Annotated in this window: 65 protein-coding genes (1 of these 65 running past the window's edge); 23 read left to right on the top strand and 42 right to left on the bottom strand. The window is 41.2% G+C overall.

Annotation, left to right across the window (positions count from 1 at the left end; all coding sequences use genetic code 11):
• The 25 genes from secY to rpsL form a co-directional block, all read right to left on the bottom strand.
• Positions 1–203 carry the start of a preprotein translocase subunit SecY gene (gene secY, locus DCK90_RS13990; protein ID WP_108246827.1) on the bottom strand. Its footprint begins 1,141 nt before the window's first position, so 203 of the gene's 1,344 nt are visible here — the first part of the coding sequence; its start codon is at positions 201–203; its stop codon lies off the left edge, out of view.
• Between the two features lie 11 nt (positions 204–214).
• Positions 215–667, bottom strand: coding sequence for a 50S ribosomal protein L15 (gene rplO / locus DCK90_RS13985; protein ID WP_108246826.1), 453 nt, complete (start codon positions 665–667; stop codon positions 215–217).
• A 14-nt stretch (positions 668–681) separates the two neighbouring features.
• On the bottom strand, positions 682–861 hold the full coding sequence (rpmD, locus tag DCK90_RS13980; RefSeq protein WP_108246825.1) for a 50S ribosomal protein L30: 180 nt from the start codon (positions 859–861) through the stop codon (positions 682–684).
• Positions 862–873: 12 nt separating this feature from the next.
• Entirely contained in the window at positions 874–1,398 is a 525-nt protein-coding gene (gene rpsE, locus DCK90_RS13975; protein WP_108246824.1) for a 30S ribosomal protein S5, read from the bottom strand.
• Positions 1,399–1,404: 6 nt separating this feature from the next.
• Positions 1,405–1,758, bottom strand: a complete 354-nt coding sequence (rplR, locus tag DCK90_RS13970) for a 50S ribosomal protein L18 (protein ID WP_108246823.1) — start codon at positions 1,756–1,758, stop codon at positions 1,405–1,407.
• An 11-nt stretch (positions 1,759–1,769) separates the two neighbouring features.
• Positions 1,770–2,312, bottom strand: a complete 543-nt coding sequence (gene rplF / locus DCK90_RS13965) for a 50S ribosomal protein L6 (RefSeq protein ID WP_108246822.1) — start codon at positions 2,310–2,312, stop codon at positions 1,770–1,772.
• A gap of 19 nt (positions 2,313–2,331) precedes the next feature.
• Positions 2,332–2,730, bottom strand: coding sequence for a 30S ribosomal protein S8 (gene rpsH / locus DCK90_RS13960; RefSeq protein WP_108246821.1), 399 nt, complete (start codon positions 2,728–2,730; stop codon positions 2,332–2,334).
• An 18-nt stretch (positions 2,731–2,748) separates the two neighbouring features.
• Positions 2,749–3,018 carry a 30S ribosomal protein S14 gene (gene rpsN, locus DCK90_RS13955; protein WP_108246820.1) on the bottom strand — a complete coding sequence of 90 codons (270 nt, stop codon included), beginning with the start codon at positions 3,016–3,018 and terminating at the stop codon, positions 2,749–2,751.
• 1 nt (position 3,019) lies between these two features.
• On the bottom strand, positions 3,020–3,571 hold the full coding sequence (gene rplE / locus DCK90_RS13950; RefSeq protein ID WP_108246819.1) for a 50S ribosomal protein L5: 552 nt from the start codon (positions 3,569–3,571) through the stop codon (positions 3,020–3,022).
• A 2-nt stretch (positions 3,572–3,573) separates the two neighbouring features.
• Positions 3,574–3,885, bottom strand: a complete 312-nt coding sequence (gene rplX, locus DCK90_RS13945; RefSeq protein WP_108246818.1) for a 50S ribosomal protein L24 — start codon at positions 3,883–3,885, stop codon at positions 3,574–3,576.
• A gap of 16 nt (positions 3,886–3,901) precedes the next feature.
• The gene (gene rplN / locus DCK90_RS13940) at positions 3,902–4,270 is read right to left on the bottom strand and encodes a 50S ribosomal protein L14 (RefSeq protein WP_014032002.1); all 369 of its coding nucleotides are present in this window, start codon (positions 4,268–4,270) and stop codon (positions 3,902–3,904) included.
• A 2-nt stretch (positions 4,271–4,272) separates the two neighbouring features.
• Positions 4,273–4,530, bottom strand: a complete 258-nt coding sequence (rpsQ, locus tag DCK90_RS13935) for a 30S ribosomal protein S17 (protein ID WP_100816200.1) — start codon at positions 4,528–4,530, stop codon at positions 4,273–4,275.
• Between the two features lie 13 nt (positions 4,531–4,543).
• Complete coding sequence (gene rpmC / locus DCK90_RS13930; RefSeq protein ID WP_108246817.1) at positions 4,544–4,735, bottom strand: 50S ribosomal protein L29; 192 nt, start codon at positions 4,733–4,735, stop codon at positions 4,544–4,546.
• 19 nt (positions 4,736–4,754) lie between these two features.
• On the bottom strand, positions 4,755–5,174 hold the full coding sequence (gene rplP / locus DCK90_RS13925) for a 50S ribosomal protein L16 (RefSeq protein ID WP_108246816.1): 420 nt from the start codon (positions 5,172–5,174) through the stop codon (positions 4,755–4,757).
• A gap of 19 nt (positions 5,175–5,193) precedes the next feature.
• On the bottom strand, positions 5,194–5,904 hold the full coding sequence (rpsC, locus tag DCK90_RS13920; RefSeq protein WP_108246815.1) for a 30S ribosomal protein S3: 711 nt from the start codon (positions 5,902–5,904) through the stop codon (positions 5,194–5,196).
• A gap of 10 nt (positions 5,905–5,914) precedes the next feature.
• The gene (rplV, locus tag DCK90_RS13915; RefSeq protein WP_108246814.1) at positions 5,915–6,322 is read right to left on the bottom strand and encodes a 50S ribosomal protein L22; all 408 of its coding nucleotides are present in this window, start codon (positions 6,320–6,322) and stop codon (positions 5,915–5,917) included.
• Positions 6,323–6,329: 7 nt separating this feature from the next.
• Entirely contained in the window at positions 6,330–6,608 is a 279-nt protein-coding gene (gene rpsS, locus DCK90_RS13910; RefSeq protein ID WP_108246813.1) for a 30S ribosomal protein S19, read from the bottom strand.
• Between the two features lie 11 nt (positions 6,609–6,619).
• Positions 6,620–7,444 carry a 50S ribosomal protein L2 gene (gene rplB, locus DCK90_RS13905; RefSeq protein ID WP_108246812.1) on the bottom strand — a complete coding sequence of 275 codons (825 nt, stop codon included), beginning with the start codon at positions 7,442–7,444 and terminating at the stop codon, positions 6,620–6,622.
• Positions 7,445–7,453: 9 nt separating this feature from the next.
• Positions 7,454–7,744 carry a 50S ribosomal protein L23 gene (rplW, locus tag DCK90_RS13900; RefSeq protein ID WP_108246811.1) on the bottom strand — a complete coding sequence of 97 codons (291 nt, stop codon included), beginning with the start codon at positions 7,742–7,744 and terminating at the stop codon, positions 7,454–7,456.
• Positions 7,745–7,751: 7 nt separating this feature from the next.
• Positions 7,752–8,381: a 50S ribosomal protein L4 gene (gene rplD / locus DCK90_RS13895; protein ID WP_108246810.1), complete on the bottom strand. Its 630-nt coding sequence runs from the start codon at positions 8,379–8,381 to the stop codon at positions 7,752–7,754.
• Complete coding sequence (rplC, locus tag DCK90_RS13890; RefSeq protein ID WP_108246809.1) at positions 8,381–9,004, bottom strand: 50S ribosomal protein L3; 624 nt, start codon at positions 9,002–9,004, stop codon at positions 8,381–8,383. Before rplC ends, rplD begins: the two co-directional genes overlap by 1 nt.
• 162 nt (positions 9,005–9,166) lie before the next feature.
• A complete protein-coding gene (rpsJ, locus tag DCK90_RS13885; protein WP_108246808.1) occupies positions 9,167–9,472 on the bottom strand; it encodes a 30S ribosomal protein S10 in 306 nt (101 codons plus the stop codon).
• A gap of 12 nt (positions 9,473–9,484) precedes the next feature.
• The gene (gene fusA / locus DCK90_RS13880) at positions 9,485–11,611 is read right to left on the bottom strand and encodes an elongation factor G (RefSeq protein WP_108246807.1); all 2,127 of its coding nucleotides are present in this window, start codon (positions 11,609–11,611) and stop codon (positions 9,485–9,487) included.
• Between the two features lie 7 nt (positions 11,612–11,618).
• Positions 11,619–12,095, bottom strand: coding sequence for a 30S ribosomal protein S7 (gene rpsG / locus DCK90_RS13875; RefSeq protein ID WP_108246806.1), 477 nt, complete (start codon positions 12,093–12,095; stop codon positions 11,619–11,621).
• A gap of 19 nt (positions 12,096–12,114) precedes the next feature.
• Positions 12,115–12,489, bottom strand: coding sequence for a 30S ribosomal protein S12 (gene rpsL / locus DCK90_RS13870; protein ID WP_014032016.1), 375 nt, complete (start codon positions 12,487–12,489; stop codon positions 12,115–12,117).
• Between the two features lie 516 nt (positions 12,490–13,005).
• Between rpsL and DCK90_RS13865 the strand changes: the two genes are divergently transcribed.
• The 6 genes from DCK90_RS13865 to rlmB all read left to right on the top strand — a co-directional run bounded on the left by DCK90_RS13865 (position 13,006) and on the right by rlmB (position 22,693).
• The gene (locus tag DCK90_RS13865; RefSeq protein ID WP_108246805.1) at positions 13,006–16,212 is read left to right on the top strand and encodes a SusC/RagA family TonB-linked outer membrane protein; all 3,207 of its coding nucleotides are present in this window, start codon (positions 13,006–13,008) and stop codon (positions 16,210–16,212) included.
• A gap of 12 nt (positions 16,213–16,224) precedes the next feature.
• Complete coding sequence (locus DCK90_RS13860) at positions 16,225–17,916, top strand: SusD/RagB family nutrient-binding outer membrane lipoprotein (protein WP_108246804.1); 1,692 nt, start codon at positions 16,225–16,227, stop codon at positions 17,914–17,916.
• 13 nt (positions 17,917–17,929) lie between these two features.
• Positions 17,930–18,835, top strand: a complete 906-nt coding sequence (locus tag DCK90_RS13855) for a hypothetical protein (RefSeq protein ID WP_108246803.1) — start codon at positions 17,930–17,932, stop codon at positions 18,833–18,835.
• Between the two features lie 177 nt (positions 18,836–19,012).
• Positions 19,013–20,458, top strand: a complete 1,446-nt coding sequence (locus DCK90_RS13850) for a PQQ-dependent sugar dehydrogenase (RefSeq protein ID WP_108246802.1) — start codon at positions 19,013–19,015, stop codon at positions 20,456–20,458.
• A 29-nt stretch (positions 20,459–20,487) separates the two neighbouring features.
• Positions 20,488–21,864: an aryl-sulfate sulfotransferase gene (locus DCK90_RS13845; RefSeq protein WP_234414763.1), complete on the top strand. Its 1,377-nt coding sequence runs from the start codon at positions 20,488–20,490 to the stop codon at positions 21,862–21,864.
• 94 nt (positions 21,865–21,958) lie between these two features.
• Positions 21,959–22,693 (top strand): 23S rRNA (guanosine(2251)-2'-O)-methyltransferase RlmB, encoded by a 735-nt coding sequence (gene rlmB / locus DCK90_RS13840; RefSeq protein ID WP_108246801.1) that lies wholly within the window; start codon positions 21,959–21,961, stop codon positions 22,691–22,693.
• Here the strand turns inward: rlmB and DCK90_RS13835 are convergent.
• Positions 22,690–23,412: a rhomboid family intramembrane serine protease gene (locus DCK90_RS13835; RefSeq protein ID WP_108246800.1), complete on the bottom strand. Its 723-nt coding sequence runs from the start codon at positions 23,410–23,412 to the stop codon at positions 22,690–22,692. The genes rlmB and DCK90_RS13835 overlap by 4 nt on opposite strands.
• Positions 23,413–23,532: 120 nt before the next feature.
• On the opposite strand from DCK90_RS13835, the gene DCK90_RS13830 reads away from it, so the two are divergent.
• Positions 23,533–24,810, top strand: coding sequence for a replication-associated recombination protein A (locus DCK90_RS13830; RefSeq protein WP_108246799.1), 1,278 nt, complete (start codon positions 23,533–23,535; stop codon positions 24,808–24,810).
• Here the strand turns inward: DCK90_RS13830 and DCK90_RS13825 are convergent.
• The 6 genes from DCK90_RS13825 to radC are packed head-to-tail and all read right to left on the bottom strand — an operon-like array spanning position 24,807 to position 30,405.
• Positions 24,807–25,646 (bottom strand): hypothetical protein, encoded by an 840-nt coding sequence (locus DCK90_RS13825; RefSeq protein WP_108246798.1) that lies wholly within the window; start codon positions 25,644–25,646, stop codon positions 24,807–24,809. The two genes, DCK90_RS13830 and DCK90_RS13825, sit on opposite strands and share 4 nt — an antisense overlap.
• Before the next feature lie 13 nt (positions 25,647–25,659).
• Complete coding sequence (locus DCK90_RS13820; protein WP_317046420.1) at positions 25,660–27,117, bottom strand: DUF5723 family protein; 1,458 nt, start codon at positions 27,115–27,117, stop codon at positions 25,660–25,662.
• 2 nt (positions 27,118–27,119) lie between these two features.
• Entirely contained in the window at positions 27,120–27,671 is a 552-nt protein-coding gene (locus tag DCK90_RS13815) for a hypothetical protein (protein WP_159075849.1), read from the bottom strand.
• 54 nt (positions 27,672–27,725) lie between these two features.
• Positions 27,726–28,415, bottom strand: a complete 690-nt coding sequence (locus DCK90_RS13810; RefSeq protein WP_108246795.1) for a YjjG family noncanonical pyrimidine nucleotidase — start codon at positions 28,413–28,415, stop codon at positions 27,726–27,728.
• Positions 28,408–29,703, bottom strand: a complete 1,296-nt coding sequence (locus DCK90_RS13805) for a polysaccharide deacetylase family protein (RefSeq protein ID WP_108246794.1) — start codon at positions 29,701–29,703, stop codon at positions 28,408–28,410. The genes DCK90_RS13810 and DCK90_RS13805 overlap by 8 nt, the downstream gene beginning before the upstream one ends.
• Positions 29,704–29,706: 3 nt before the next feature.
• Entirely contained in the window at positions 29,707–30,405 is a 699-nt protein-coding gene (gene radC / locus DCK90_RS13800; RefSeq protein WP_108246793.1) for a RadC family protein, read from the bottom strand.
• Positions 30,406–30,458: 53 nt separating this feature from the next.
• On the opposite strand from radC, the gene DCK90_RS13795 reads away from it, so the two are divergent.
• Entirely contained in the window at positions 30,459–30,911 is a 453-nt protein-coding gene (locus DCK90_RS13795) for a DUF1569 domain-containing protein (protein WP_108246792.1), read from the top strand.
• A gap of 259 nt (positions 30,912–31,170) precedes the next feature.
• On the opposite strand, the gene DCK90_RS13790 is transcribed toward DCK90_RS13795, so the two are convergent.
• Complete coding sequence (locus tag DCK90_RS13790; RefSeq protein WP_108246791.1) at positions 31,171–32,064, bottom strand: Mur ligase domain-containing protein; 894 nt, start codon at positions 32,062–32,064, stop codon at positions 31,171–31,173.
• Between the two features lie 96 nt (positions 32,065–32,160).
• On the opposite strand from DCK90_RS13790, the gene DCK90_RS13785 reads away from it, so the two are divergent.
• From DCK90_RS13785 to DCK90_RS13775, 3 genes are all read left to right on the top strand, one after another.
• A complete protein-coding gene (locus tag DCK90_RS13785) occupies positions 32,161–32,472 on the top strand; it encodes a cupin domain-containing protein (protein WP_108246790.1) in 312 nt (103 codons plus the stop codon).
• Positions 32,473–32,475: 3 nt separating this feature from the next.
• Positions 32,476–33,261 (top strand): SDR family oxidoreductase, encoded by a 786-nt coding sequence (locus tag DCK90_RS13780; protein WP_108246789.1) that lies wholly within the window; start codon positions 32,476–32,478, stop codon positions 33,259–33,261.
• Positions 33,262–33,355: 94 nt separating this feature from the next.
• Entirely contained in the window at positions 33,356–33,733 is a 378-nt protein-coding gene (locus DCK90_RS13775; RefSeq protein ID WP_108246788.1) for a DoxX family membrane protein, read from the top strand.
• A gap of 31 nt (positions 33,734–33,764) precedes the next feature.
• Here DCK90_RS13775 and DCK90_RS13770 read toward each other — a convergent pair whose 3' ends face one another.
• The 6 genes from DCK90_RS13770 to DCK90_RS13745 form a co-directional block, all read right to left on the bottom strand.
• Positions 33,765–34,490, bottom strand: coding sequence for a LytR/AlgR family response regulator transcription factor (locus DCK90_RS13770; RefSeq protein WP_108246787.1), 726 nt, complete (start codon positions 34,488–34,490; stop codon positions 33,765–33,767).
• On the bottom strand, positions 34,487–35,545 hold the full coding sequence (locus tag DCK90_RS13765; protein WP_108246786.1) for a sensor histidine kinase: 1,059 nt from the start codon (positions 35,543–35,545) through the stop codon (positions 34,487–34,489). Before DCK90_RS13765 ends, DCK90_RS13770 begins: the two co-directional genes overlap by 4 nt.
• 55 nt (positions 35,546–35,600) lie before the next feature.
• Positions 35,601–35,810, bottom strand: a complete 210-nt coding sequence (locus tag DCK90_RS13760) for a hypothetical protein (protein WP_108246785.1) — start codon at positions 35,808–35,810, stop codon at positions 35,601–35,603.
• A 234-nt stretch (positions 35,811–36,044) separates the two neighbouring features.
• Positions 36,045–36,569 (bottom strand): DUF4136 domain-containing protein, encoded by a 525-nt coding sequence (locus tag DCK90_RS13755; RefSeq protein ID WP_108246784.1) that lies wholly within the window; start codon positions 36,567–36,569, stop codon positions 36,045–36,047.
• A gap of 63 nt (positions 36,570–36,632) precedes the next feature.
• A complete protein-coding gene (obgE, locus tag DCK90_RS13750; protein WP_108246783.1) occupies positions 36,633–37,634 on the bottom strand; it encodes a GTPase ObgE in 1,002 nt (333 codons plus the stop codon).
• Between the two features lie 33 nt (positions 37,635–37,667).
• On the bottom strand, positions 37,668–38,774 hold the full coding sequence (locus DCK90_RS13745; protein ID WP_108246845.1) for an adenylate kinase: 1,107 nt from the start codon (positions 38,772–38,774) through the stop codon (positions 37,668–37,670).
• Between the two features lie 117 nt (positions 38,775–38,891).
• On the opposite strand from DCK90_RS13745, the gene DCK90_RS13740 reads away from it, so the two are divergent.
• The 6 genes from DCK90_RS13740 (at position 38,892) to DCK90_RS13715 (ending at position 43,907) form a co-directional block, all read left to right on the top strand.
• The gene (locus tag DCK90_RS13740) at positions 38,892–40,046 is read left to right on the top strand and encodes a 5-(carboxyamino)imidazole ribonucleotide synthase (protein WP_108246782.1); all 1,155 of its coding nucleotides are present in this window, start codon (positions 38,892–38,894) and stop codon (positions 40,044–40,046) included.
• Between the two features lie 3 nt (positions 40,047–40,049).
• Positions 40,050–40,541, top strand: a complete 492-nt coding sequence (purE, locus tag DCK90_RS13735) for a 5-(carboxyamino)imidazole ribonucleotide mutase (protein WP_108246781.1) — start codon at positions 40,050–40,052, stop codon at positions 40,539–40,541.
• Positions 40,542–40,560: 19 nt separating this feature from the next.
• Complete coding sequence (locus DCK90_RS13730; protein ID WP_108246780.1) at positions 40,561–40,947, top strand: hypothetical protein; 387 nt, start codon at positions 40,561–40,563, stop codon at positions 40,945–40,947.
• Positions 40,948–40,958: 11 nt separating this feature from the next.
• Positions 40,959–42,986 carry a M3 family metallopeptidase gene (locus DCK90_RS13725; protein ID WP_108246844.1) on the top strand — a complete coding sequence of 676 codons (2,028 nt, stop codon included), beginning with the start codon at positions 40,959–40,961 and terminating at the stop codon, positions 42,984–42,986.
• A 133-nt stretch (positions 42,987–43,119) separates the two neighbouring features.
• Complete coding sequence (locus DCK90_RS13720) at positions 43,120–43,674, top strand: sigma-70 family RNA polymerase sigma factor (protein WP_108246779.1); 555 nt, start codon at positions 43,120–43,122, stop codon at positions 43,672–43,674.
• 2 nt (positions 43,675–43,676) lie between these two features.
• Complete coding sequence (locus DCK90_RS13715; protein WP_108246778.1) at positions 43,677–43,907, top strand: hypothetical protein; 231 nt, start codon at positions 43,677–43,679, stop codon at positions 43,905–43,907.
• Here DCK90_RS13715 and DCK90_RS13710 read toward each other — a convergent pair.
• Positions 43,904–44,728 (bottom strand): UbiA prenyltransferase family protein, encoded by an 825-nt coding sequence (locus DCK90_RS13710; protein ID WP_108246777.1) that lies wholly within the window; start codon positions 44,726–44,728, stop codon positions 43,904–43,906. The genes DCK90_RS13715 and DCK90_RS13710 overlap by 4 nt on opposite strands.
• Before the next feature lie 126 nt (positions 44,729–44,854).
• On the opposite strand from DCK90_RS13710, the gene gcvP reads away from it, so the two are divergent.
• Both gcvP and DCK90_RS13700 read left to right on the top strand, forming a co-directional pair.
• Positions 44,855–47,707, top strand: coding sequence for an aminomethyl-transferring glycine dehydrogenase (gene gcvP, locus DCK90_RS13705; RefSeq protein ID WP_108246776.1), 2,853 nt, complete (start codon positions 44,855–44,857; stop codon positions 47,705–47,707).
• Positions 47,708–47,877: 170 nt separating this feature from the next.
• Complete coding sequence (locus DCK90_RS13700) at positions 47,878–48,936, top strand: 3-oxoacyl-ACP synthase III family protein (protein WP_108246775.1); 1,059 nt, start codon at positions 47,878–47,880, stop codon at positions 48,934–48,936.
• A 39-nt stretch (positions 48,937–48,975) separates the two neighbouring features.
• On the opposite strand, the gene DCK90_RS13695 is transcribed toward DCK90_RS13700, so the two are convergent.
• The gene (locus DCK90_RS13695; RefSeq protein ID WP_108246774.1) at positions 48,976–49,869 is read right to left on the bottom strand and encodes an FkbM family methyltransferase; all 894 of its coding nucleotides are present in this window, start codon (positions 49,867–49,869) and stop codon (positions 48,976–48,978) included.
• Between the two features lie 247 nt (positions 49,870–50,116).
• Here DCK90_RS13695 and DCK90_RS13690 point away from each other — a divergent pair, with 247 nt between their 5' ends.
• Together DCK90_RS13690 and DCK90_RS13685 are read left to right on the top strand one after the other, a co-directional pair.
• On the top strand, positions 50,117–52,957 hold the full coding sequence (locus DCK90_RS13690) for a T9SS type B sorting domain-containing protein (RefSeq protein ID WP_159075848.1): 2,841 nt from the start codon (positions 50,117–50,119) through the stop codon (positions 52,955–52,957).
• A gap of 96 nt (positions 52,958–53,053) precedes the next feature.
• Positions 53,054–53,896 carry a glycosyltransferase family 2 protein gene (locus tag DCK90_RS13685; RefSeq protein ID WP_108246772.1) on the top strand — a complete coding sequence of 281 codons (843 nt, stop codon included), beginning with the start codon at positions 53,054–53,056 and terminating at the stop codon, positions 53,894–53,896.
• Here DCK90_RS13685 and pafA read toward each other — a convergent pair whose 3' ends face one another.
• Positions 53,897–55,576 (bottom strand): alkaline phosphatase PafA, encoded by a 1,680-nt coding sequence (gene pafA / locus DCK90_RS13680; protein WP_108246771.1) that lies wholly within the window; start codon positions 55,574–55,576, stop codon positions 53,897–53,899. It abuts the gene before it with no gap.
• Positions 55,577–55,693: 117 nt separating this feature from the next.
• Here pafA and DCK90_RS13675 point away from each other — a divergent pair, with 117 nt between their 5' ends.
• Positions 55,694–56,431, top strand: coding sequence for an MlaE family ABC transporter permease (locus tag DCK90_RS13675; RefSeq protein WP_108246770.1), 738 nt, complete (start codon positions 55,694–55,696; stop codon positions 56,429–56,431).
• A complete protein-coding gene (locus DCK90_RS13670; RefSeq protein WP_108246769.1) occupies positions 56,431–57,198 on the top strand; it encodes an ABC transporter ATP-binding protein in 768 nt (255 codons plus the stop codon). Before DCK90_RS13675 ends, DCK90_RS13670 begins: the two co-directional genes overlap by 1 nt.
• The last annotated feature ends 23 nt before the right edge of the window (positions 57,199–57,221 follow it).

Here is a 57,221-nt window from a genome sequence, read left to right as displayed (position 1 = left end):
CCACCTGTAAAAGCATTCAGAATACCCAAGATTCCATTTTCGGTCTGCGAGGATAATTGGGCCAATTGGGCGGTATCAATACCCGGAAGGACAACTTGGGCACCGAATCGGTACACCAATAACAACCCCAATGTTAGGATAATACGTTGTCTCAGTTCATCTATCTTCCAGATATTTGATATGGTCTCAATAAATTTCTTCATGCTATAACTTCTTATAAACTTATTGCTTCACCTCCTGCTGACTCGATGGCAGCTTTTGCGGAAGCAGTAAATTTATGTACAGATACTTTAAGGGACGCCTTCAATTCGCCATCACCCAATATCTTTACCAAATCATTTTTGTGGGCCAATCCGTTCTCCAAAAGAGTTTCCAAGGTAACCTCGTTTTTAACAACGCCCTTATCTACCAACTCTTGTAGTTTACCTAAATTAATCCCAGTGTACTCTTTTCTGTTGATGTTGGTAAAACCGAACTTTGGTACACGTCTCTGCAATGGCATCTGACCACCTTCGAAACCAATCTTTTTGGAATATCCAGATCTAGACTTGGCTCCTTTGTGCCCACGGGTAGAAGTTCCTCCTTTACCGGAGCCTTCTCCACGTCCTACACGTTTTCCTTCTCTGTGCACAGCGCCATCCGCTGGTTTAAGATTATTTAAATCCATGTGCCTTTATATTTTTAAGCTTCCTCAGTGGAAACCAAGTGTTTTACCTTATTTACCATTCCAAGGATACTAGGAGTTGCTTCGTGCTCAACTACCTGTCCGATTTTTTTCAGTCCAAGAGCTTCCAAAGTTCTTTTTTGGTTTTGTGGCTTTTTAATGCCGCTCTTTATTTGCTTAACCTTAATCTTTGACATAATATCCTCTATTTATCCTTTAAAGACTTTTTCCAAGGAAACTCCTCTTTGCTTAGCAACGGTATCAGCACTTCTCAATTGCAACAAAGCATCGAAAGTTGCTTTTACCACGTTGTGCGGGTTTGAAGATCCTTGGGACTTAGAAAGTACATCTTGTACTCCAACTGCTTCCAATACAGCTCTAACTGCTCCACCGGCAATTACCCCGGTACCATGCGATGCTGGCTTGATGAACACCCTTGCACCTCCGAACTTTCCTTTTTGTTCATGAGGAAGTGTTGCTTTTGTCAAAGGTATACGAACCAAGTTCTTTTTAGCATCCTCGATGGCCTTGGCGATAGCTGTGGCAACTTCTTTGGATTTACCCAAACCATGTCCAACTACTCCGTTTTCATCACCAACAACAACTATTGCTGAAAAACCAAAGGCTCTACCACCTTTTGTTACCTTGGTAACCCTTTGTACTCCAACCAAACGGTCTTTCAACTCCAGTCCACCTGGCTTTACTATCTCTACGTTCTTGTAATTCTGGTACATAGTTTATTAAAATTTTAGTCCGGCCTCTCTAGCCCCTTCAGCCAATGATTTTACTCTTCCGTGATATAGGTTTCCTCCCCTATCAAAAGCTACAGCTTCAACACCAAGCTTAAGGGCCTTCTCGGCTATGGCCTTACCCACGTTTGTAGCGACTTCGGACTTTGTTCCTTTGGCTTCTACATCCTTATCTCTAGATGAAGCTGCCGCCAAAGTTACACCTTTATTGTCGTCTATCAACTGGGCGTATATTTCTTTATTGCTTCTGAATACAGACAACCTTGGTCTTGCTTCAGTTCCGAAGGATACTTTTCGTATTCTTCTTCGGATGCGTAATTTCCTTTCAGTAGTAGATAATCCCATAGTCTTAATTATTAAGCTGATTTACCTGCTTTTCTTCTTAATTGTTCTCCTACGAACTTCACACCTTTTCCTTTGTAAGGCTCTGGCTTACGGAAAGATCTGATCTTGGCGGCCACTTGACCTACCAATTGCTTGTCGTGGGATGTTAGTTTCACGATAGGGTTCTTCCCTTTTTCGGAGATAGTCTCGATTTTCACTTCTGGAGCAATATCCAAAATGATATTGTGAGAGAATCCTAGGGCCAAATCCAACTTCTGTCCTTGATTGCTGGCTCTGTAACCAACACCTACAAGTTCCAATTGCTTGGTCCAACCATTGGTTACACCTTCTACCATATTATTGATAAGAGCGCGGTATAAACCATGTTTTGCTTTATGCTCGTTGTCATCGGAAGGTCTTTCCAAAACAACATTTCCGTCCTCTACTTTTATGTCAATCCCTGAAAACTCTTGTGAAAGTTCTCCTAGTTTACCTTTTACAGTAACTACGGAATCCTTCACTTCTACAGTGACTCCCTCAGGAATATTAACTGGACTGTTACCTATTCTAGACATTTTTCTTCTCTTTTCTCAATTAATATACGTAGCACAATACTTCACCACCTACGTTCTCTTGCTGAGCTTGCTTGCTCGTCATAACTCCGTGCGAAGTTGAAATGATGGCAATTCCCAAACCGTTCAATACTCTAGGCAAATCGCTTGAGTTTGAATATTTACGCAGACCTGGTTTACTAACCCTCTGCAATTTTTTTATGATAGGCTCCTTGGTGAATTTATCGTACTTAAGGGCTATTTTGATATTTCCCTGTACTTCATTCTCCTCGAACTTATAGCTCAAAATATATCCTTGGTCGAACAATATTTTGGTAATTTGTCTCTTTAGATTGGAACCTGGGATATTTACAACCCTATGACCTGCCTTGTTGGCATTTCTCAATCTGGTCAAATAATCTGAAATTGGATCTGTAAGCATTTCTTTTCTTTATCTAAATTACCAACTTGCCTTTTTAACACCAGGAATCAAACCTTTGTTGGCCATTTCCCTGAACATCACCCTTGATATACCGAAAGTTCTCATGTAACCACGAGGTCTACCAGTTAGTTTACAACGGTTCCTCATACGAACTGGAGATGCATTAACAGGCAACTTTTGCAAAGCCTCATAATCTCCCGCTTCCTTTAGCGCTTTTCTTTTCTCGGCGTATTTTTCTACCATTTTAGCCCTTTTTCTTTCGCGGGCTTTCATTGATTCCTTGGCCATACTAGTTCTTTTTAAAGGGTACTCCCAGTTCGGTTAACAATGATTTTGCTTCCTTGTCAGTCTCAGCGGAAGTAACGAACGTAATGTCCATCCCATTGATTCTGTTAATTCTATCGATATTGATTTCTGGAAAGATGATTTGTTCAGTAACACCTAAATTGTAGTTACCTCTACCGTCGAAACCTGTGGCTTTAACTCCTGAGAAATCACGCACCCTTGGGAGTGCACTTGTGATCAACCTATCCAAAAATTCGTACATGCGCTCACCTCTCAATGTCACTTTAGCACCAATCGGCATACCTTTTCTTAATTTAAAGGTAGCAACGTCTTTCTTAGAAAGTGTGGCAACTGCCTTTTGACCTGTGATATTGGTCAACTCGTCCACGGCATGATCGATAAGCTTTTTATCGGAAACAGCAGCACCGACTCCACGGCTTACCACTATTTTCTGCAACTTAGGAACCTGCATTACATTCTTGTAACCAAACTCTTCCGTTAGCGCCTTGATCACGCGCTCCTTATATTCTTGCTTTAATCTTGGAATATAACTCATGACTAAATTACTTCATTGGATTTTTTAGAAACCCTTACTTTCTTACCGTCCCTTACTTCGTACCCAACACGAGTTGCCTCGCCAGATTTTGGGTCAACCAAGGAAAGATTGGAAATGTGTATTGGAGCTTCCTTTTTAGTTATGCCTCCTTGGGGATTGTTCGCACTTGGCTTTTCATGTTTGGACACCTCGTTGACGCCTTCCACAATAGCTTTGTTCTTTTCACGGTCTACTTGAAGCACTTTTCCTTCGCTGCCTTTGTGGTCTCCCGCAATGACTTTTACCGTATCCCCTGTTTTTATTTTCAACTTCATCTTTCTGATATTTCTTTTATAGCACTTCAGGCGCCAATGAAACAATCTTCATGAATTGTCTGTCCCTCAACTCTCTTGCCACGGGACCGAATACACGAGTTCCTCTCATCTCTCCGGTTGGGTTCAACAACACACATGCGTTGTCGTCGAAACGGATGTAAGAACCGTCAGGTCTTCTCACTTCTTTCTTAGTTCTAACAACAACCGCTGTAGAAACAGAACCTTTCTTTACAGTACCGTTCGGAGTAGCTTCTTTTACGGTAACAACAATTTTGTCACCCAAGGAAGCGTATCTTCTCTTTGTTCCTCCTAGTACGCGGATGGTCAAAACTTCTTTTGCACCGGTATTGTCCGCAACCCTTAATCTTGATTCTTGCTGTACCATAATTATTTAGCTCTTTCTAGGATTTCTACCAACCTCCAGCATTTTGTTTTGCTCAATGGTCGTGTTTCCATTATTTTGACGGTATCACCTTCGTTGCAATCGTTCTTCTCGTCGTGGGCAACATACTTCTTGGTCTTCAAAACGAATTTCCCGTACATAGGGTGCTTCATTCTTTTTACCTCAGAAACCACTATCGATTTCTCCATTTTGTTGCTGGTAACAACGCCTATTCTTTCTTTTCTTAAATTTCTGTTTTCCATAAGGCAGAACCGATTATTGTAATTCCCTTTTAGTTATTTCAGTCGCAAGTCTTGCTACCGTCCTTCTAGTCTTTCTGATCTGTAAAGGATTTTCCAAAGGAGTAACGGCGTGGGCCATTTTAAGGTCGGCGTGCTGCTTTTTCAACTCGGCCAATCTCTCCTTTAGCTCTTCAATTGAAAGTTCTTTTATTTCTGATTGTCTCATCTTTCTTCTCAATTAAAAATTAGGCGGAATAATCCCTTGCTACAACAAACTTGGTCTTAACCGGTAGTTTTTGTGCCGCAAGCCTTAAGGCCTCCTGGGCAATATCCTTTGGTACACCAGCAATCTCGAACATGATTCTACCCGGCTTAACCACGGCTACCCAATATTCTGGAGCACCTTTACCTTTACCCATACGAACCTCAAGAGGCTTTTTGGTGATAGGCTTGTCCGGGAATATTTTGATCCACAATTGACCTTGTCTCTTCATGTATCTTGTCGCAGCGATACGCGCAGCCTCGATTTGACGGGAAGTAATGAAGTGTGAATCCATGGACTTGATACCGAACATTCCATTGGAAAGTTGGTGTCCTCTCTGGGAGATACCCTTCATACGCCCTTTCTGGGCCTTACGAAATTTTGTTCTTTTTGGCTGTAACATTTTACCTTACTTTATCTTATTACTTTCTACGGCGGGGTTTCTTGTTGTCCTTACCGCTTTTTCCTTGACCAGTGCTCAATCCTACCAATGGGGAAAGTTCTCTTTTTCCGTAAACTTCTCCTTTCATGATCCACACCTTTACTCCCAATCTACCATAAGTAGTATGAGCTTCGTGCAAGGCATAGTCAACATCGGCACGGAAAGTAGACAATGGAATCCTTCCTTCTTTGTAAGATTCGGAACGCGCCATCTCTGCACCGTTCAAACGTCCAGAAATCTGAATCTTGATACCTTCGGCATTCATACGCATTGCAGCCGCAATAGCCATTTTAATAGCTCTTCTGTATGAAATCCTACTCTCAATCTGTCTAGCAACACTAGCCGCTACCAAGTTTGCATCAAGCTCAGGCCTCTTAATTTCATGAATATTGATCTGAACCTCTTTGTTGGTGATTTTCTTAAGCTCTTCCTTAAGCTTATCAACCTCTTGTCCACCTTTACCAATGATGATACCAGGTCTAGACGTGGTAATGGTAATAGTGATCAATTTCAAGGTTCTCTCGATAATTACCCTTGACACACTGGCTTTTGCCAAACGTGCATGGATATATTTTCTGATCTTATCGTCTTCAGCCAGTTTATCGCCGTAATCATTTCCTCCGTACCAGTTGGATTCCCATCCTCTGATAATTCCTAAGCGATTTCCTATTGGATTGGTCTTCTGTCCCATATTCTAATTTCTAGCTTTCAACGTTGTTATTGGCCTCCAAGATCATTGTTACATGATTGGAACGCTTTCTGATTCTGTGTGCCCTACCTTGTGGAGCTGGTCTCAATCTCTTCAACATAGTACCTCCGTCCACACGGATTTCTTTGATGTAAAGATTGGCCGCTTCGATATCAGCACCCTCATTTTTTGCTTCCCAGTTAGCAATTGCGGACAGCAAAAGCTTTTCCAACTTTCTAGAAGCTTCTTTTGGGTTAAATCTCAAGGTAGCCAAAGCCATCTCAATTTGCTTACCTCTAACCAAGTCAGCGACCAAACGCATTTTTCTTGGAGACGTTGGGCAATTGTTAAGCTTTGCAATAGCAAGTTGCTTTTTCTCTTCCTTCAACCTTTCGGCCATTTCTCTCTTACGAACTCCCATAGCTTACTTACTTTTTACCTTTGTTTTTAGCCCCTGCATGACCTCTAAAAGATCTAGTAGGTGAAAATTCCCCTAGCTTGTGACCTACCATGTTCTCAGTTACAAAAACGGGAACAAATTGTCTTCCGTTGTGCACTGCGATAGTCTGTCCTACAAAGTCTGGCGTTATCATAGAGGCTCTAGACCACGTTTTGATAACTGTTTTCTTACCTGATTCTATATTGGTCTGAACTTTTTTCTCCAGACTAAAATGAACGTATGGTCCTTTTTTTAACGAACGTGCCATTTACTTTTCTTTTATTTCTTTCTACGTTCTATGATATATCTATTGGTGTCCTTGGTCTTGGAACGGGTTCTGAATCCTTTTGCAGGAATACCGTTTCTAGATCTTGGATGACCTCCTGAAGCTCTACCTTCACCACCTCCCATTGGGTGATCGACAGGGTTCATTGCAACAGGTCTAGTTCTTGGTCTTCTACCCAACCATCTGCTTCTACCCGCTTTACCGGAAACAAGCAATTGGTGGTCAGAGTTGGAAACCGCCCCGATCGTAGCCAAACAAGTGGCCAAAATCATTCGAGTTTCTCCAGATGGCAATTTTAATGTAACGAACTTACCGTCCTTTGCCATTAATTGAGCAAATGTTCCTGCACTGCGCGCCATAATAGCACCTTGACCAGGCCTTAACTCAATACAAGAAACAATAGTACCCAATGGAACTTCGCTCAAAGGAAGTGCATTTCCAATTTCTGGGGCAGAACCGGTTCCGGACTGAATAGCCTGACCTACCTGCAAACCATTTTGGGCAACTACATATCTTTTTTCACCATCCTTATACTCTACCAAGGCGATAAATGCAGTTCTGTTTGGATCGTACTGGATTGAAACTACAGTAGCTTCAACTCCTTGTTTATCCCTTTTGAAATCGATGATTCGATATCTTCTTTTATGACCACCACCTTTGTGACGCATGGTCATTTTTCCTTGACTGTTCCTACCACCTGTCTTTTTGATCGGAGCAAGCAAGCTTTTCTCCGGCTTATCAGTAGTAATCGCGTCAAATCCGTTTACTACTCTAAAACGCTGACCAGGGGTTATCGGTTTTAATTTTCTAACTGACATTTCTCGTCTTTATAGATTACTGTAAAAATCAATAATATCACCTTCAGCTACATCAACAATTGCTTTTTTGATCGCATTTGTTTTTCCATGCTGAATACCGGTTTTTGTATAACGACTCTTACGCGTTGGACCATAATTCATGGTTCTTACCTTTTCAACAGACACACCATAAGTTGCCTCTACCGCTTCTTTGATCTCCAACTTATTAGCAGCTGGATTTACAAAGAACCCGTAGCGATTGAAAAGCTCGCTATCGGCGGTCATCTTCTCCGTAATTATCGGTTTTATCAACACACTCATGATATTCTTATTTCTTTAGGTTCGATTCAATTCCTTCCAAAGCGCTTTCGGTCAACACCAAACTTGTTGCATTAACAATTTTGTAAGTGTTTAATCCTGAGCCTGTTACAACTTCGGAGCGTTCCAAATTACGCGACGACAAATATACGTTATTATTTGTATCACCCAACACAATAAGGGACTTTTTCTTTTCTATTCCCAAGGAAGACAAGAAATTAACGAAGTCCTTTGTTTTTGGAGCTTCAAAATTGAAGTCTTCCACAACCACCAAAGATTGCTCTTTGGACTTCAAGCTTAAGGCAGATTTTCTGGCCAATCGCTTCATGTTCTTGTTCAACTTTTGGGTGTAGTCCTTCGGTCTTGGACCAAAGATTCTACCTCCACCTCTAAACACAGGGGATTTAATGCTACCAGCCCTTGCGGTACCGGTACCTTTCTGCTTCTTGATTTTCCTGGTACTACCAGCAATCTCAGCTCTTTCTTTGGCCTTGTGCGTTCCTTGCCTTTGGTGGGCCAAGTACTGCTTAACATCCAAATAAATGGCATGCTCGTTAGGCTCTATCCCGAAAACATCGTCAGAAAGCTCTACTTTCCTACCTGTTTCTTTTCCATTGATATCTAAAACTGCTACCTTCATTATTGCCACCTTTGAATAGTTACATATGCATTTTTATGGCCAGGCACACATCCTTTAACAACCAAAAGATTTTTCTCTGGAACCACTTTCAACACTCTTAAGTTCTGTGCAGTAACTCTGTCACCACCCATTCTACCGGCCATACGAAGACCTTTTACTACTTTGGATGGATAAGATGCAGCACCGATGGACCCTGGAGCTCTCAACCTGTTGTGCTGACCGTGGGTTGCTTGACCAACTCCACCGAAACCATGACGCTTTACAACACCCTGGAATCCTTTACCTTTTGACGTACCAACTACATCAACAAATTCTCCTTCTTGAAAAAGGTCGACACCTACAGTATCTCCCAATTTGTAATCACCTTCAAATCCATGGAATTCAACGACTTTCTTTTTAGGAGAAGTACCTGCTTTTTTGTAGTGACCTGTTTCGGCCTTGTTAGCACGCTTTTCTGCCTTGTCATCGAAACCTAGCTGAAGGGCATTGTACCCGTCTACCTCTTCGGTTCTGACTTGGGTAACCACGCATGGTCCAGCTTCCAAAACGGTACATGGAACGTTCTTTCCATTCTCGTCGAAAATGCTGGTCATACCGATTTTCTTACCTATTAACCCAGACATAATTATTAATTATTAATTGTTTACTTTTCTATTTGTGCCAAATAATTGGCAAAAAAATTGGGTCAAGAAAATATTCTGTTCTGACCCAGATTCTTTTCTTTCTCCGTTTTTCCCGAACCATCGTTCGGGACATGTGACCCCCGCTATTCAGCGGAAATATTATCAGACTTTGATCTCAACTTCAACACCACTTGGAAGCTCAAGCTTCATAAGGGCATCGATAGTTTTTGATGAAGAGCTATAAATATCCAATAGCCTCTTGTATGAACTCAATTGGAACTGCTCTCTAGCCTTTTTGTTCACGTGAGGTGAACGCAAAACTGTAAATATCTTTTTGCGAGTTGGCAACGGAATTGGTCCAGTTACCACAGCACCTGTCGTTTTTACTGTTTTCACGATCTTTTCAGCAGATTTGTCCACCAAATTGTGATCGTAAGATTTCAATTTTATTCTAATTTTTTGACTCATCTTGCTGAAAAATTAAGCGGTTACTCCTTTAGCTGCTTTGATCACTTCCTCTGCAATATTGGAAGGAGTCTCTGCATAGTGTGAAAATTCCATTGTTGATGTTGCTCTACCTGAAGACAAAGTCCTCAAAGCAGTAACATAACCAAACATTTCTGATAGTGGAACTTCAGCCTTAACAACCTTTGCTCCTGCCCTATCTGACATACTGTTCACTTGACCTCTTCTACGATTCAAGTCACCAACAATATCACCCATGTTTTCCTCTGGAGTTAGAACTTCCAATTTCATGATTGGCTCCATAATGATAGCCCTTGCTTTCTTAGCAGCAACTTTGTAACCCAATTTTGCGGCCAATTCGAAAGAAAGTTGGTCGGAATCCACAGGGTGGAAGGAACCATCTTTAAGGGTGATTTTCATGGAATCCATTTCGAAACCGGCCAAAGGACCATTCTTCATAGCCTCTTTGAATCCTTTTTCAACAGATGGAACAAATTCCTTAGGAATGTTACCACCTTTTATAACGTTTACAAACTCAAGTCCGGATTTACCTTCCTCAGCAGGCTCCATAGTAAATACGATATCTGCGAATTTACCACGACCACCAGTTTGTTTCTTATAAGTCTCTCTGTGATCAGCTGTACCAGTGATGGCTTCCTTGTACTCCACCTGTGGTTGACCTTGGGTAACATCCACCTTAAACTCACGCTTAAGACGATCACAAATAATATCCAAGTGAAGCTCGCCCATACCAGAAATAATGGTCTGTCCTGAGGCCTCATCCGTTTTCACTTGGAACGTTGGATCCTCTTCGGCCAATTTAGCCAAAGCCATACCCAATTTATCCACGTCAGCTTTTGTTTTTGGCTCTACGGCGATACCAATTACAGGCTCCGGGAATTGCATACTTTCCAAAACAATCGGATGTTTTTCATCCGAAAGAGTATCACCCGTTTTGATATCCTTAAAACCTACAGCCGCACCAATATCTCCAGCTTCGATAAAGTCGATAGCATTTTGCTTATTGGAGTGCATCTGATAGATACGGGAAATACGTTCTTTGTTACCTGAACGGTTATTCAAAATATATGAACCTGCATCCAAACGACCGGAGTATGCCCTAAAGAATGCCAAACGACCTACGAAAGGATCGGTTGCAATCTTAAATGCAAGAGCAGCAAACGGCTCTTTTGGGTCTGGTTTTCTTCTTTCTTCTTTCTCGGTATCCGGGTTCACACCTACGATATCATCTTTATCCAAAGGTGATGGCAAGTAACGACAAACGGCATCCAACAAGAACTGAACCCCTTTATTTTTGAAGGAAGAACCACAAATCATTGGAATAATCGCTCTATCCATAACCGCAGCACGTAGCGCAGCATGCACTTCTTCTTCCGTGATGGAATCTTCATCCTCGAAGAATTTCTCCATCAACTCCTCATCATATTCAGCAACAGCTTCGATTAGAGCAGCTCTATATTCCTTAACCTCGTCCTTCATTTCTGCAGGTATATCAACCACATCAAATGTAGAACCAAAGTTATCCTCGTGCCACACAACAGCTCTGTTCTTGGCCAAATCCACGATACCTTTAAAGTCAGCTTCGTCACCAATTGGCAATACGATCGGCACTGCATTTGACCCCAACATTTCTCGAACCTGCTTACAAACTGCAAGGAAGTTAGATCCTTGACGGTCCATTTTGTTCACAAACCCGATTCTTGGCACCTTATAATTATCGGCCAATCTCCAGTTGGTTTCGGATTGAGGCTCAACACCATCTACAGCACTGAACAAGAAAACCAATCCATCCAATACACGGAGGGAACGGTTTACTTCAACCGTGAAATCAACGTGTCCGGGGGTATCGATAATATTAAAGTGGTAATCTTTTGTATCTGGCAATGCTTGAGCATTCTCCATTGGAAACTTCCACGTACAGGTTGTAGCAGCAGAGGTAATGGTAATACCACGCTCTTGCTCTTGCTCCATCCAGTCCATAGTAGCCGCACCATCGTGCACCTCCCCAATTTTGTGACTCACACCTGTGTAGAAAAGAATACGCTCCGTAGTAGTTGTCTTTCCAGCATCAATGTGGGCTGCAATACCAATATTCCTTGTATATTTTAAATCTCTTCCCATTGTATTCTTAGAATCTAAAGTGTGAGAACGCTTTATTGGCCTCAGCCATTTTATGTGTATCTACTCTTTTCTTCACTGCCGCACCCTCTTCCTTAGCTGCCGCCAAAATTTCAGCCGCCAATTTTTGAGCCATTGATTTCTCGTTACGCTTTCTTGAAAAGCTGATCAACCACTTCATGGCAGTGGATATTTTTCTATCTGGACGAATCTGCATAGGAATCTGGAATGTTGCACCACCTACTCTTCTACTTCTAACCTCAACGTGTGGCATAACATTGGAAAGGGCGTCTTTCCAAAGCTCCAATCCTGTTTTTTCTTCGTCCGTGTTTTTTTCATCAACGATTTCAATTGCATCGTAAAATATTTTAAACGCAATTGACTTCTTACCATCCCACATCATCATGTTAACAAAACGCGTAACAAGCTGATCGTTAAATTTTGGGTCTGGTAATAAAGGTCTTTTTTTTGCCTGTTTTTTTCTCATCTCTCTTTCTTAAAAATGATTAATTTTTAGGACGCTTTGCACCATACTTAGATCGACGCTGCGTTCTTCCCGCAACACCTGCGGTATCCAATGCACCGCGAACGATATGATATCGCACACCAGGCAAATCCTTTACTCTTCCGCCCCTTACCAATACTATCGAGTGCTCTTGGAGGTTGTGTCCTTCACCAGGGATGTATGCGTTCACTTCTTTACCATTGGTCAACCTTACTCTTGCAACTTTACGCATTGCAGAGTTTGGTTTTTTTGGTGTAGTAGTGTAAACACGCGTACAAACCCCTCTTCTTTGAGGACACGAATCCAAAGCAGCCGATTTACTCTTCTTGGTAATCGTGGCCCTTCCTTTTCGTACTAATTGTGAAATTGTTGGCATTAAATTCCTTTTAAAAACTAAATAACCCTCATTTTGAGGGCTGCAAATGTAATGATAATTCCCAATAATTCAAATCCCTAGCAATTAATTTTAAGTAGAATACAAAAAAAGATAAAACCCACCCTAAAAACAATGACCCACATCCGCCCCAGACGATTCCCGAAAGACAAAAATCCGAGACACAAAATGAACGTTATATTTAAGGTATAGAACTGCAAAGACAAAAAATCGACTCTTAACATTACCCTAACACTTTATACCGCGTCTATTCTTTGAGACAAAACCAAACATCAAATCAAATTTATTGAACCAAATCCCTATTAAATCATGGGGTAAACTAATAATATTGATATAAGATCAATTACACCCCCTTAAAATTGTGTAGTTATCAATCAAAATTGATGTTTTTGCTGTTACTTCATTTAAATAACCAGTCTTAAAGATTTTATAAAATTAGTTTGGATTATTAACATGAAATTATGATTTTAGCGATTAGCTAATTCAAATAATTTAACAATGAGAACAAAACTTAATGGATTGTTAACGCTATTATTGGCGTTTGTTGTGCATATATCCTATGCACAGGACAAGACGATTACAGGTACAGTTACGGATGCCGATGGCCTCCCGCTGCCTGGAGTCAACATTGTCGTTGAAGGGACCTCGTCCGGTACCCAAACAGATTTCGATGGAAATTATGCTATCAATGCAAGTGAAGGACAGACATTGCTTTTCACTTACATTGGACAACGCCCCTCCAGCAAAGTTGTGGGTGCCAGTAGTGTAATCAATGTTCAAATGGTGGAAGACGCCCAAGCCCTTGAAGAGGTTGTAGTTACCGCGCAGGGTATTAAAAGGGAAAAGAAAGCCCTTGGTTACGCAGTCTCCTCAGTTGGAGCGGAAGATTTGGAGCAAAAAGCGGAAGGTGATGTAGGAAGGGTACTAAACGGTAAAGCTTCCGGGGTACTTATTAATGCAGCAAGCGGTGTATCCGGTTCTGCTACCAACATTATTATTCGTGGATTCACTTCAATTTCCGGATCCAACCAACCGTTGTTTATTGTGGACGGTGTTCCGTTCAGCTCTGACACCAATACTCAAGGAGATGCCATTGATGGTAACGTGGGGTCAAGTAGATTTTTGGACCTTGACCCTAACTCCATTGCCAATGTAAGTGTACTTAAAGGTTTGGCTGCTGCCAACCTATATGGTACCGCAGGAAGGAATGGTGTAATATTAATTACCACTAAGGCAGGTGCTGCCGGGGCCAGCAGGGCAAAATCAGAAATTACCGTTACTTCATCAATATTTTTTAATGAAATATCCACATTGCCTGATTACCAAGACCAATATGGTAATGGTTTTGACCAGGCTTATGGTGAATTCTTCAGTAACTGGGGACCTGATTTCAACATTCCTGACCCTAACAACTTCGGTGCTACATGGAGAGGAACATCCCCTGATGGTACTATCTTGATCAGACATCCATATTCCGTTAATGCCGGTGTAAGTGCAGCATTCCCTGAATATCAGGGAGCTACGTATGAATTTAGACCTTATGACGGTGTAAAGAATTTTTTCCGTACTGGTGTTGTGACCAACAATGCTGTTAATGCCTCTGGTGGGTCAGAAGATGGAAAAATTGCCTTTAATGCAAGTGCTAGTAATCTTAGAGACGAAGGGTTTACCCCTGGCAACAAACTACAAAGAACCAACATTAGTTTAGGTGGACGCGCTGAGTTGAGCAACAACTTTACAATCAACTCTACCTTTAACTTTTCAAAGAGTGATGTAAAATCTCCTCCAATTGCAGCAAGTACCGGTAACGGTTCCTTTGGAGCTGGTTCGTCTGTATTTGGCCACCTGTTCTTCACACCACGAAGTGTGGATTTGATGGGACTGCCTTTCCAGAGCCCTATTGATGGTAGAAGTGTTTACTATAGAGGAGGTAACGATATTCAGAACCCAAGATGGACAGCTGCGAATGCATTCGCCAATCAGTTGACAAATCGTTTCTTTGGAAGCACACAGGCTACTTACAAAATAAACGACAACATTAACGTTTTCTGGAGAACCGGTTTGGATTTTTACACAGAGCGTAACGAAATCGGACAGAACAAAGGTGGTGCCGAAGGTTACATACAAGGTAGATATCAAACCTACGACAACAGAAATACAATTTGGGATCACACGCTACAGTTAAATGGTTCTTTCCTATTGACAGAAAAATTAGACCTTAGTGTTAACGTTGGTGCTACTTCTAGAAGAACCGAGTTCTCTCAACAAGGTGTAACCAGTGACCAGCAGTCTATTTTCGGTGTGTTCAGACATTATAACTTTGCCACGGCCCAACCAGTTCAACGTGATGAAACACAGAACATTGTTGGTGTATATGCCCAAACCGAGTTTGGCTATGACAACTTTGCTTACCTTACATTGGCAGCAAGGAACGATTGGGTTTCCAACTTCTTTGAAAACTCCATCTTCTACCCGTCTGCTAGTTTATCTATATTGCCAACTTCTATAATTGATGGCCTACAATCACAAAATGGATTGAACTTCTTGAAGCTTAGAGCTGGTTATGGTACTTCCGCAGGTTTCTTTGGGGGTTACCCCGTAGCTAGCACAGCAACTTTGGACACTAGGGAATTCTTAAAAGACGGTACGTTGGTATCCTCCATTAGAGTGGATGACGAATTGGCCAATCCAGCCCTAAAACCTGAGCTTCTTCAGGAATTAGAGTTCGGTATTGAGAGCCGTTTTATCCAGAACAGAGTTTCTTTGGATGTTTCTATCTATAAGAAAACAACCACAGACCTTATTTCTAACAGACCTTTGGACCCTTCCACAGGTTATACCGAAACTGTTACCAACATCGGTGAGGTACAGGTTAAAGGTATTGAGGCTGACTTAGGAGTTTCCCTATTTAGAAACTCCAACCCAGGTGGATTCAACTGGATGGTTAACGCCAACTTTACTGCGGATGAGTCTACAGTAGTGGACCTTGGTCAGGATACGGACAACATTAACATTGGAGGTCTTTTCTCTGACCTTTCCAACTTTGCTGTTGCAGGACGACCATTTGGTATTATAATGGGTACTAGAGTGCTAAGAGACGACGATGGAAACAAAGTTGTTGCGAGTACCGGTAGCTATGTTGAAGAGCAAGGATTGTTTGAGATTGGAGACCCCAATGCTGACTGGAGATTGAACATTAGCAATGGTTTCAACTACAAAAACTTGAACTTTGGCTTCGATATTTCTTATAGACATGGTGGTGATGTTTATGCCAACACGATTTCTGCATTGGTTGGTAGAGGACTTACCACAGATACTGAGGATCGTGTTTCCACTTTCATCCTTCCTGGGGTTAAGGCGGATGGTTCCGTTAACGATATTCAAATCAACAACTCCGATTACTACTTTAGTAACGTAGCATTCGGTCCAAGTGAATTACAGGTTTACGATGGTAGTACCATTCGATTAAGAGAGGTAAGATTAGGATATTCTGTTCCAAAGAAAGCCTTGGAAAAGACACCTTTCGGATCATTGAGCCTTACTTTAACTGGACAAAACCTATGGTTTAAGGGTATCAACGTCCCTAAAGGAACAAACTTTGACCCAGAAAACCTTGGGGTTGGTGTAGGTAACGCCTTAGGTTTCGACTTTATCAACAGCCCAGGCTCTAGAAGATATGGTATGTCTATTAAAGCAACATTTTAAAAAAATAGAAAAATGAAAATATATATAAAACAACTAGTTCTAGCGATTTCCTCCGTGGGGCTCCTACTTTCATGCGAGAGTACAGAACTTGATCTGACTACAGACCCGAATGCGGTAAGTCCGGACCAAGCTACACCCGATTTTTATCTTAACCGTATACAAGAGGAATTCGCTCGTTTCAACGATGCTTTTGGAACCAATGGCTCCGAAGTAACCCGTATAGAATATATGGGTACCCGATTGTATCAACAAGCATACTCGCCAGCATCTCAAGATGCGGAATGGAGGTTTGCCTATTCCTCTATGTTCACAGACATCTCTGCCATGAACGTTTTGGCAGAAGAAGCCAACTTTAAACGCCATATAGGTATGGGACAGGTATTTCAGGCGTTCACTGCAGTTACTTTAGTTGATTTTTATGGAGATGTACCTTATACTAGTGCTATACAGGGCTTAGACAACCTTAACCCAACAGCAGACAGCGGGGCCGCCATATATGAGGCAGCTCTAGGATTATTGGATGATGCCATTGCAAATTTCACTACTGAGGACAACACAGCAGACCCTAGCAATGACTATTACTATGACGGTGACTGGGATAACTGGGTAAAACTGGCAAACTCCTTAAAATTGAAGATTTATGCACAGTCCAGATTAGTAGATGGAGGCGCTATTGACGCATTCAATGCTATAATCGCTGGCGGTGATTACATCACTTCTGTAGATGAGGATTTCCAATTCGAATGGGGAACCAATGTGGTAAACCCAGATTCAAGGCATCCAAATTACATTGACAACTACACACCTCAAGGTTCTGCTGATTATATGAGCAACTGGCTTATGAATTACATGGATAATTCAAAAGTTGGAAACGGTGTAGCCATCTATGAGGATAGCGATCCTAGGATTAGGTACTATTACTACAGACAATCCGCAACTACTCCTGGTGCCATAGATTCAGAAGGCCCTAACCAACAGACATTATCTTGTAGTGTGGAGCCAATACCTGAACACTATGTTGATGGTGGGTTCACTTTCTGCTATTTGCCCAATGGTTATTGGGGAAGAGATCACGGAGATGATGACGGAACTCCACCAGACGGACCTTTAAAGACAACATACGGTGTATATCCAGCAGGTGGCGAATTTGATGACAGCGAATTTAGTGCAGTGGATTTAGGCTCAGGTGGCGGTGGAGCTGGAATAATCCCTATCTTCTTGGCACAGACAATTGATTTCTTACAGGCAGAAATAGCCTATGCTACCGGAGACATCCCTGGTGCAAGAGCATTCCTTAGCGATGGTGTAACAAAGTCAATAGAAAAGACAATGGCCTTTGGAGCTTTGGATGCTGATGCAGACTTATCTTTGGCCCCTACCAGTGATGATGTAGACGACTATGTTGCAGAGGTAGAAGCTCTATATGATGCTGCTGTTGGTGATGAAAAACTAAACCTTATCGCCAAAGAATTTTGGGTAGCACTTTACGGAAACGGAATTGACGCATATAACTTTTATAGAAGAACAGGATATCCAAACGATCTACAAGCCAACTTGGAGCCAGAACCGGGTTCGTTCATAAGATCTTTCCTTTATCCTGCGGTTTATGCAAACAACAACAGTTCAGTTACACAAAAATCAAGTGTGACGGTGAAGGTGTTCTGGGACAATAACCCTGATTCCGGTTTCCCATTATCAAACTAAAAGAAAAAGAAAAATGAAAAGATATATTAAAAATATAATGATACTTTCGCTGGCATCCATTGGCTTTGTAGCCTGTGACTCCAGTAACAAGACAATTGATGATGTCTTCGCCGAAGTAACCCGCGGTGCTGTATTTAGAGCTACAACACCCAGCTCCGATGTTGCATCTCAAAACTTCCTGTTCAATTTTCCTACCTCGACCTATTCGGTAACTTTTGAGGTAGAGGACAACAAACAGGGAGAATTGCTTCAAGATGTTGAAGTCTACGCATCCTACACCGGTGCTGATGAAGCTGATTCTGTGGACGAGACACTTGTCACTACTTTGCCCGCATCGGCATTCTCACCAAACGATGTTGACTTACCCTCTATTACAGTAGAGTTTACGTTAGCAGAATTGGCAACAGCTTTGGGACTGTCCGAATCGGATTTCGTCGGAACTATACCAGAAGATTATGCTGGGGGAAGTAGTTTTACAATTCGATATGTATTGAACTTGACCGATGGTCGCTCCTTCTCCAGTGGGAATTTGAACAGTACTGTATCTGGTGGATCTTACTTTAGGTCTCCCTTTGTATACAGCATACCTGTCGCTTGTCCTCCCATTACTCCAACTCCAGGAGAGTGGACCATTGAACAACAAGATTCTTATGGTGACTCTTGGAACGGTGCTTCATTATCTGTAAGCATTGATGGAGAAGTAACCAGTTATGCCCATGAGGGAGGAGCTTCATCATCATATTCTTTCATTGTACCAGAAGGCACTGTTGAAATTCAGATCTTTTACAACAGTGGGTCATATGATGAAGAAAACACATTTCAAGTCACTTCTGCTAATGGTGAAACCGTTTTGGACCTAGGTCCAGAACCACCGGCCGGAACCGCTTTATTTGACTTCTGTATGGCTTTGGACCTATAAAAAGCAATACAATTATAACTTAAGGGCGTAAATTTTTACGCCCTTTTTTTATACACCATCATTGAACACTGAATGCACAACATAAACCTGTTAATTTTAGTCTCAGAAAGGATGAATCCCCTATTGCACAACTAGAATTTTCATATCTTATCAGTATAGAATCAACCATAATCCAAGATGTCTCGACACCTATTTATTCTTTTGTTCAGTATAATTTTAACCGCCTGTCAGGATGGTTCTAAAAATAAAGAAACCACTTCCGAAAAGGAGCCCATTAAACCATCAACCAAACAGAGTGAGGCCTCAGAAAAAAAGAGCGATATCAATGAACCTAACGGCGGACTGTACCTACCTGATGGATTCTCTGCACTTGTTGTAGTGGACAGCGTTGGACCTTCTAGACATATAGCTGTAAACGATAATGGTGATATCTACGTAAAACTGAGAAAACCTGAAGGCACTCATGGTAATCTTGCACTTCGAGATACTACCGGGGATGGAAAAGCGGATATTATAAAAACTTTCGGGGACTATCCTAATGATGGAACTTTTGCCACTGAAATGAGGATTCACAATGGATATCTCTATTTCAGTTCCGAACAAATTGTGTACCGGCAAAAACTTACTCCAAAAAAGCTTATTCCCGAATCCAAGCCCGAAGTAATTTTAATTGATCAATTCCCAAAAAGATGGCACAACTCCAAATCCTTGGCATTTGACAAAAAAGGAAATATGTACGTCACTTTCAGTGCCCCAACAAATGCTTGCGAGAATTTTAATACAGAAGGACAGGTAAAAGGCATGAAACCATGTCCAGGACTGGAAGTTTTGGGAAGTATTTGGAAGTTTGATGAAAACCGCACCAATCAAATTCAACAAGATGGCGAAATGTACGCCATTGGTATAAGGAGCATGGTGGCCTTCTCTTGGAACGACAAGGACAATAGCCTATATGGTGTGCAGCATGGAAGGGACTACCTACACAACCATGCACCACAATACTATAGTAAATGGCACCAAGCGGTATTACCAGCCGAAGAGTTTATGAAAATAGAACAAGGGGATGATTTTGGATGGCCCTATACCTATTACGATCATTTTAAGAACAAAAGGCTTGTAGCTCCAGAATATGGCGGAGATGGTTCCATGGAAGATAATCAGTATAAAAAACCGCTCATGGGATTACCGGCCCATTGGGCACCCAACGATCTTTTATTTTATAAAGGGGACTTATTTCCTCCTCGATATCGTAATGGAGCCTTTATAGCCTTCCATGGATCTATGAATAGGGCCCCATACCCTCAAGCTGGATATATTGTAGCATTTATTCCGTTCAAAGATGGAAAACCAACAGGTGAATGGGAGGTGTTTGCAGATGGTTTTGCCAAGGTCGATACCATTGTAAGCATGCCCGATGCAAAATATAGACCCATGGGCTTGGCAGAAGGAAAGGATGGTTCTTTGTATATTTCCGAATCCAAACAAGGGAAGATTTGGCGAATACACTTCAATGGTGACCCAAAACAGTTTGGAGAGGCTCAGCTTCAAAAAATGGAGGAAAGAAAATCAGCTGCCCATTTAAGGACCCCAGATAAAATAAAGGATGACCTGAGTATCAAATAAAAGACCCCTCAGAAACAATATCTAAAAACATGAAAAAGAAAACTATGCTAATCCGTATTTATATAAACAACATTAAAATTCTGGGCATTTGTTTCCTTTCAACACTTCTGCTAATCTCCTGTTCCAATGATGATGGTCCATCTCCTGACATAATTGGCGAAGAAACACCAGAAGAAACTGAAAACCTTGATCCGGAAGAGGAAACACCAGAAGAGACCGATGAAAATACTATTGAGGGAGAAACTGGAACAGTAAATATCATTGATTCGGAACAAATTAGTGATAGCTATGTGTTGGTAAACGACCTTTTGGCTCCTGCAGTTTATTTAATGGACAAAAGCGCAAATATTGTATATGAATGGGATCTAGGAGAAAAATCAATAGGCAACGATGCCATACTCCAAGATGACGGAACACTCCTGGCCACGTTTAGATATGATGAAAGTAATGATATTCTCTTTGGAGGTTATGGAGGTCAAATTCAAATTTTGGACAAAGAAGGGACTTCTCTTTGGGATTTCGTCTATGCCACCAGCGAACATAGGATGCATCATGATATCGAAAGGATGCCAAATGGGAACGTATTGGCCATTGCATGGGAAAGAATACCTCAAGAGACTGCCACAGAAAATGGCTCTACCCATAATATGGATCTTTATTTGGAATCGGTCATTGAAATTGACCCTACCACCGATCAAATTGTTTGGGAATGGCATTCTATAGATCACATCATACAAGATGTGGATGACACCAAATCCAATTTTGGTTCAGTATCGGACAATCCACAGCTTATTGATATCAACTACAATAGTAACGACACTGGTAATCTTATGCACATCAATGGTATTGATTATGACGCCGATAACGATCTTATATACCTCAGTGTCAATTTTTATAGCGAAGTTTGGGTGATAGATCATAGTACGACCACCGCTATTGCCGCCTCTCATTCCGGCGGAAATTATGGTCGAGGTGGAGACCTTGTATACAGATTTGGCAACCCAACTACATATGGAGATTTAGATTCTGAACGATTGTTCCACAATAACCACCACCCCAATCTATTTGAACCAAGCAAATTTATGATTTTTTCCAATGGAGGAGAATTGGGCCAGTCTACCGTTTATGAAATGGAACTGCCTGAAGCTCTTTACCAACAATCAATACCCCAAAACACAGCGCCGCAAGTTACATGGAGCTTCTCAAACCCTGAGTTATTCGCAAACAGGGTTTCAGGAGCTGTAAGACTCCCCAATGGGAATACGATGATAACTGAAGGAGATTATGGCATTTGGGAGGTTACTATGGGCGGTGAAGTCGTTTGGAAGTTCTCAGGACAAGGCTTTTTTTGGAGATCGTACCATTACGCCAAAGATGACCCAGGAGTATTGGACCTTGGACTATAAACTTCATTTGGTTAGTACTTTTAAAAAATTGATCTTCCATTAAAATGCTTATAAGTTTCTTTATTGCATCTTTGCAAATCAATTGCAATACATAATGAGCAGTCAAATCTACGGTATAAGGGCAGTCATAGAAGCGATTAACGCCGGGCAACCCATCAATAAGATATTTATTCAAAAAGGTCTTAAAGGTGACCTTTACAAAGAATTAGAGTCTTCTGCACGTAAAAGCGGCATCGGCCTATCCTACGTTCCTGTTGAAAAGCTGAACCGCCTTACCCGCAACAATAACCATCAAGGTGCCGTAGCACAGATTTCCCCAGTGGAATTCCATCAATTTGAAGAATTGGTAGAACAAGTGCTCAGCAAAGAAGAGACTCCCCTGTTCCTGATGCTTGACGGTGTATCCGATGTAAGAAATTTTGGTGCCATTATACGTACTGCCGAATGTTGCGGCGTCCATGCCATTATCGTTCCCAAAAGTGGGGCCGCACCCATAACGGACGATACGGTAAAAACTTCGGCCGGGGCTGCCTTTAATGTCCCCATCGCAAAGGTAGACCACTTAAAAGATGCTATTTTTTACCTGCAATCTTCTGGAATTGTCGTTACTGGAGCTACCGAGAAAGCCGATGACGAGATTTATGGTGTCGATTTTAACCAACCTACCGCAATCATAATGGGTTCGGAGGAAAAAGGTATCTCCCCTTCTACCCTCAACATCATAGACCATCAGGCCAAATTGCCCCTCATGGGAAAAATTGGCTCATTGAACGTTTCTGTGGCCTGCGGCGTGTTTCTTTATGAGGTGGTTCGACAAAGGAGAAGCTAATCATCACTTGACTTTTTATAGTGATATTTGATTTCAATTTTTTCCTCAGGCTCTTCGGGAGCACTCTCGATAAAATTACCGTTATCATCAAAATGTTTTAGGAAAGGGTCATCCTCTTCCCTATAATCTTCTCGTTCCCAATCATATTTCCGAACCTCCGGAACTTGGATTTTAGTAACAAAAGCAAGTACCAATCCGGTGAAAAAACCAGCTAAATGGCCTTCCCAAGATATACCGTCCTTAACCGGGAATATATACCAAATCATACTGCCATATATAAACACTACTACCAACGATAGGGCGACCAAACGATAATTCTTGGCCAAAATCCCTTTAAAAAATATAAAACTGGCCAATAAATAGATAACGCCACTTGCACCAATATGGTAAGATGGCCTGGCTATTGCCCAAGTTAGAAGCCCCGAAACCAGTGTCCCGACCAACAAAACCCGAAGAGCTGCACTCCTATAAAAATAGAACAGGAATGCCGTCAACACCGCCAGAGGAATGGTATTGTTGTATAAATGTTCAATGGAACCATGGATAAACGGACTGAAGAACACTCCTTGCAGACCCGATAATCTGCGGGGATATATACCATACTCGTTCAAATTGATGCCTAATTGCATCTCTACCCAGAATACAATCCAAATGGACAATACCGCCACTAAGGGCGCTACTATAACTGAATTAGAGAATTTAAAAGAATCTGAACTCATACGGTCACAAAATCAAACATTCCGCCATAACATTAAATTTATACAAATTGTCAGGTGGCAGATAAAAATCCTTCCTCTTTTAAGAACAACGGACCATCAAATTTATTTTATTTTTGATGTATGAACGAACCTTTGGCAGAACGCATACGTCCGAGAACTTTAGAGGATTATATCAGTCAACAACATTTGGTAGGGAAGCAGGGTGCTTTGACTAATCAAATTAAGAGTGGTGTAATCCCCTCGTTGATTTTTTGGGGGCCGCCCGGAACAGGTAAAACCACCTTGGCCAATATAATCGCCACGGAAAGCCAAAGACCATTTTATACCTTGAGCGCCATTAGTAGTGGCGTAAAGGATGTTCGCGAGGTCATCGACAAAGCCAAACAAAGTGGTGGTTTGTTCACCTCCAAGAACCCCATTCTTTTTATTGACGAGATTCACCGGTTTAGCAAATCACAACAGGATTCGTTGCTCGCTGCGGTAGAAAAAGGTTGGGTGACACTAGTTGGGGCAACTACCGAGAACCCAAGTTTTGAGGTAATTCCTGCACTTTTGTCGCGTTGCCAAGTCTACACTTTGAATTCCTTTGGAAAAGACGACCTCGTGGCACTTTTGGAGCGCGCCATCGAAACGGACACCTTGCTTTCCAAAAAAGACATCGAACTAAAAGAAACGGATGCCCTGCTGCGCTTATCGGGAGGAGATGGCCGAAAATTGCTCAATATCTTTGAGCTTATCGTTAATTCCGAACCAAATGGAAAAATTGTCATAACAAATGACCTAGTACTCAACAAGGTCCAAAGCAATACGGTTCGGTATGACAAGACAGGGGAACAACACTACGATATTGTTTCGGCCTTCATCAAAAGTGTTCGTGGTAGCGACCCAAATGCCGCTGTTTACTGGTTGGCCCGTATGATTGAAGGAGGCGAAGATGTAAAGTTCATTGCCCGTAGAATGATCATATTGGCATCCGAAGATATAGGAAATGCTAACCCTACAGCGCTTGTTATGGCCAATACCACTTTCCAATCCGTAACAACGATAGGATACCCAGAGGCCAGGATAATCTTGAGCCAATGCGCTACCTATTTAGCCAGTTCTCCCAAAAGCAATGCCAGTTACATGGCCATTAACGAAGCACAACAAAAAGTTCGTCAGACCGGGGACCTATCTGTGCCTATTCCTTTAAGGAATGCTCCAACTAAATTAATGAAAGACCTGGGCTATGGAAAAGGATATGCATACGCCCATGACTATGAAAACAATTTTGTGGACTTTGAGTTTCTCCCGGAAGAAATTTCAGGTACCTCTTTCTATAAACCTGGGAACAACCCTAGAGAAAATTCCATGAAGGATTTCCTAAAGAAAAGATGGAAGAACAAATATGATTTTTAAAACTTGATTTCCAGTTCTTTCTGAACCTTTTCTCCGTTATCGGAATACTCCAACAACCACTTGCCATCTTTTTGGAAGACTACTGCATTGTAACCGTTAAAATCGGTCATAAATACATTGTCCATCGAAGTTTCCTGCAACTTCAACACAACCTTTGGGGTGCTGTCCACCAATTGATATCCACTAGCGATAGGTTGGGCGTACAAAACCTCGGCCGGCAACTCGGCAGATTGTTTCTCCGCAGCTCTTACGATAGATGAAGGTTTCGGTTCCACAGCTTTGTAGACCTGCTCCTCTGTGGTGGATTTCTGTTCTATAATATGCTCTTTTGATTCTTCTTGAACCGATTTTACATCGTCCTTAAAATTGAGAGTAACCGTGGCTGATTCTTTTTTCTCCCGTTCTTGTGGCACATAGCTGTAATCCATTCCAGCAAAAGAGATAAATGCTTTTTGAATAGCATCTTTGTAAGCCTTATCGTATTCCTTGATCTTGCTAATTCCTTCAACAGACCTAAATACCTCAACATTGTTACAATCCTTTAGGGTGATTGTAACTTTCGTGGTAAACATATTGGAACCATCCTCCAAATTGGCCAAAAGCCCTAAACACCTATTGCCTGCCAAGTCTACTGGCAGAGCATCATCATAAAGAGCATTAAACCCGTTTTCTTCAAAATAATATTTGACCAACGTGCTGGTCTGGTATTCATTCACGGATTTAAATGCATCAAACTTCTTGGGCACAATGATGTATTTGTAATCGTTTAACTGAGCATTTACCACTGTGTTCAATCCCATTGCAAAAAGCAATATGTACAATACTTTATATTTCATATATCAAAGATACTCAATTACCGTTCCAAGATATAATATTAAATCCGAACTGTAAAGAAGCATAGTGGCTGTCCGCAATATTGGAGTAGCTTAGAAGATTGTCCGCCAGCACATAAAAGTTTACGGGGCCCATCTGAAAATTTGCGCCCAAACCTATATTTGTAAAGGAATATTTATCCACAGTATACGTACCTTTTAATGAGAGTACACGGCCAAAACGTCTTTGATAAAAACCGGTCAATGCAGCTTGGACCCCCTTTGGTCTTTTTATCATGAACAATTGTCCGCCGACACTGTTGCGGTAATAGTCGGAAGTACTTGACATTCCGCCGCTGTTAACGGCACAACCGCAATTATCGAAAATGCTGCCAGTTCCGCCCTGTCCAAAATCGTATCTAACGGAACCGTAAACCTTCACTGGCCTCCATGAGATATAGCTGGACTGGTTTTCACCGTGTGGCAATGCTGCATCTATTTCATCTATTAGTTCTTGCCATTTGTCATTGTCCACGTCATCGATATCCTCTGGAAGTACAATAGAAATACCATCTGTAGTGGTGCTACCTGCAAAAGTATAGTTCCAAACATCTTTTGAATTGCTGATAAATCCAAGGTCCAAAACACTGGCTGTAATGGTCGTCTGCGGATTTAAATTATAACTAAAGCCAACATCAACACCAAAACCCAGGTTCCCACCCAAAAGCGTCCTTTCCGTAAATAGACTTTTTACATCCTTTTTCGTGGTTCCCGTATCCTCTTCGATAATATCATAAAAACCTTTCACACCGGCCGTTTGTAACTGCATATCTGCACTTATGGCACTTTCGTAAACATTGTTCTGTCCTTCCCTTGTAATAAAAGAGCCCGAATTATTTATAGATTGAAACTGAAAAATACTGGAATATATTTTGGCCCGTCCCCCAATGGTAAGACCCTCATTTACTTTTCTATTTATGCCAAAATGAAGCACATTGACCATTTCTCCGCGGAGATTCAAGTCCCCAAGGTCAAAACTCCTACCTAGGTTGTCTCCCCCGTTACCTTCAAAAGCCAAAATGGCCAAGTCCTTGGGCCAGTAGGAAATAATGTCCATTTCGCCATACATTCCGAAGGAATAGTAATTATCTGGTCTGTTTTTGCCCCTGAACCCTACAGTAAATGCCTCTATCTGACTTGTAGTGCTAAAATCATCCCTATTGGTCATAACATCCAATAATCGCTCTTGTACCTTGGTGGTAAAATCTACCCCATCATTGGCAAAAAGGTCGTTCACGGTAACTCCACTGGTGGCTCCTTGTACGGAGAGGCCAGACAAAACAGGAATACCTGCATGCCATTTCTGCGAAGTCTTGACTCCAGGATTTACCATCAAAGATTGGGGAATCTCATAAAAATCGTACAGTACCTCCTTGTTCTGGGCAAATCCGGTGGCGTATACAAAAAGTGTAATCAGGATAAGTCTTGGGGCCATACTCATTGTAGTTGAAATAAAAATTCAGCTCCAGAGCGAAATATAATCTTTGCATCGGAATTTGCAGAAACACTTGAGCCATCACCCAAATTATCAGCAGATACTCGAAGACTTTTTGTACTGGACAATATATCGATGTTCTTACCTCCTGCCCCATAAAAGACTGGATACTCTGCAACATTCGGACTATTGGCCTCGATATCAAATCTCTCTACATCCAACACCCCTCCATCTTCATTCAAAAATTCAATCACTATGCGAAGTCTTTTGCTTGTGGTGTTTTCTATTTGATAGGTTATTGTTCCTTCTATTAAACGCTCTGCAACATACTGCTCGTTAAACGCTTCAAAAGTGACCTCTTCAAAATAAAAAGAGCCCAATGGCCCTGCTAAATTTATGGTCTCCTCATCGGATTCAAAATAAAAAATCCCTGAGGACAAGGTCGGGGTCACCCTTAAATCATCAAACTGATCAAAATCTTGCTCTTCCATACAGGATATGGTGCAAGCCAACAATCCTGTGATCCAGAGAGTGGAATACAGTAATTTTCTCATAGCCAAAAACATTTCCAAGTATCAAAAATGGGGTTTACCACTTGTAATATAACTCTATAAAATGTTTTTTATTTCAATAAGGTCGTGAATCATGGTACATTCTCCATGATTGGATTCTTTGTGAAAATTATAGTGCAGCACTTGCATCCCCAAGGCTTTTGCCCCTAAAATATCGGCTTCGAGATTATCCCCTATCATCAACGAGTTCTGGGGCTTTACCTTTGCCAGTTCCAATGCCATTTGAAAAATGTAGGGGTCCGGTTTTTTAACACCGGCCATCTCTGAATCAATTATTTTTTGAAAATAATGATGGATTCCACTTCCTCTCAACTTTTTGGTCTGTACCTCCTGAAATCCATTGGTTATAATGTGCAACTTGTATTTTGGAAAAAGGTATTCCAAAGTTTCCAGAGTATTCGGCAACAAATGGTTGAAAGATGATAGATGGGCGATATATTCGTGGGCCAATATGTCGATAACTTCATCTGGCACATGCTCACCTAGTTTATCAAACGTCTGCTTTAACCGCTGGTATCTTAGCTGGGACTTTTCAATTCCATTTTGCCGGTACAATGCCCACATTTGCATGTTAATGGGAGCGTAAACCTCCAAAAAGTTATCCAAATCTACATTGACCTTGTTTTCTACCAAAATTTTGGCGAAGGTCAATGCTGAGTTCTTTTCAAAATCCCATAGGGTGTGATCCAAATCAAAAAAAACATCGGTTACTTTATCATCAAACATAGTATCTCTTTAAAAGGGATTGATACAGCTCCATCCAATCCAACTGCTGCTTTCCTCCCAAGAGCTCATTTGAGAATACAAGAATAAAGTCGCCCTTGACTTGTTTTACCAATCGGTATACCTTATCCATTTTCTCGTAAACTTCCTCCTTGCTCTTGTACTTTACCAAAGCATAGTCATGCATGGCAAATGGATGAATCTTAATAGGTTGTCTCACCTCTGTATTGATGTCGTAAAAATAAAAAGGCGTACACGTACCTGCCCTGAAACCAATTTCGTGGGTGTAACCCATGGAAAAGTCATCCGTGAACTCCGTTTCCACCAAATTCCTGTAGGTCGCGGGAACATTTACTTTATTGTAACGCAAGCGGGCATAGCTGATGGGTCTATTGATTAAGTTGCCCAATTGTTTCTTCTCTTCCCGGAGCACATTTTTATCATAAGATGATATAAACGAGGTACTCAAGGAAACAATACTATAATCAGCTACGGATTTGATCAAATAACGAAATTTGTTATTGTTGGTGGATACGTTTTTATCGTGCGCCGAATGTTTTGCAAACTGAAAAAAGAACATGGTCTTAATGGGAAACTCTTTATGGATATCCACTAACTCGAAAAAATTATCATAAGGGTCTTTTTTGAGCCTCATCATCACCGAAAAGCGATCCAAGACATCCCTGAACCTAAAATTTCCCAAATCCAATAAAAGCCCTCCAATACTACGGGCAATCCCTCTCATGGCATACGCATGTGAAGTTGTAACATTTATAATCGAGGTGAAACGATAGTCCTTTTCTTTATTTTCCAAATCCGGGAACCTATCCTTTAAGGCCTCCAATAATTTGTAGGCCCAAAGGTCTACCACGGGAAGCTCCAAAAAGTCATTCTGATAAGCTATACTTTCCTTCACAGGGAACCTGCCCACACTGTCCTTAACATGCGGCAAATATTCTTCGTACCTGCTCAAAAGAAAGAAACTGGCCGAAAAAACATCAAAGGGAACAGTGCTTTTATCCCCAGCTGAAAAAAAACAGGGAAGCCCGTCCCAATCAGAAACCTTCACTTCTAAATCATTGATGCCTTGCTCAAACAAAAGATCGTTGCTTCGAATAAAGAATTCGTTCTGCAGAGGTTGTTTGGAATAGGTCATTTTAGGCCCATTGTGTTTGATGAACTCTTCGACCTTTGTAGTAAAACCCATCTCCACACCCAAGATTTTTTCAAAAATCTGTTTGGCAGTATAGGTCAATCGATTGGTTATCTTATGTGTGAAAATCAACAACATGGGCTATAGTATTCCTTTATCTGCAAAGCTCAAATATTGGTGTTGAGCCAAGATCAAGTGATCCAATATTTTTATATCCAGTGCTTCTGACGCTACTTTCAATTTTTTGGTTATTTGCTTGTCAGCAGCACTTACCACCAATGTCCCTGAAGGATGGTTATGTGCCAAAATAATACCCACAGCACCAAGCTCCAATGCTTGCTTTAGAACAAGCCTAACGTCTACCAAAGTTCCTGTAATGCCCCCTTTGCTTAGCTGTGCCTTATGGACAACTTTGTTTGAATTGTTCAGGTAAACAATCCAGAACTCCTCGTGCGGAAGTTCACCGATTAGTGGATATAGCAACTCAAAAGCATCGTGACTACTCTGTATTTTGATTATTTTGGAAGTATCCTCCAATCGTCTTCGCCTACCCATCTCCAATGCGGCGGCAATTGTTACGGCCTTGGCCTCACTAATACCTTTAAACCGCATCAACTGGCTTACCGATAACTTTCCGAGCTCATTGAGGTTATTGTCCACAGAGGCCAATATTCGTTTGGAAAGTTCCACTGCGCTCTCGTTCCTACTCCCTGATCCAATTAAAATAGCAATCAGTTCGGCATCCGAAAGTACAAAACTCCCTTTTTGCACCAATTTTTCTCTTGGCCTATCATCATCGGCCCAGTTTTTTATGGAAAAGGAAGCTAGTTTTTCTTGCATGCGCTAAAGATAGGAGAATAATTTTATGTAATTTTCAATATAAATCCTTCATTATGAAATCCCTTTTCAATACTGAGGCGCACGAAGAAATTATCGCACGTATCCATCAACTTTCAGAATCTTCGGAAAGGCAATGGGGCAAAATGGAGGTTGGGCAAATGCTCCACCATTGCCAATTTCCATTAAAAATATCCTTGAAACGGCACAAATCGGATGGCAACGCCAATTTTATGCTCAAACTTGTGGGCAAATTTTTTAAAAAAAGCTTGTACGATGATAAACCATGGCGCCAAGGTTTGCCCACCGCCAAAGGTTTGAAGGTTGTAGAGGACAAAAATTTTGCGGAAGAAAAGGATATCTTACTAGGTCTTGTGAACGATTTTCATAATGAAAAAGATAAAAAAGAATGGGACCCACATCCGGTTTTTGGTTCGTTTACGCCCCAACAATGGGGACAGATGCAGTACAAACACTTGGACCATCATTTAAGACAATTCAATGTTTGAGTCAGAGTCCATCGTCTTCATCCTGAACCTCGTGCTGTTCTACTTTTTTCCTTGAATCATTTATCATTCGGTCTTCTTGTAGAAAAACGTTGGATATACCCAACATAAATGCAAGAAACGAAACAGACAAAAATCGTCTTAAGTAAAATGAGATATTGCGAAGGAGCCGTTTCATTCAGAATATCAATCAATTACCATTCCTCTAACCCATAACTGACAAAATTACATTTTCGAATCCTTTCAAATATTGGATTTGAAGCTACTTAAATGTAGCCATCGCCTCATAAAACTCCACTTCGTCCACTCCCATTTGTTGGCAAACCCATTTGGCCCCCGCTAAATTGCTCAAAGCTGTTTCACCGGATATTTCCAATGGCATTTCCCCATCTGGTGTATCCAAAAATATTTGTCCGTCCGCTTCTTGATAGTCCGGGGTTCCGTATGAGAACTTTCTGATTGGGTTTTCTGATGATTCTACTCGTTTCTTCACTTCAACATCCTCTTCATTATAGGTAATACTTCCTCCCTTTACAATACTATTTACAAAAATCCCGTATTGTTCCGCATAGGTTTCAAAATCGGAGTAAAAACTTCCTTCTTTAAACTCAATATCGGTCAATAAAGCAATGTTTGGCTGATAATTGTGAAACTGTGGTACGGCATCAATAACAGATGATGGCCTATCACCACCTTCCATAACAATAAAATCATTTTCTTCGGTTAGATGGATTCCATTTGGAGAAGGAAGCACATAATCGACCTCAATATTGTTATAGTCCAATACATGTAAAACCATTGAAACGACCTCGGACCTTCTCTGGCTGCCGGCTATCACAACACGTGTTTTCAATTTAACCAGCTCGTATAGGAACGCAGGGTAAGAAACCAATCGCAAACCTAGTTCCTTAGCCTTTTCCAATTCCGGGTTGTCGCTTGTAACATTAGTACCTAAAACAACGAAATCCAATTGTGAATTGACCCTATTTGAAAACCAACCTATCTCATCCAACATCAATCCTTGGTCTCGCATAACGGCCTTCAACGATTCATCAAAAAGTTCATCACTTCCGGTCACTGTATCTCCCTTTTTATGAAGAGCTAAGGCCAGATTAAACATTTCTACCTCGCCCAAACCTATAAAATGTACCTGCATTGATTCAATTTAGTTTTCAAAAATAGCCAATGCCGGTGCCAATACAAATTCCGAAACCCTAGATTAATGCCTATCTTGGTGGTAAATTTGAGAACTATGAATTTATCACAAATAAAATCAAAAGAAATTATGCCTGGCTACCATGGTAAATTGGTACACGGAGAACGGATGAGCTGGGTGTTTTGGGATGTAGAACCAAATGCCGAAGTGCCCGAGCACCAGCACAATCATGAACAAATTATGCACGTGGTGGAAGGTACTTTTGAATTCACCTTGAATGGCGAAAAAGGAACTTACACTGCTGGAGATATTGTGGTGATTCCTTCCAATGCCCCGCATAGTGGTAGGGCAGTGACGGCCTGTAAATTAATGGACATTTTTAGTCCGGTTAGAGAAGAATACCGTTAAGCTATGAACATATCTCTAAAAGGAAAGAATGCCTTGGTCGGCGGCAGCAGCAAAGGAATCGGTGAAGCTATCGCTCGGCAATTGGCCGAAAGCGGCGCCAGCGTTACGTTGATGGCCCGAAGCGAGGGACGTATGAAAGATATCATTAGTGAATTGGACTCTTCGCAAGGGCAAAAACACCAGTTCCTATCCGTGGATTTTTCCAATTTCAAAAACTATAAGAAAACAATATCCGGGTTCTTTGAAACCAATTCTGTAGACATTTTGGTTAACAATACCCAAGGTCCCGAAGGCGGCGGCGCATTGGAAAAAAATGTTGAAGATTATCAAAATGCATTTGACCTGCTTTTCAAATCTGTTGTTTACACTACGGAACTCGCTTTAAAACACATGCAGGCGAACCGCTGGGGCCGCATCATTAACATAGCGTCTATTTCGGTAAAGGAACCATTGAACTATTTGGCTCTTTCGAACACTATTCGAGCTGCGGTGGTCACTTGGGCCAAAAGTTTGGCTTATGATGTGGCCAAAGATGGTATTACAGTAAACAGCACGCTAACAGGTTACTTTGATACGGACCGCATTGCCCAATTAAATTCCAAAAAGGCTGAGAAGTTAGGAATTTCATCTGATGAAGTGCGCTCAAATATGGAAGAGCAAGTTCCTGTAAAAAGAATTGGAGATCCCAAAGAATATGGATACTTGGTTGCATTTTTGGCTTCGGACCAATCTGCATTCATCACAGGAACTAATATTCCTATTGATGGAGGCTTGTTGAAGTCACTTTAAAAAACTGGCTCCCAACAAATTAAATCTTACCAAAAAATTATCACATATTCAATTTTTGAATACTTTTAATGTGTAACCAATAAAATTTACACTTATGAATTCAAAAGTTTTTATGGTGGCCCGTATCCTATTGGGACTGTTCGTCATCATTTTTGGTGCCAACAAACTTTACCCTTTTCTTCCCGCTCCAGAGGAAATGCCAGAAGGTATGATGACCTATTTTACAGGGTTGACAATGTCCAAAACTTTAATATTAGTTGGATTGGTAGAGGTGTTGGCAGGCATTTCCTTCATTTTGAACAAATATGGAGCTTTAATGGCAATCATATTGATGAGTGTATCGGTATGTGCTGTCCTGTTCCATCTAACCATGGCGATGGAGTCCATTGCCCCTGCCCTGGCACTACTGATTCTCAACATTGTTGTGCTTGTCGGCTATAAAGACCGATACAAGGACATTTTAAGACCTTAACAAAAAAACCTCCAATTGAATTGGAGGTTTTTTATAAACTCATTTTATCCTTGAAAATATAGGATTGCCTTCGAGAAACCTCCACTTCCTCTCCGTTCTTCATGGTAAGCTTAAGCTTTCCATTAAACCATGGAACTACATTTTCAATATAGTTGGTATTAATGATTTGCTGACGGTTGGCCCTAAAAAATGAGTCTTCGGGCAACTTTTCTTCCACTTGGTTAAGCGATTTGTAGAGCATGGGCTTTTTATCCTCGAAGAATACCCTCGTGTAGTTCCCGACAATTTCGAAGAGTGATATATCCCCTACTTTCACCAACCAACAGTCCTCTCCATCTTTTATGAAAATCTGACTGCCCTCTGTCAACTTTTTGGTAGCGGGACTATCTACTTGCTTGGCAACCATTTTTGCACGGACTTTCTCAATGGCCATATCAAAACGTTTGTTGCTGACCGGTTTTAGCAGATAATCCAATGCATTGTACTCAAAAGATTTTATGGCATATTCATCATAGGCCGTAGTAAAGATGGTAATCGGCACCTCATCCAACATTTCCAACAAGTCAAAACCATCCTTTTCCGGCATATTGATGTCTAGAAACAACAAATCAGGTGATTCGGACTCAATTAATTCAACACCATCATCTACATTGCTTGCTTCACCAACAAGTTCCACATCATCATGTAGCTTAATGAGTTCCTTGAGCTCGTTCCTCGCCAATCTGGAATCTTCAACTATTACCGCCCTGATCTTCATGCCAATGGTATTTTAATTTCAGCCACTACCTCATCGGATTTTTCCTCTAATTTAAAAGATGCCTTGCCAGCATATAGTAGCTTCAAGCGCTGTTCTATGTTTATCAAGCCCAATTTGGTGGAATCTTTGGCAATTTTGAGTTTTCCTGTATTCCTTACCTCTATAATCAAATCATCTTCTTTCTTGGTTATATCCAAGAGAATCCTTCCTCCATTTTTAAGATTGGAAATACCATGCTTTGTGGCATTTTCTATCAGTAATTGAATGATCATCGGCGGAATTCTAAGGTCCAAGGTATCCGCCCCTACTTGTTTCACAAACTCCAAACGATGTTCGAACTGTATTTTAGAAAGGTCGATATAGTTGTCCACTACTTCCAACTCCTCCCGTACCGGAATATCATTGATATTATTTTTTGTAAGGGAATAGCGAATAATTTCGGACAGCTTGGTAAGCATTTCCCTTGATTTTTCCACATCTTCCAACATTAAACCCCGAATATTGTTAAGGCTATTGAACATAAAATGTGGATTGATCTGTCCCTTTAAGGTGTTTAATTGGGCCTGCTTTAAGGTGGTATTCAGCTCAAGTCTTTCTATTCTATCCTGATTTAATTTCAAAAGCAATTTGATGACCAAATACGTTATGGTCCATGCCCCCACCAAAAAGAGAGAATTCAACACTTGGACCATGACTTTGTCATAACCTTCGAACATTTGCATTTCTGCCTCCGTGATTTCTGGACCAAATTTTATATAGATATACCCGAAAAAGACGTTTAAAAGCCCGAAAATCGTGGAGGCCAATAATATGGATATAATAATTTTCAGAACCTCTTTTCCACCAAAGGAATCAAAATGAACATTTCTCTTAAGGTACCAACGTAATATTGAAGTAGAAAATACACCTATAAAAATTCCGACGACAACAGAGAAAACGGTCATCTCCAAACTTATATTTTGGGGAATCAAAGCTGCAATGGCATTGATAAACCCCCACCCCAATAATTGAAGGGTCCAAAATGCAATATTTCTCTTTCTACTACTTAATTCCATTCCATTGAGCCAAGTTTACCCAAATTTACATCAAACCAATTCAGTATTGGTGCTACTACGATTTTTGTTCGGCTTTTCTTTTAAATGGATTGCTGCAAGACTTTTTCTGTGGCAAAAAGGCAACCCACATCATAGTTATTCCCGAATAGAAAAATGGAAAGTACTCCATATACTCCCATGTTTTATATTTTCCAAATATTCCTATGGACACACCAATTATTCCCATGGCCAATACTACTTTCTGACTTGTCTTAAGCTTTTTCATATTAATGGATTTTGCAACGTTAGCCGATTATAAAATAATACTTACTAAAATTGAAATAATTAATTTGGCTAGTGCGATCATAACTGTTCGGTTTTAGAATTTATTTCTGAAGCTAAAGTACCGGACAATTATTTGCTGATGAAGTGATTTATGACAAGTGGTAATTTTGACGAACCGAACGGTAAATCCGGTGTTTTTCGACAACGAAATACAGTAAACAACTGATTACCAATATTATTTTCCCTTCGGAGGGAATTTAGAGAATACCTTTTTTACCACGGCACGTAGCTTATCCTCCCGTACACTTGGCGATGCATTCTCCCGGAGTCCGCTCTCGGTCACTGCCTGCCAGACAAGGGCATCCCGTTGTGCATCCACCAAATCGATTTGGATACTACGCTGCATATTTGGGCCACCCAATGGTAATCCTACAGAAATACCACCTCCAACGTTTCTGCCGCCGCCGCCAAGTCCAACTCCTACGTTGTTGCTCGGAGCGCTCCTATATTCATTGCTCATAATGTTGATGAAAAGTTCAGGTTCTTCGGCCAATCGATAGCCACGAGCTTGCAAGGTAGAATCCAAGGCATTGAGCAATCTTTTTTCATCCAACTGACTCAATCCAGATTGCATATCGGAATAATAGTTATAGGTAGAATAGCTGGAAAAATCTACTGTTTTATCGTAATCATAGTTTACCTTGACAGAGCTACAGGATGCCAACAAAACAATCAAAACTATGGAAAGTAAATAGCGCATATTGGATAATTGGGTTCTCCTAAAATTAATCAATATATTGATTAGATGGTAGATGCCAGGTCGTTATTCGTTCAACAACTTCCAAAGTCTGTCTTTAAGTTGCTGAATACCCAAATTGCTTACGGACGAAATGAACATATAGGGAACATCCTTGAAATCTTCTTTCATATCCTCATCCATTTCTGCAATCAGTTCTTTGTCCAACATATCACATTTGGAAATGACCACTATACGACCTTTGTCCAACAACTCGGGATTGTACCTTCTTAATTCATCCAAAAGAATGTTGTACTCTTGGCTAATATCCTTGCTATCCGCAGGTATCAAAAACAATAGGGTGGCGTTTCGTTCTATATGACGCAGAAAATAATGCCCAAGTCCCTTTCCCTCGGCTGCACCTTCAATAATTCCTGGAATATCCGCCATCACAAAACTCTGGAAATCGCGATATTCCACAATTCCCAAATTAGGTTTTAGTGTAGTAAACTCGTAATTGGCAATTTTGGGCTTTGCGGAGGTCATTACGGATAACAAGGTTGATTTCCCAGCATTGGGAAAACCTACCAACCCTACATCGGCCAAGACTTTAAGCTCAAGGGTCAAATGGCCCTCTTGCCCTTTAATTCCGGGTTGCGCGTATCTGGGAGTTTGGTTGGTGGCACTTTTAAAATGCCAGTTCCCGAGTCCGCCCATGCCACCTTCGAGTACAATTTTCTCTTCGCCGTCTTCGGTAATCTCAAAGAGTATCTCGTTGGTTTCCGTGTCACGTACCACAGTGCCCAAAGGCACTTCCATGTATACATCCTCACCATCGGCACCGGTACTTCGGCTTTTGCTACCATGCTCACCATGGCCTGCCTTAAAATGTTTTTTGAATTTAAAATGGACAAGTGTCCACAGGTTTTTGTTCCCTTTGACAATAACATGACCTCCTCGACCACCATCACCACCATCTGGCCCACCTTTGGCCACATATTTTTCACGACGTAAATGCGCAGACCCCTTGCCCCCGTTTCCGGAAGAGATGTGCACCTTTACATAATCGACAAAATTTCCTTCGGTCATATTCTAATATAAAAAAGTCTTTGCGGATATCAATTATAGGGAATCGATTACCTTGCTCAAGCGACCTGTAATCTCCTCAATATTACCTATCCCGTTTACCGAGTGGAATTTTCCCTGCTTCTCGTAATAGGCTTTCAAAGGAGCTGTTTTTTCATTGTATTCATCAAAACGATTACGGATTTTGCTCTCGTCCTGATCATCAGAACGACCGCTACTTTTTCCGCGCTCCAAAAGTCGCTCCACCAAAATGTCATCCTCAGCTTCCAAAGCAATGGTTGCATTCACCTTCATATCCTTAGATTCCAAGAAATTATCCAATGCCTCTGCCTGAGCCGCGGTGCGTGGGAAACCATCAAAAATAAAACCTGCTGCGTCGGGATTTTTCTCCACTTCGTCCTTCAACATATCAATGGTAACGGCATCCGGAACCAAATCGCCCTTATCTATGTAGGACTTGGCCAAAGTGCCAAGTTCGGTTCCATTTTTAATATTGTACCGGAAAACATCCCCGGTGGAAATATGTTTCAAATTATACTTTTCCTTTAGGAAACCTGCTTGGGTCCCCTTCCCTGCTCCTGGCTTTCCAAAAAGCACTAGGTTGATCATATCTGTTTGATTTAATTGGTAAACTTCTCTAAGATTTCGGCCCAGCTCGTTATAATCAAGTCCATACCCTACAATAAAATGGTCTGGAATCTCAAGACCCACATAATCTATGGCATATTCCCCGTTATAAATGTCGGATTTATAAAACAGCGTACCGATTTTAAACTCCTTTACATTGGTATTGGAAAACAAGTGGACCAACTCCTTCAATGTACGGCCCGTATCCACCACATCTTCCAAAATAATTACGCTTTTGCCCTCCAATTCTTCGGGAACATCCAAAAGTGTTTCCACAATCCCTGTCGAGGTCAATCCTTGATACGAACTCAACCGCACAAAAGAAACTTCGCATGGGTGCTGGTAGGCCTTCAAAAAATCGGCCACGAACATAAAAGCACCATTGAGTACGCCTACAAAAAGTGGTGTTTCATCCTTATAATCAGCTGCTATCTCCTTGGCCATTTTATCAATGGCTGCAAGGATTTGCTCTTCCTTTAAATAGGGCTTAAAAACTTTATCGTGAAGCTTAATCAATGTGTTCAAGTTATGGTCAGGTTGGCAAAGATACTATTTTTAAAGCTGCTAAAACCTTACATCTTTTATACCCTCGTGGATTTCATGTATTTTTGCCCACATTCAATTCATAAATCAATGCAATTTTTCTCTTCCGATTTTAAACTTGGAATTTTAGGTGGTGGACAACTGGGCAAAATGATGCTCTACGAAACCAGAAAATGGGACATACAGACCAAGGTAATGGATGCCTCTCCCGAAGCTCCATGCAAAATTGCCTGCAACGAGTTTGTTCAGGGCAGTTTGATGGATTTTGATACCGTTTATGCCTTTGGAAAAGACGTTGACGTACTCACCATCGAGATTGAAAACGTAAATGTTGATGCCCTTGAAAAGTTGGAGCACGAAGGCAAAACCGTATATCCACCCACCAAAACCTTAAAGACCATCCAGAACAAGGCCGTGCAAAAGTTGTTCTATACCGACCATGGCATTCCAACGGCACCCTTTACCCGATTCGCCTACACATCGGAAATCGAGGACAGTATAAACAATGGTGGACTTTCCTTTCCATTTGTTTGGAAGAGCGCCCAATTTGGGTATGACGGTCAAGGGGTAAAAGTCGTTCGAAAGATGGAAAACCTAAAAGAACTGCCCAATGTGGAGTGCATTGCCGAAAAAATGATTGATTTTAAAAATGAGTTGGCCGTTGTGGTAGCCCGTAACTCAAAAGGTGAGGTCAAAACATATCCTGTGGTGGAGATGGAGTTTCATCCCGAGGCCAATCAAGTAGAATACGTAATCTGTCCTGCACGGATTGATGATGCAGTAGCCAAAAAAGCACAAGAAGTAGCTTTAAAAGTTTCGGAACACATGAAGCATGTAGGATTGTTGGCCGTAGAGATGTTCCAAACCAAGGACGACCAAATTTTGGTCAACGAATCCGCTCCAAGGCCACACAACAGCGGACATTACAGTATTGAAGCGGCATACACCAACCAGTTCGAACAACATATCCGTGCCATTTTAGGACTGCCACTTGGAAAAACCGACAGCAAAGTAGCTGGAATTATGGTTAACTTGGTAGGTGCCGAAGGGCATACAGGAGATGTGGTTTATGAAAATATTGAGGAAATACTGGAAATGGACGGGGTTACGCCACATATTTATGGCAAAAAACAAACCCGCCCTTTTCGTAAAATGGGACATGTAACCATTGTTGACGAAAACATGGCCAGGGCTAGAGAAGTAGCACAACAGGTAAAAGAAACCATTAAAGTGATAAGTAAATAAGATATGAGCAAAGTAGCCGTGATCATGGGAAGTACCAGTGACCTTCCAGTTATGCAAGACGCCATTGATATATTAAAGGAATTGGGAGTGGATGTGGATGTAGATATTGTGTCTGCCCACAGAACCCCCGAAAAATTGTTCAGTTTTAGCAAGAGTGCCCATACCAATGGCTATTCTGCAATTATTGCCGGAGCAGGTGGAGCAGCACATTTACCGGGAATGGTGGCATCGTTATCGCCTCTCCCTGTTATCGGAGTGCCCGTAAAAAGCAGCAATTCTATTGATGGTTGGGATTCCGTTTTGTCCATTCTCCAAATGCCGGGCGGTGTTCCAGTGGCCACAGTAGCCTTAAATGGAGCCAAAAATGCCGGTATCCTTGCTGCACAGATAATAGGTAGTTCCGACAGCGAGATCATGAACAACATCATTTCGTATAAAGAGGGACTTAAGGAAAAAGTTATCAAAGGTGCAGAGGAGGTAAAGAAAACCTTTTAGAAAAAAATCTTGTTTGGTTATGAACTATAATCAAATTGGCATATTGTTGGGGATTTGCGCCATGGCGTTTTTTGGATTTACCCTCAAAAAAGTCAGTAATCCATTTCTGAAAGGCCTATGGAAAAGCGGTCTATTGGTGTTTACCATCTACGCAGGATTATTGATTTTTATTGAGATACGTTGGCAATTTATTTCGGATTATGCCAGCAAATATGATTTGAACGGAAACGGTTTTGTGGACCTCAACGAATATTCTGATGAGGCCATAGCCGCCATGAACAGAAAAACCTATGGCTCAACCATCAGGAGTTACGCCCCATTGACCATGGCCGTGATCTCATCCATTATCGGTTTTGCCTATTTGCTGAGCGATTGGGCCGTGATACGTTTAAAAAACAAAGAATAGAAGTAACAACTATGAGCAATCCATTGTTGGAGCCATTTAACCAAGCTCCATTTTCCAAAATAAAGAACGAACATTTTAAGCCTGCTTTTCTTCAGGCCATCGAGGACACGAAAAAGGAAATCGATGATATTGTGAACAACCCAGAACTCCCGACGTTCGAAAATACGTTGGAGGCCCTGGATTTTTCCGGGAAGCAATTGGACCGTATTTCAAGTATCTTTTTCAATTTGAATTCGGCGGAGACCAACGAAGAGATTCAGAAAATCGCCCAAGAGATATCGCCCATATTGTCCGAATTCAGTAACGACATTACCTTGAACGAGGGTCTTTTTGCAAGGGTAAAGACCGTTTATGGGCAACGTGACTCTCTGGATTTGACCACTGAACAACTGACACTTCTCGAAAAAAAATACAAGAATTTCAGTAGAAACGGAGCCAATTTGAAGGAGGAGAACAAAAAACGTCTTCGGGAAATTGATGCCGAACTCTCCAAGTTGAAACTCACCTTTGGTGAAAATGTATTGGCCGAGACCAATAAGTACGAAATGTTATTGACGGATGAAAAGGATGTTGATGGATTACCCGAAGGAACCAAGGAAGCCGCAGCGCAGTTGGCGGAATCCAAGGACAAGGAAGGCTGGCTGATTACTTTGGATTATCCGAGCTATATCCCTTTTATGAAATATGCCAAGAACCGCGAATTGCGCAAGGAACTTTCCATGGCTTTTGGCAGCAAAGGTTTCCACAATGATGAGCTGGACAACCAAGAAAACGTAAAGCGCATCGTTAACTTGCGACACGAAAGAGCCAATCTTTTGGGATATAGCACCCATGCCGATTTTGTTCTGGAAGAGCGAATGGCAAAAACTCCCGAAAAAGTAAAAGACTTTTTGAACGAACTTTTGGAAAAGGCCAAACCTGCTGCTGAAAGAGAATTTACCGAGTTAGAGGCCTACGCCAAGGAATTGGACAACATCGACCGTCTGGAAAAGTGGGACAGTGCGTACTATTCCGAAAAGTTGAAACAGAAACTCTTCAATTTGGACGATGAAAAATTGAAACCCTACTTTAAACTGGAAAATGTGATCAATGGGGTTTTTAAAGTTGCAGAAAAACTCTTTGGTCTTACTTTTAAAGAAGTGGACAACGTGGACAAATATCATCCAGAGGTTAAAACCTTCGAGGTATATGAGAACGATAATTTTATCTCGTTGTTCTATGCCGATTTCCACCCTAGGGCGGGAAAACGTGGAGGTGCCTGGATGACCTCATACAAACCACAGTATATGTTAAACGGTGAAAACAGCAGACCACATATTTCCAACGTCTGTAATTTTACAAAACCTACGAGTTCAAAGCCCTCACTGCTCACCTTTAATGAGGTTACAACACTTTTCCATGAATTTGGTCACGGACTTCACGGCATGCTAGCTAACACCACCTACCCTAGCCTATCAGGTACTTCGGTGTATTGGGATTTTGTGGAACTGCCCAGCCAAGTGATGGAAAATTGGTGTTACGAAAAAGAGGCTTTGGAACTTTTTGCCCATCATTACGAGACAGGTGAGTTGATTCCGATGGAGTTAGTGGAAAAAATCAAGGAATCCGCTACTTTTCAAGAGGGTATGGCCACGGTTCGCCAATTAAGTTTTGGTTTATTGGACATGGCATGGCACGGAACAGACCCATCAAGCATTGAAAATGTAAAAGCCTATGAAGAGCAAGCTTTTGAAAGCACAAACTTGTTCCCCGAAACAGCGGAAACATGTATGAGCACCTCATTCTCCCATATTTTTCAAGGTGGATATTCTTCGGGATACTACAGTTACAAATGGGCAGAAGTATTGGATGCTGACGCTTTTGCCTATTTTAAAGAAAATGGAATTTTCAATAAAACGGTAGCAGAAAAATTCAAGGAAAATGTGCTTTCAAAAGGAGGCACCGAGAATCCAATGGACCTCTATATAAAGTTCCGTGGAGCCGAACCAAATATCAACGCATTATTGGAACGTGCTGGGCTTTTGGAGACCAATAATTAAAATTGATTGAATACTAAAAAACAGTTAATAGCAAATGCTCCCTGTTAGTATGCTATCAATGATGCGTCTAACTCGTTTTTAACCTTGGAAATATATGTCCAAAAACTATTACATTTGGTAATTCGATAAGAATATGGCCAATCACAAACTTCAACCGGACAATTGGGTCGACCTGTATGCGGACTACCTGTTCAATTATGCAGTATCGCGTGTAAGCGATGCTGAAATTGCCAAAGATTTGGTACAGGAAACTTTTTTCGCAGGTTTAAATTCCGCCAAGAATTTTAAAGGCGACGCTGCCGAAAGAACATGGTTGGTATCCATACTCAAGAGAAAGGTTATAGATCATTATCGAAAAATCAATTCCAAAAAAGGAAAGGCGGAGGTACGCATCAATTACAATTCCGATTCCGAAGTAGAAGGCGATTGGCTGGAACAACAAGTTGCAGACCCCTTTAGCAAGGATGGCGACAATATTTTGGAAAATGAAGAATTGGGTTCAGCTATTCAAGATTGTATCACCAAATTGCCACAAAAGCAGGCCTTGGCCTTTAAATTAAAGACCATTCAAGGCATGAGTACCGAGGATATTTGTAATGAACTGGACATAAATCCGTCCAACCTTTGGGTAATGATCCATAGGGCAAGGACATCGCTTATGGGTTGTTTAAACGAAAATTGGTTTTAGGTATGAAGATTTCATGTAAAGAGGCATCATGTATTTGTGACAAATCCCAGTACAAAGAAGCTAGTTTTTGGGACATTGTAAAACTTCGCTTCCACCTTCTTTATTGCAAGGTTTGTCGTGGCTATTCCAAAAAGAATGGTGAGTTGACCTCGTTGTGTGATCGAGCTGGACTGACTATGCTCTCCGATGATGACAAGAAAAAAATGAAGAGAGAATTGGAAGAGAAACTTTAAAAATAATTCTCCGTCCACCAGAATAGGCCAAACCAAAAAATCGGGATAGCCTCTACCCAGAACATCACAAAATATTTGGACTGCATTCGCCTCTTTGAAATCAGCACAAAAATAAGTGCTGCGGACAAAATGAGCCGTAATAGGATTTCATTTTGATGAATCTCGTCCTTCAAAAACGTCATCAAGAAAAAAATCAAAACAAGCCCTAATCCCAATCGGGTGGTGTTTTTTATCCCCAAAACCTGCGGCAATGTCCGTAAACTTTTATCGTCCCACTGTAAATCCCTGATTTCAAAAGGTAAAATCAACACCAAAACCAATAGCATCCTTTGGATAAAGGTCACGGCAAAATCCCAGTCCAAGGTCATTTTTGCATCCAAAACGGGCAATAAGACCGAAAAACCTGCCCAGACAAAGGCTACGATATAAATTTTTAACCCTGCCAAATTCCTCAAGTTTTTGGCGCTGGGCAACAAAGGCAGGGCATACAGCGCGGACAACACTCCCAAAATAGCAGTCGCTATCCAAATATCCCTATTCAGTTGCAGCAAAAAATAAATGGCAAAAACAAAGCAAACAAAGCTGAACATTTGAATCACTTTGTGATAGGCATTCGATACGATGAGATACTTATATGCCTCTACCCCATATTTAATAAAGTTGTAGCAAACGATAACACTAAAAAAAATGAAGCCCATTAGATTGATATCCGATGAGCTTCCCAACAAATGGAAGGTGACGCCCGCCATAGAAATGACCGCAATCGCCACATGAATACTGGCGTCCAGGTAAAAATCAAATATGGCTTTTAGGGTTCGCATTCAGATAAAAAATTAGGCCTTGTCACTAAGGTTAATTGGTGGTTAACAACTTTACCCTAGAGACCTTCAAAATTGGCTATTTTGATTGAATTAATCCCTAATTTTGTGCACTTTATTGGATTGAACATGAACACAGAGGTTTTTGCCGCCAGACACATTGGCATCACAGAAAGAGACTTGCCCCACATGCTCGAAACCATTGGGGTGGAAAGTATGGAACAGCTCATTTATGAGACCATCCCCGACGATATCAAACTTAAAAAACCATTGGACCTGCCAGAAGGTATCAGCGAACATGAGTTCCTGAGCCATCTGAACGAACTGGCCAAGAAAAACAAGGTTTTTAAGACCTATATTGGATTGGGATACCATGAATCGCTAACTCCATCTGTAATCAAAAGAAATATTCTGGAAAATCCGGGATGGTATACCGCTTACACACCCTACCAGGCAGAGATTGCCCAAGGTAGATTGGAGGCACTTTTAAATTTCCAAACCATGGTCTCCGACCTCACCGGAATGGAAATTGCCAATGCTTCACTCTTGGATGAGAGTACAGCGGCTGCCGAGGCCATGAACATGTTGTTCGAGCTTCGTAGTCGTCAACAGAAAAAAAGCGGTTCGGTAAAATTCTTTGTATCCGAAGAAATATTGCCGCAAACGCTAAGTTTATTGCACACCAGAGCCATTCCATTAGGAATAGAGCTGGTTGTGGGCAACCATGAGACCTTTGATTTTTCAGAAGAATTCTATGGTGCGTTGTTACAATACCCAGGAAAGCACGGTCAAGTAAACGACTATGCATCCTTTGTGGAAAAAGCCAAGGAAAACGAAATCAAGGTAGCGGTCGCCGCCGATATTTTGAGCTTGGTGCTACTGACTCCTCCCGGGGAATGGGGCGTAGATGCTGTTGTGGGAACCACTCAACGTTTTGGTATTCCACTGGGGTATGGTGGACCGCATGCAGCTTTCTTTGCCACCAAAGAAGAGTACAAAAGAAGCATTCCAGGGCGTATCATCGGTATCACCAAGGACACCGATGGCAACCCTGCGCTACGTATGGCCCTTCAAACTAGGGAGCAACACATAAAAAGGGACAAAGCCACCTCGAATATTTGTACCGCACAAGTACTATTGGCCGTTATGGCGGGCATGTATGCCGTTTATCATGGACCAGAAGGCTTAAAATATATCGCAAACAAAGTTCACAACAATACTAAAAAATTGGTCAGTGCTTTGGAAGCTCATGGTTTCGAGCAAACAAACAGTGCCTATTTTGATACCGTTGAAGTGAAAGTGAAAAACAGCAACAAACTGAAAGAAGTTGCTGAAAGCAAAGACATCAACCTTCATTACATCGACGAGAATACAGTTTCCATTTCTTTGAATGAAGCGGTTTCCAGCACTGACTTGGATACTTTGGTTTCTTGCTTTGTTGAATCTCATGATTTGGAGGAAAAGTCCTTAAAGAATAATCCACAGGTTGACGCCATTCCATCCAACCTACAAAGACAGACTCCATTTATGGAGCACGAAGTCTTCAACTCCTATCATTCAGAGACGGAGTTGATGCGTTATATCAAAAAATTGGAGCGCAAGGATTTGGCATTGAACCAATCCATGATCTCTTTGGGAAGTTGTACCATGAAGCTAAACGCTGCATCAGAAATGTTACCATTGAGCTGGGGCGAATGGGCCAACATCCATCCTTTTGTACCCTTAAATCAGGCTGAAGGTTACCAAACGGTCCTAAAATCGTTGGAAGAACAACTTAATGTGATTACAGGATTTTCAGCAACTTCGTTACAGCCGAACTCCGGTGCCCAAGGCGAGTATGCCGGGCTCATGGTAATCAGGGCCTATCACCAATCCAGAGGCGAGGGACACCGCAACATCTGTTTGATTCCTGCTTCAGCACACGGGACCAATCCTGCTTCGGCTGTAATGGCGGGCATGAAGGTCGTTGTGACCAAAACAGATGAAAAAGGAAATATCGATTTGAACGATTTGGAAGACAAGGTAAACCAACATGCCGAAAATCTTTCCGCATTGATGGTCACCTACCCTTCTACCCATGGCGTTTTTGAATCGTCCATTAAAGAGATTACCAAACTTATCCACGATAACGGCGGACAAGTATACATGGATGGTGCCAATATGAATGCACAGGTCGGATTGACCAATCCCGCTACCATTGGTGCCGATGTTTGTCACTTGAACCTTCACAAGACCTTTGCCATCCCGCACGGTGGTGGAGGACCAGGTGTTGGACCTATTTGTGTTGCTGAGCAGTTGAAACCATTTTTACCGACCAATCCAGTAATTCCTACGGGGGGAGAAAATGCCATCACGGCCATTTCATCCGCTCCTTGGGGAAGCTCTTTGGTGTGTTTGATTTCATACGGATACATCAAAATGTTGGGTTCGAAAGGTTTGACCAATGCAACCAAGGCCGCTATTTTGAACGCCAATTACATCAAAGACCGCTTAAAAGGAAAATTTGATGTTTTGTACACAGGTGAAAGAGGACGTGCCGCACATGAAATGATTATTGACTGTAGACCTTTCAAAGCGAATGGCATTGAAGTGACCGATATTGCCAAACGTCTTATCGATTATGGATTCCACGCACCAACGGTATCGTTCCCTGTGGCCGGAACGTTAATGATAGAGCCAACCGAAAGTGAGAGCCGTGCCGAACTGGACCGTTTCTGTAATGCATTATTGTCCATTAGAACAGAAATTGATGAGGCTTCCGCTGATGATACGGATAACGTCCTAAAAAACGCTCCGCACACATTGGCAATGGTAACCAACGATTCTTGGGAACATCCATATAGCAGGGAAAAAGCTGCCTTCCCACTACCCTATATAGCCGAAAATAAATTTTGGCCAAGCATTAGAAGGACTGATGAAGCGTTTGGGGATCGTAATTTAATGTGTACCTGCGCACCTATCGAAGACTACATAGAAGCCTAGAAACCATTATAAACATTGATAAAAAGCCTTGATTCAATTTTAGAATCAAGGCTTTTTTGTCTTCTGCCATTTGTTGGTTATCTTTTTGGATATTGTAAAATTTACTATGCATGCATAATATTAATGATTCGATATCTTAACTTGTATTGAATATAAAACCTCCGCATAACATGAAAATTGGCATCACAGGTACCGGAAGCCACATCCCTTCCATAATTACCAGAAATGAAGATTTCTTGAACCATCAATTCATGGAGACCGATGGATCGTCCTTTGGACAGGAAAATAATGTTATCATTGAAAAATTTGAGGCCATAACGGGCATTGCCAATCGAAGGTATGCCGAACCGGACCTGAAGACATCGGACATTGGTTTTTTAGCGGCAGAAGAAGCTATTGCCTCTGCCAAAGTAGATAAAGAAGAACTCGATTACATAATCTTCGCCCATAATTTTGGTGACCTTACTCCTGGTAAAATGCAAGGCGATACACTACCTAGCTTAGCGACCAGGGTTAAGCATTTGCTACGCATCCAGAATCCCAAATGTGTAGCCTACGATTTAATTTTTGGTTGTCCGGGTTGGATTGAGGGTATGATTCAAGCGACCGCATTTATCAAAAGTGGAATAGCCAAAAAATGCTTGGTCATAGGGGCCGAAACATTATCCAGGGTGGTGGACCCGCACGACCGTGACAGCATGATTTTTTCCGATGGTGCCGGTGCCGCAATACTTGAAGGCAATACTACACATGGAGAAATATTATCACATGCATCGGAAACGTACGCCAATGAAGAGGCTTACTATCTTTATTTTGATAAATCCAATAGTCCTTTAGAACCCAAGGATAAGCGCTATATTAAAATGCAAGGGCGAAAAATTTACGAATTTGCTTGCATTAACGTACCTAAGGCCATGGCTTCTTGCCTTGATGATAGTGGAATTGACATTGATGACGTTAAAAAGATTTTTATTCATCAAGCCAACGAAAAAATGGACGAGGCCATCATCAAAAGATTCTACAAAATCTATGGAAAAACCGTACCCGAACATGTAATGCCCATGAGCATCCATGACCTCGGAAACAGTTCCGTTGCTACGGTGCCCACACTTTACGATATGGTTCTGAAAGGAAAACTTCCCGAACATCAGGTCAACCCTGGCGATGTTGTTATTTTTGCCAGTGTCGGGGCCGGAATGAACGTCAATGCTATAGTTTATAGATACTGAAACTAAGTATGAATTGGCTTTGCTACGTGAAAAGCTAAATCAGCTAGCTGTAAATTTCTTAATCTGGTCTTCTTTTTCCAAAGGCACAAAGAATACATTCCTAATACCGTTGTCCTCAGAGCGCTTCAATGTATCTATTTTCATCAACGTATTATTGGTGTGGGCATAAAAAGCATAGTTCATCCCTTTCATTAATTCATCCAATGCCGATTCATTCTGATTAAAGAGTATTTCACAAATTATAATGGGCCTATCTTTTTTCAACAATTGCATTCCTCCTTTAAGCACCATGAACTCCGCACCTTCAACATCAATTTTTATTAAATCCACTGGTCGCCCTTCGTTTCTCACCTCATCTATCTGAACCGATTCAACAATGACCTTTTTTGAGTTCAAACCTCTCTTTGTACCCAAATTGTGTTCACCTGACAAGTTGAGAATATGAGGAAATTTGGGGTTAACGACTTCATAAAAAGCAATATTCCCGCTTTCAGATGATAAAGCTTGAGGATGAACCCTGATTTGATTATTCATTTGGTTGATAGCTATGTTTTCATATAAGTAGTGTTTTGGACCATTAGATGGCTCAAAAGCGCTAACCTTTATTTTTGAATTATAGGCACATGCCAAAATGCTATAATACCCAATATTTGCGCCAACATCCCAAAAAGTACCTACGCACTTTATTAATTCCATGAATATCGATGTATACTCATACTCCATTGGGTTTCCCCAATAAAGCTCTCTTAGAATATAACTGGTCTGGTTAGCTTTTAATTGAATTGAGACGGATTCTGAAAAATTCAGTTTAACCGTGCCAGTAGGGCTCAACTTGTACTTATCTGGAAAAAAACCTTCCATCAACTTCATTGACTTTCGAAGAAACCTGTTTACATACTCCCTATAAATTATTGCACGAATTATAGCTATCATCCCTCTAATAATTAGGATTCAAAGATATTTAAATATCAAGACTGTTTACGGTCAACTAATAAGGATAATGGTTGGCAAGTGCATTTTAACCAAAAAATTCTATTACTATAGATTATAATCGTTTATTTGAAAAACATTCATTAACCATTAAAATTAAATTTTGAAGATCAATTACTTGAAAATTTATTTATTTTTCACATTTGTGTTAATTAGTTTTCATATTGGCTTAGCTCAAAGTTACGATGTGATGGGTTACCAAAAAATCAATGAGACCAACGGTGGTTTTACTGGCAATCTAGACAATTTTGATTCTTGGGGAGTAGCAATAGATAACATCGGGGACTTAGATGGAAACGGAGTCAATGACCTCGCCGTGGGAGCTTATACCGACGATGATGGGGGAACCAATCGTGGTGCTGTCTATATACTTTTCCTAAATGCCGATAATCAAGTTATATCTCATACAAAAATCAGCGATTCATCAGGCAATTTTACAGGCGTTTTGAATAATGACGATCGCTTTGGTGGTTCAGTCTCATTTCTTGGAGATCTTAATAATGATGGTAGAATAGAACTCGCCGTTGGTGCAGATTATGATGGTGACGGAGGATATTGGCATGGAGCGGTATGGATACTTAGTTTAAACAATGATGGAACAGTGTTCAGTCATACTAAAATAAGTGATACCCAAGGCGGATTTAACGGCCCTATTAATAATGATGCCATCTTTGGTACGGACATGGAAAACATTGGAGACCTAAACAATGATGGCATAACTGACCTTGCTGTTGGCGCAAGAAGGGATGCCGATGGCGGATCTAGGCGAGGCTCGGTATGGATTTTGTTCATGAATGCCGACCTTACCGTAAATTCTTATCAAAAAATTAGCGACACCCAAGGTGGATTTACAACAAACCTCGATTTTGAGGACTATTTTGGTGGTTCTATTCTAAATATTGGTGATCAAAATTCTGACGGCACCAATGATATTATCGTAGGTGCTTATAGAGACGACGACCAAAACATAAATTCTGGAAGTTTTTATCTATTATATTTAAACCAAGATGGCACCGTACAAAGTTCAGTGAAAGTTTCAAATACAAGCGGCGGACTTTCCAATCAAATTTCAGCCAATGCCTTGTTCGGCGAATCCATAGACGGTACTAATGATATTGACGGAGATGGCAAACCCGAAATCCTAGTAGGAGCCTTGGGGCACTATAATCCAACTTTGGCAACAAATACAGGTGCATTTTACATGATTGAGGTCAATTCAGATGGCTCGGTCTCAGAAGATAGGTTTTACACCTATGGTGAATATTGCTTTTCAGGAGAATTGAATTCAGGAGATTATTTTGGAGGAGCAATTACCCTGCTAAGCCAAGGACCCAATCCAAAAATTGCTGTAAGTGCATATCATGATAGCGAGAATGGAACTGAAAAGGGTGCTGTTTGGATATTGGATCTTGGTGAAATTGAATATTCCATATTATCTGGAAATGATGCTTCATGTGGTTCGGACGATGGTAGTTTTGTAATCTCAGATGTAGCACCCAATCTTGATTATATCATTCAATACGATTTTAATGGTTCAAGCTACACCGATTATTACATATCTGATGAACATGGCTCATTTAATGTCGAAAACTTATTTGCAGGAACTTATGAAAACATAATTATCACGGAGTCCATGCTGAACTGTTCAGATGAGCTGGGCAACTTTACAGTTAATGGCAATTCTATTGAACCAACCATTAACCCTGTGTCCCCAACTTCGTGCGGAAACACCGATGGCCAAATTGAGATATTTGATTTAGTGGCAGGCTCAACTTATCAAGTCACATATGAGCATAATAGCAGTACATTTAATGTTAATTCACAAGCAAATGCAAACGGAAATCTGACAATTAACAATTTAAGCGAGGGCATTTATCATAATTTTATAATCACAGACCTTATCGACCAATGTGAGACAATACCTATAGATATCACATTGAACGAGAACGTGCCGAATCCAGACATCATTGTTAACAACCCCACTTCCTGTGGTGTCAATGACGGTTCGATATCTTTAATTGGGTTAAGACCAACTAGTGAATATATCATATCCTATGACCACACTGGAGACTTTGTGACGGATACTTTTAATTCAGACACCAACGGTGAAGTTCTAGTTGGTAATTTATTTAGTGGAAGCTATGAAAACTTGACAGTAATAGAGTCTTGGAACTCTTGTTCAACAAATTTGGGCGCAATTCAACTGGTCGATATGAGCCTTCAGGTTACTGCGTCAGTGATAGACCCTACAAGTTGTGGTTTGGCAAATGGTCAAATACTTTTGGACGGACTCTTGCCCGATTCAGAATATAATGTCAGATATACCTTCAATGGTGAAAATTTGATTGTCCAGATACCATCGAACAATAAGGGGCAAGTTTCATTGAACGACTTGGGAGCGGGAAATTACACGAATATAACTATGAGCAATCAAGGTACAGGATGTACCAATTCCATTGATGACGTAATCCTTAACCAACCTGGTTTATCGCCCGTAATCTCTGTAGAACCACCAACTAGTTGCACATCAGAAGACGGCTATATATATATATCCAATTTATTGCCCAATGCAACGTATTCCATAAGCTACATGAAAGATTCCAGTGAAATCTCCCTACAGTCTAGCACTGCCGGAAATGGGACACTTTCTTTAAACTTTATTGCTGTTGGAAACTATGAACACTTTACCATTTTAAACGCTGAGTTTCAATGCTCATTCATCGAGCCCCTGATTGAGGTATCCTGTAATGGCAATTTGATTGGCTGTTTTGTTGCAAAAAGCTTTTTTTCTCCGAACGGAGACGGAATCAATGATGTTTGGGAACTAGAAACGCTTAATGACTGTTCCTATGAAGTATTCATTTACAATAGATATGGCAAGCTTTTATCCGTTCTATCCCCTAACAACCCAAAATGGGATGGCACGTATGCTGGCAACCCTATGCCATCCAGCGACTATTGGTATTCGGTAAAATATTATTATAATAACACGTATTCATCATATCAATCGCATTTTACACTTAAACGCTAGAAGCCAATAAACCAATAATTTCAATACAAACCGTTTTTATCATTTGATGATTGAATTTATTTGGGATAAGTCCCGAGATTTTTGGACTTTTAACCAATGCGCATCAGTATTGTTATTCCTGCACATAACGAAGCTTCTTTTATAAAGAATTGCCTAGACTCGTTCGTTGGTCAAACTTACCGGCCCAATGAATTGCTTGTTGTGGACGACAATTCTTCCGACAATACTTTTAACATCGCAAAAGACTACGCACAAAAATACAGCTGGATAAAAGTGGTTCAGCGCAGCTCATCCAACGAACATATTCCGGGCAAAAAAGTAGTGGATACCTTTAATTTTGGGTTGCAACAAACCTCAGATTTTGACCTCATAGGCAAGTTTGATGCGGATATCATTCTACCCAAGAATTATTTTGAACTCATCGTCAATCAATTTCAGGCCAATTGGAAACTCGGAATGTGCTCGGGACTTCTCTACATCAAAAAAGGAGAAAATTGGATTTATGAAAACATCGCGGATAAAAATCATATCCGAGGACCTATTAAACTTTACCACAAAGCCTGCTTTGAAAAAATCGGCGGTCTGCGTCCGGGAGTGGGTTGGGATACTGTGGATACGCTTTTGGCCAAATACCACGATTTTGAAACGGTAACACTTCCTCAACTCAAAGTAAAGCACCTCCGCCCGACGGGCCATGGATACAGTACCAAAAACTATCAATCCAAAGGTGTCGCGATGTATAAAATAGGATACGGACTAGTACTCACCAAAATCGCCGCATTAAAAATGGCCTGGCAGGCTAAAAGTCCGGGGTTATACTTCCAAGCCATATTTGGCTACCTAAGAGCTTTCTTCCAACAGCAACCCAAATACGTTTCCAAAAAAGAAGGAAAGTTTATAAAGAGCTACCGTTGGAAGGGGATACTTTCCAAATTATAACTATTCAAACTCCAAAACCTCCCCAATAGGCTGCCCAGTGGCACCACTAGGGAACGCAATGCCAAGCAACGCTGCTATTGTCGGTGCGATATCGGGAATCTCCGTGCGGTTTACCGTACTTCCCTGTTTAATGCCTTTACCATACAACAATAATGGCACATGAGTATCGTAGATTTGAGGCGAGCCATGTGTAGAGCCCGTGGTACCATAAGAAATATAACCTACCTTGGGCACTAACAACACATCACCGGAACGCTTTTGGTTATAGCCATTCTGCAAAATGTATGGTATCCCTTCGGTGTATTCGTTTTTCCACATTTGACTGGCCGTATAAACTTGACCAATGCCCTCATAAGTCAATAATTCTCTTGCGATATCTTCTTGGGCATCTTCTAGCTTGATATCCAAATTAGCCAATATTTTATGGTCCAAAAACAATTGATAGTTGGAAAGGTCCCTGACCACATCCGTAGTTCCATATTTGTATTGAAGAAACTCTCCGAACTTTGCTTTCATGCCGTTCATATCCAAATAACCAGCAGGAATTTTGGAATCCATCAAATAGGTGGGAACATCGATGGCCGCATGATCTGCCGTTAAGAAAACGGTATATTCACCTTCTCCCACCTTCTCGTCCAAAGTAGAAAAAATACGGGCCAAATCTTGATCTAATCTTATGTAAGTATCTTCCACCTCTTTAGAGTTCACCCCAAAAAAATGCCCCACATAATCGGTACTGGAAAAACTAATGGCCAAGAAATCCGTAATGGTATCTGCTCCAAGGTCTTCGCCTTCCAAAGCGGCCAGGGCAAAATCTGCTGTAATGCTATTTCCATAAGGGCTTCTTCTTATCAAATCGAACTGACCGTTTTGATCCCAAATTGCCGGAAGGTCATGAGGAAAAGTATTGCTGGTTTCTCCCTTTTGCAATCCTTCGTAATTATTGGCATCCAAACCACTTTCTACATACGTTTCAATAGGTTTTAGCGTATTCCATGGCTTTTTGTATGACTCTACAATATCCGAATTATTAAAGTCCATGACCCATTGGGGCAATTCATCCATATAATAGGTACTTGTTATCCAGTTGCCATCTTGTCCGCCCTCGAACCAGTAGGCTGCATTTGCTGTATGCCCAGCCGGAAGGATCGCCCCCCTATCCTTTAGGGCGACACCTATCACTTTCCCTCTTTTTTGGGTATGCATGCGCAATTCGTCCGTGATGGTAGTAGTGAGCATACGGTGCGGCGACATTTTCCCTGCATCCGATGTGGTGCCCACTGAGCTGTAACTATCATCCCCTGCACAATACACATCTTCCCCCAATTCTTTATCAAACCAATCGTTCCCGATTATACCGTGCGTAGCCGGTGTGGTTCCCGTATAGACCGAGGTGTGACCTGGTCCCGTACTGGTGGGCGCATAATTGAAGTGGTTGTTTTTACAATTGAACCCTTCGTTAACCAATCGCTTAAAGCCCCCTTCTCCGTACTGATTCCAGAAACGGGTCAGATAATCGTAACGCATCTGATCTACTACAATACCCACCACTAGTTTTGGCGATTGTGCAATAGGTGCTGGGGGTTGTACTTGCTCATCATTCTTTTTTCTTCGCTGACCGTAGGAAAAACTGATCATGCACAATGCAAAAAGGGAAACTATAAGGTTGGTTGTTCTCATGTTATAGGTTTAATCAAATTAGGGCAAAACTATTCATTTATCCTGTTTTAAAATTTAAATGAAGGTTAAAAGCTGCACAATATTCTTATTTTTATCATCTCAAGTCCAAATAAGCGCATGAAATACCTAGAAGCGATTGGAAAATACTTCATCATGGTTTGGGAAGTATTTAAAAAGCCTACCAAGTGGCGTATTATGAAAACCTTGATTCTCAAGGAAGTCGATGAATTGGTCTTTGGTGCCATGGGCATCATCATATTCATATCCTTTTTTATTGGAGGAGTTGTCACCATACAGACCGCCCTTAACTTGACAAATCCGCTTTTGCCCAAAAGTCTTATCGGATTCGCAGCAAGGCAATCCGTAATACTGGAATTTGCACCGACATTCACCTCTATAATAATGGCAGGAAAAGTGGGCTCTTACATTACTTCCAGCATTGGCACCATGCGTGTTACGGAACAAATTGATGCTCTTGAAGTTATGGGGATAAACTCCTTGAACTATCTCGTGTTCCCAAAAATTGTAGCCATTATGCTATACCCCTTTGCGGTGGCAATTTCCATGTTCGTAGGCATCTTAGGAGGGTGGGTGGCCGCTGTTTTTGGCGGTTTTGCACCTAGCGGCGACTTTATACAGGGTCTTCAGATGGATTTTAATTCCTATCACGTCACCTATGCACTGATTAAGTCAGTAGTCTTTGCTTTTGTAATCGCGACGGTACCATCCTTTCATGGGTATTACATGAGGGGCGGAGCTTTGGAGGTAGGCAAGGCCAGCACCACATCGTTTGTTTGGACCAGTGTTGTGATCATTATCGTGAACTATATTTTAACACAATTATTGTTGGGCTAATGATAGAGGTAGATAACATACATAAATCGTTTGGAGACAACCACGTACTCAAAGGAATTTCAACAACATTTGAAAAAGGGAAAACAAATCTTGTAATTGGACAAAGTGGTTCAGGTAAAACGGTCTTCTTAAAATGTCTCTTAGGACTTTTTGAACCTGATGAGGGAAACATTTGCTACAATGGCCAGGTTTATTCCGAGCTTTCCATAAAAGAAAAAAGGAATTTAAGACAGGAAATGGGAATGGTATTCCAGGGCAGTGCTCTTTTTGACTCTATGACCGTGGAAGGCAATGTTATGTTTCCTTTGGATATGTTCACCAAACAGTCGCAATCGGAAAAACAAGATCGTGTGGATTTTGTGTTGAAGCGAGTCAACTTGGTGGATGCCCATAAACGATTTCCTGCTGAAATATCTGGAGGTATGCAAAAGCGTGTTGCCATTGCAAGAGCTATTGTGATGAATCCAAAATACCTGTTCTGTGATGAACCCAACTCTGGGCTCGACCCAAAAACCGCCATCCTAATCGACAACCTGATTCACGAAATCACTCAGGAATATGACATTACGACCATTATCAACACACACGATATGAACTCGGTAATGGAAATAGGTGAAAAAATAATCTTTCTAAAAAACGGACTTAAGGAATGGGAAGGCACCAATAAAGAAATCTTCAAGACCGACAACCAAGCGGTTACCGACTTTGTATACTCCTCCGAATTATTTAAAAAGGTCCGACAAATGTATATTGAGGAGAGGAATTAACCCAGACATCAGACATCAGACAT

This window comes from Muricauda brasiliensis, assembly GCF_003057865.1.
Classification (GTDB): domain Bacteria; phylum Bacteroidota; class Bacteroidia; order Flavobacteriales; family Flavobacteriaceae; genus Flagellimonas; species Flagellimonas chongwuensis.
The sequence above is the reverse complement of the archived record's forward strand: the minus strand, read 5'-3'. Positions and strand labels throughout refer to the sequence as shown.

Coding starts and splice junctions, on each gene's coding strand:
- rplD (WP_108246810.1), bottom strand. CDS start 8,381: ATGAAGGTAGCAGTTTTAGATATCAATGGAAAAGAAACAGGTAGGAAA.
- rplR (WP_108246823.1), bottom strand. CDS start 1,758: ATGGGATTATCTACTACTGAAAGGAAATTACGCATCCGAAGAAGAATA.
- radC (WP_108246793.1), bottom strand. CDS start 30,405: ATGCAAGAAAAACTAGCTTCCTTTTCCATAAAAAACTGGGCCGATGAT.
- DCK90_RS13860 (WP_108246804.1), top strand. CDS start 16,225: ATGAAAATATATATAAAACAACTAGTTCTAGCGATTTCCTCCGTGGGG.
- DCK90_RS13835 (WP_108246800.1), bottom strand. CDS start 23,412: ATGAGTTCAGATTCTTTTAAATTCTCTAATTCAGTTATAGTAGCGCCC.
- DCK90_RS13820 (WP_317046420.1), bottom strand. CDS start 27,117: ATGGCCCCAAGACTTATCCTGATTACACTTTTTGTATACGCCACCGGA.
- rpmD (WP_108246825.1), bottom strand. CDS start 861: ATGTCAAAGATTAAGGTTAAGCAAATAAAGAGCGGCATTAAAAAGCCA.
- DCK90_RS13790 (WP_108246791.1), bottom strand. CDS start 32,064: ATGCAGGTACATTTTATAGGTTTGGGCGAGGTAGAAATGTTTAATCTG.
- DCK90_RS13865 (WP_108246805.1), top strand. CDS start 13,006: ATGAGAACAAAACTTAATGGATTGTTAACGCTATTATTGGCGTTTGTT.
- DCK90_RS13755 (WP_108246784.1), bottom strand. CDS start 36,569: ATGCGCTATTTACTTTCCATAGTTTTGATTGTTTTGTTGGCATCCTGT.
- DCK90_RS13695 (WP_108246774.1), bottom strand. CDS start 49,869: ATGATAGCTATAATTCGTGCAATAATTTATAGGGAGTATGTAAACAGG.
- DCK90_RS13810 (WP_108246795.1), bottom strand. CDS start 28,415: ATGTTTGATGATAAAGTAACCGATGTTTTTTTTGATTTGGATCACACC.
- fusA (WP_108246807.1), bottom strand. CDS start 11,611: ATGGGAAGAGATTTAAAATATACAAGGAATATTGGTATTGCAGCCCAC.
- DCK90_RS13830 (WP_108246799.1), top strand. CDS start 23,533: ATGAACGAACCTTTGGCAGAACGCATACGTCCGAGAACTTTAGAGGAT.
- DCK90_RS13710 (WP_108246777.1), bottom strand. CDS start 44,728: ATGCGAACCCTAAAAGCCATATTTGATTTTTACCTGGACGCCAGTATT.
- DCK90_RS13765 (WP_108246786.1), bottom strand. CDS start 35,545: ATGGAATTAAGTAGTAGAAAGAGAAATATTGCATTTTGGACCCTTCAA.
- rpsQ (WP_100816200.1), bottom strand. CDS start 4,530: ATGGAAAACAGAAATTTAAGAAAAGAAAGAATAGGCGTTGTTACCAGC.
- rplE (WP_108246819.1), bottom strand. CDS start 3,571: ATGAGTTATATTCCAAGATTAAAGCAAGAATATAAGGAGCGCGTGATC.
- DCK90_RS13785 (WP_108246790.1), top strand. CDS start 32,161: ATGAATTTATCACAAATAAAATCAAAAGAAATTATGCCTGGCTACCAT.
- DCK90_RS13690 (WP_159075848.1), top strand. CDS start 50,117: ATGGGTTACCAAAAAATCAATGAGACCAACGGTGGTTTTACTGGCAAT.
- rpsE (WP_108246824.1), bottom strand. CDS start 1,398: ATGTACCAGAATTACAAGAACGTAGAGATAGTAAAGCCAGGTGGACTG.
- DCK90_RS13700 (WP_108246775.1), top strand. CDS start 47,878: ATGAAAATTGGCATCACAGGTACCGGAAGCCACATCCCTTCCATAATT.
- DCK90_RS13855 (WP_108246803.1), top strand. CDS start 17,930: ATGAAAAGATATATTAAAAATATAATGATACTTTCGCTGGCATCCATT.
- DCK90_RS13720 (WP_108246779.1), top strand. CDS start 43,120: ATGGCCAATCACAAACTTCAACCGGACAATTGGGTCGACCTGTATGCG.
- DCK90_RS13760 (WP_108246785.1), bottom strand. CDS start 35,810: ATGAAAAAGCTTAAGACAAGTCAGAAAGTAGTATTGGCCATGGGAATA.
- DCK90_RS13795 (WP_108246792.1), top strand. CDS start 30,459: ATGAAATCCCTTTTCAATACTGAGGCGCACGAAGAAATTATCGCACGT.
- DCK90_RS13725 (WP_108246844.1), top strand. CDS start 40,959: ATGAGCAATCCATTGTTGGAGCCATTTAACCAAGCTCCATTTTCCAAA.
- DCK90_RS13685 (WP_108246772.1), top strand. CDS start 53,054: ATGCGCATCAGTATTGTTATTCCTGCACATAACGAAGCTTCTTTTATA.
- DCK90_RS13715 (WP_108246778.1), top strand. CDS start 43,677: ATGAAGATTTCATGTAAAGAGGCATCATGTATTTGTGACAAATCCCAG.
- rlmB (WP_108246801.1), top strand. CDS start 21,959: ATGAGCAGTCAAATCTACGGTATAAGGGCAGTCATAGAAGCGATTAAC.
- DCK90_RS13740 (WP_108246782.1), top strand. CDS start 38,892: ATGCAATTTTTCTCTTCCGATTTTAAACTTGGAATTTTAGGTGGTGGA.
- DCK90_RS13825 (WP_108246798.1), bottom strand. CDS start 25,646: ATGAAATATAAAGTATTGTACATATTGCTTTTTGCAATGGGATTGAAC.
- DCK90_RS13805 (WP_108246794.1), bottom strand. CDS start 29,703: ATGTTGTTGATTTTCACACATAAGATAACCAATCGATTGACCTATACT.
- DCK90_RS13675 (WP_108246770.1), top strand. CDS start 55,694: ATGAAATACCTAGAAGCGATTGGAAAATACTTCATCATGGTTTGGGAA.
- rplP (WP_108246816.1), bottom strand. CDS start 5,174: ATGTTACAGCCAAAAAGAACAAAATTTCGTAAGGCCCAGAAAGGGCGT.
- purE (WP_108246781.1), top strand. CDS start 40,050: ATGAGCAAAGTAGCCGTGATCATGGGAAGTACCAGTGACCTTCCAGTT.
- rplO (WP_108246826.1), bottom strand. CDS start 667: ATGGATTTAAATAATCTTAAACCAGCGGATGGCGCTGTGCACAGAGAA.
- rpsJ (WP_108246808.1), bottom strand. CDS start 9,472: ATGAGTCAAAAAATTAGAATAAAATTGAAATCTTACGATCACAATTTG.
- rplN (WP_014032002.1), bottom strand. CDS start 4,270: ATGGTACAGCAAGAATCAAGATTAAGGGTTGCGGACAATACCGGTGCA.
- rplC (WP_108246809.1), bottom strand. CDS start 9,004: ATGTCTGGGTTAATAGGTAAGAAAATCGGTATGACCAGCATTTTCGAC.
- DCK90_RS13845 (WP_234414763.1), top strand. CDS start 20,488: ATGAAAAAGAAAACTATGCTAATCCGTATTTATATAAACAACATTAAA.
- rpsN (WP_108246820.1), bottom strand. CDS start 3,018: ATGGCCAAGGAATCAATGAAAGCCCGCGAAAGAAAAAGGGCTAAAATG.
- DCK90_RS13770 (WP_108246787.1), bottom strand. CDS start 34,490: ATGAAGATCAGGGCGGTAATAGTTGAAGATTCCAGATTGGCGAGGAAC.
- DCK90_RS13850 (WP_108246802.1), top strand. CDS start 19,013: ATGTCTCGACACCTATTTATTCTTTTGTTCAGTATAATTTTAACCGCC.
- rpsL (WP_014032016.1), bottom strand. CDS start 12,489: ATGCCAACAATTTCACAATTAGTACGAAAAGGAAGGGCCACGATTACC.
- rpsS (WP_108246813.1), bottom strand. CDS start 6,608: ATGGCACGTTCGTTAAAAAAAGGACCATACGTTCATTTTAGTCTGGAG.
- rplW (WP_108246811.1), bottom strand. CDS start 7,744: ATGAGTGTGTTGATAAAACCGATAATTACGGAGAAGATGACCGCCGAT.
- DCK90_RS13730 (WP_108246780.1), top strand. CDS start 40,561: ATGAACTATAATCAAATTGGCATATTGTTGGGGATTTGCGCCATGGCG.
- rpsG (WP_108246806.1), bottom strand. CDS start 12,095: ATGAGAAAAAAACAGGCAAAAAAAAGACCTTTATTACCAGACCCAAAA.
- rpsH (WP_108246821.1), bottom strand. CDS start 2,730: ATGCTTACAGATCCAATTTCAGATTATTTGACCAGATTGAGAAATGCC.
- gcvP (WP_108246776.1), top strand. CDS start 44,855: ATGAACACAGAGGTTTTTGCCGCCAGACACATTGGCATCACAGAAAGA.
- rplV (WP_108246814.1), bottom strand. CDS start 6,322: ATGGGAGTTCGTAAGAGAGAAATGGCCGAAAGGTTGAAGGAAGAGAAA.
- rpmC (WP_108246817.1), bottom strand. CDS start 4,735: ATGAGACAATCAGAAATAAAAGAACTTTCAATTGAAGAGCTAAAGGAG.
- DCK90_RS13775 (WP_108246788.1), top strand. CDS start 33,356: ATGAATTCAAAAGTTTTTATGGTGGCCCGTATCCTATTGGGACTGTTC.
- rplB (WP_108246812.1), bottom strand. CDS start 7,444: ATGTCAGTTAGAAAATTAAAACCGATAACCCCTGGTCAGCGTTTTAGA.
- DCK90_RS13780 (WP_108246789.1), top strand. CDS start 32,476: ATGAACATATCTCTAAAAGGAAAGAATGCCTTGGTCGGCGGCAGCAGC.
- rplX (WP_108246818.1), bottom strand. CDS start 3,885: ATGAAGTTGAAAATAAAAACAGGGGATACGGTAAAAGTCATTGCGGGA.
- obgE (WP_108246783.1), bottom strand. CDS start 37,634: ATGACCGAAGGAAATTTTGTCGATTATGTAAAGGTGCACATCTCTTCC.
- DCK90_RS13670 (WP_108246769.1), top strand. CDS start 56,431: ATGATAGAGGTAGATAACATACATAAATCGTTTGGAGACAACCACGTA.
- rplF (WP_108246822.1), bottom strand. CDS start 2,312: ATGTCTAGAATAGGTAACAGTCCAGTTAATATTCCTGAGGGAGTCACT.
- pafA (WP_108246771.1), bottom strand. CDS start 55,576: ATGAGAACAACCAACCTTATAGTTTCCCTTTTTGCATTGTGCATGATC.
- rpsC (WP_108246815.1), bottom strand. CDS start 5,904: ATGGGACAGAAGACCAATCCAATAGGAAATCGCTTAGGAATTATCAGA.
- DCK90_RS13815 (WP_159075849.1), bottom strand. CDS start 27,671: ATGAGAAAATTACTGTATTCCACTCTCTGGATCACAGGATTGTTGGCT.